The organism is Amycolatopsis rubida, from assembly GCF_900115345.1.
Classification (GTDB): Bacteria; Actinomycetota; Actinomycetes; order Mycobacteriales; family Pseudonocardiaceae; genus Amycolatopsis; species Amycolatopsis rubida.
Genome location: NZ_FOWC01000007.1, coordinates 1 through 56597, shown reverse-complemented (window position 1 = coordinate 56597; position 56597 = coordinate 1). Strand labels below are relative to the sequence as shown.

Annotated in this window: 54 protein-coding genes and 3 pseudogenes; 38 read left to right on the top strand and 19 right to left on the bottom strand. The window is 69.9% G+C overall.

Translation table 11 applies throughout. From position 1 onward, the window contains the following. Positions 1-156: 156 nt before the first annotated feature. Genes BM362_RS25495 through BM362_RS25485 form a run of 3 tightly spaced genes read right to left on the bottom strand, consistent with a single transcriptional unit; the run spans position 157 to position 3763 of the window. Positions 157-1317 (bottom strand): acyl-CoA dehydrogenase family protein, encoded by a 1161-nt coding sequence (locus tag BM362_RS25495; protein WP_093574835.1) that lies wholly within the window; start codon positions 1315-1317, stop codon positions 157-159. After that, a complete protein-coding gene (locus BM362_RS25490) occupies positions 1314-3263 on the bottom strand; it encodes an AMP-binding protein (protein WP_093574834.1) in 1950 nt (649 codons plus the stop codon). The genes BM362_RS25495 and BM362_RS25490 overlap by 4 nt, the downstream gene beginning before the upstream one ends. A gap of 26 nt (positions 3264-3289) precedes the next feature. Further along, entirely contained in the window at positions 3290-3763 is a 474-nt protein-coding gene (locus tag BM362_RS25485) for a MaoC family dehydratase (RefSeq protein ID WP_093574833.1), read from the bottom strand. Positions 3764-3965: 202 nt separating this feature from the next. Between BM362_RS25485 and BM362_RS25480 the strand changes: the two genes are divergently transcribed. After that, the gene (locus BM362_RS25480) at positions 3966-4952 is read left to right on the top strand and encodes an AraC family transcriptional regulator (RefSeq protein WP_093574832.1); all 987 of its coding nucleotides are present in this window, start codon (positions 3966-3968) and stop codon (positions 4950-4952) included. A gap of 19 nt (positions 4953-4971) precedes the next feature. On the opposite strand, the gene BM362_RS25475 is transcribed toward BM362_RS25480, so the two are convergent. Continuing rightward, complete coding sequence (locus tag BM362_RS25475) at positions 4972-6132, bottom strand: CaiB/BaiF CoA transferase family protein (RefSeq protein WP_093574831.1); 1161 nt, start codon at positions 6130-6132, stop codon at positions 4972-4974. Positions 6133-6419: 287 nt separating this feature from the next. On the opposite strand from BM362_RS25475, the gene BM362_RS25470 reads away from it, so the two are divergent. Both BM362_RS25470 and BM362_RS25465 read left to right on the top strand, forming a co-directional pair. Then, positions 6420-7250: an acyl-CoA thioesterase domain-containing protein gene (locus tag BM362_RS25470; RefSeq protein WP_244287301.1), complete on the top strand. Its 831-nt coding sequence runs from the start codon at positions 6420-6422 to the stop codon at positions 7248-7250. Positions 7251-7329: 79 nt separating this feature from the next. Then, positions 7330-8025 carry a GntR family transcriptional regulator gene (locus tag BM362_RS25465; RefSeq protein WP_208865337.1) on the top strand — a complete coding sequence of 232 codons (696 nt, stop codon included), beginning with the start codon at positions 7330-7332 and terminating at the stop codon, positions 8023-8025. 217 nt (positions 8026-8242) lie between these two features. On the opposite strand, the gene BM362_RS25460 is transcribed toward BM362_RS25465, so the two are convergent. After that, positions 8243-9136, bottom strand: a complete 894-nt coding sequence (locus BM362_RS25460) for an HpcH/HpaI aldolase/citrate lyase family protein (protein ID WP_093574829.1) — start codon at positions 9134-9136, stop codon at positions 8243-8245. A 20-nt stretch (positions 9137-9156) separates the two neighbouring features. Then, on the bottom strand, positions 9157-10326 hold the full coding sequence (locus BM362_RS25455; RefSeq protein ID WP_093574828.1) for a CaiB/BaiF CoA transferase family protein: 1170 nt from the start codon (positions 10324-10326) through the stop codon (positions 9157-9159). Between the two features lie 156 nt (positions 10327-10482). On the opposite strand from BM362_RS25455, the gene BM362_RS25450 reads away from it, so the two are divergent. From BM362_RS25450 to BM362_RS25415, 9 genes are all read left to right on the top strand, one after another. After that, positions 10483-11946, top strand: coding sequence for an aldehyde dehydrogenase (locus tag BM362_RS25450; protein WP_093574827.1), 1464 nt, complete (start codon positions 10483-10485; stop codon positions 11944-11946). A 17-nt stretch (positions 11947-11963) separates the two neighbouring features. Next, positions 11964-13358, top strand: a complete 1395-nt coding sequence (locus tag BM362_RS25445; RefSeq protein WP_093574826.1) for an MmgE/PrpD family protein — start codon at positions 11964-11966, stop codon at positions 13356-13358. Between the two features lie 205 nt (positions 13359-13563). Next, positions 13564-14238, top strand: coding sequence for a nitroreductase (locus BM362_RS25440; RefSeq protein ID WP_093574825.1), 675 nt, complete (start codon positions 13564-13566; stop codon positions 14236-14238). A 55-nt stretch (positions 14239-14293) separates the two neighbouring features. After that, positions 14294-15031 carry an IclR family transcriptional regulator gene (locus tag BM362_RS25435; protein WP_208865336.1) on the top strand — a complete coding sequence of 246 codons (738 nt, stop codon included), beginning with the start codon at positions 14294-14296 and terminating at the stop codon, positions 15029-15031. Next, complete coding sequence (locus tag BM362_RS25430) at positions 14995-15837, top strand: SDR family oxidoreductase (protein ID WP_167545428.1); 843 nt, start codon at positions 14995-14997, stop codon at positions 15835-15837. The genes BM362_RS25435 and BM362_RS25430 overlap by 37 nt, the downstream gene beginning before the upstream one ends. Before the next feature lie 150 nt (positions 15838-15987). Next, positions 15988-17220, top strand: coding sequence for an MmgE/PrpD family protein (locus BM362_RS25425; RefSeq protein WP_208865335.1), 1233 nt, complete (start codon positions 15988-15990; stop codon positions 17218-17220). A 107-nt stretch (positions 17221-17327) separates the two neighbouring features. After that, a complete protein-coding gene (locus tag BM362_RS50015) occupies positions 17328-17582 on the top strand; it encodes an SDR family NAD(P)-dependent oxidoreductase (RefSeq protein WP_107309561.1) in 255 nt (84 codons plus the stop codon). Further along, on the top strand, positions 17579-17947 hold the full coding sequence (locus BM362_RS50010; protein ID WP_107309560.1) for an SDR family oxidoreductase: 369 nt from the start codon (positions 17579-17581) through the stop codon (positions 17945-17947). The genes BM362_RS50015 and BM362_RS50010 overlap by 4 nt, the downstream gene beginning before the upstream one ends. Before the next feature lie 129 nt (positions 17948-18076). Further along, positions 18077-19027 carry an alpha/beta hydrolase gene (locus BM362_RS25415; RefSeq protein WP_093574823.1) on the top strand — a complete coding sequence of 317 codons (951 nt, stop codon included), beginning with the start codon at positions 18077-18079 and terminating at the stop codon, positions 19025-19027. 6 nt (positions 19028-19033) lie between these two features. On the opposite strand, the gene BM362_RS46940 is transcribed toward BM362_RS25415, so the two are convergent. Next, the gene (locus BM362_RS46940) at positions 19034-19627 is read right to left on the bottom strand and encodes a TetR/AcrR family transcriptional regulator (RefSeq protein ID WP_093575085.1); all 594 of its coding nucleotides are present in this window, start codon (positions 19625-19627) and stop codon (positions 19034-19036) included. 79 nt (positions 19628-19706) lie between these two features. Here BM362_RS46940 and BM362_RS25405 point away from each other — a divergent pair, with 79 nt between their 5' ends. The 6 genes and pseudogenes from BM362_RS25405 to BM362_RS46400 form a co-directional block, all read left to right on the top strand. Continuing rightward, a complete protein-coding gene (locus BM362_RS25405; protein ID WP_167545427.1) occupies positions 19707-21158 on the top strand; it encodes an aldehyde dehydrogenase family protein in 1452 nt (483 codons plus the stop codon). Further along, positions 21155-22321 (top strand): CaiB/BaiF CoA transferase family protein, encoded by a 1167-nt coding sequence (locus BM362_RS25400; protein ID WP_093574821.1) that lies wholly within the window; start codon positions 21155-21157, stop codon positions 22319-22321. The genes BM362_RS25405 and BM362_RS25400 overlap by 4 nt, the downstream gene beginning before the upstream one ends. Before the next feature lie 29 nt (positions 22322-22350). Then, positions 22351-23913, top strand: a complete 1563-nt coding sequence (locus BM362_RS25395) for a class I adenylate-forming enzyme family protein (RefSeq protein WP_093574820.1) — start codon at positions 22351-22353, stop codon at positions 23911-23913. After that, complete coding sequence (locus BM362_RS25390; protein WP_167545426.1) at positions 23906-25000, top strand: Zn-dependent alcohol dehydrogenase; 1095 nt, start codon at positions 23906-23908, stop codon at positions 24998-25000. The genes BM362_RS25395 and BM362_RS25390 overlap by 8 nt, the downstream gene beginning before the upstream one ends. 20 nt (positions 25001-25020) lie before the next feature. Then, positions 25021-25812, top strand: a complete 792-nt coding sequence (locus BM362_RS25385) for an N-acyl homoserine lactonase family protein (RefSeq protein ID WP_093574818.1) — start codon at positions 25021-25023, stop codon at positions 25810-25812. Between the two features lie 415 nt (positions 25813-26227). Continuing rightward, a pseudogene (locus BM362_RS46400) lies at positions 26228-26375 on the top strand (lysine 2,3-aminomutase); the annotation flags it as partial. 181 nt (positions 26376-26556) lie between these two features. On the opposite strand, the pseudogene BM362_RS50685 reads toward BM362_RS46400, so the two are convergent. Next, positions 26557-26930, bottom strand: a pseudogene (locus tag BM362_RS50685) (hypothetical protein); the annotation flags it as partial. 269 nt (positions 26931-27199) lie between these two features. Between BM362_RS50685 and BM362_RS25380 the strand changes: the two are divergent. Further along, a complete protein-coding gene (locus BM362_RS25380; protein WP_093574817.1) occupies positions 27200-27496 on the top strand; it encodes a DUF1905 domain-containing protein in 297 nt (98 codons plus the stop codon). A gap of 197 nt (positions 27497-27693) precedes the next feature. Here the strand turns inward: BM362_RS25380 and BM362_RS25375 are convergent, their stop codons facing one another. The 5 genes from BM362_RS25375 to BM362_RS25355 all read right to left on the bottom strand — a co-directional run bounded on the left by BM362_RS25375 (position 27694) and on the right by BM362_RS25355 (position 32560). Further along, complete coding sequence (locus BM362_RS25375; protein ID WP_067585277.1) at positions 27694-28470, bottom strand: hypothetical protein; 777 nt, start codon at positions 28468-28470, stop codon at positions 27694-27696. Between the two features lie 7 nt (positions 28471-28477). Next, positions 28478-28750: an acyl carrier protein gene (locus tag BM362_RS25370; RefSeq protein WP_093574816.1), complete on the bottom strand. Its 273-nt coding sequence runs from the start codon at positions 28748-28750 to the stop codon at positions 28478-28480. A 31-nt stretch (positions 28751-28781) separates the two neighbouring features. Continuing rightward, a complete protein-coding gene (locus BM362_RS25365) occupies positions 28782-30500 on the bottom strand; it encodes a fatty acyl-AMP ligase (RefSeq protein ID WP_093574815.1) in 1719 nt (572 codons plus the stop codon). A gap of 71 nt (positions 30501-30571) precedes the next feature. Then, a complete protein-coding gene (locus BM362_RS25360) occupies positions 30572-31366 on the bottom strand; it encodes a hypothetical protein (protein ID WP_067585287.1) in 795 nt (264 codons plus the stop codon). 474 nt (positions 31367-31840) lie between these two features. Beyond that, positions 31841-32560, bottom strand: coding sequence for a hypothetical protein (locus BM362_RS25355; protein ID WP_093574814.1), 720 nt, complete (start codon positions 32558-32560; stop codon positions 31841-31843). Positions 32561-32718: 158 nt separating this feature from the next. Here BM362_RS25355 and BM362_RS25350 point away from each other — a divergent pair, with 158 nt between their 5' ends. The 3 genes from BM362_RS25350 to BM362_RS25340 all read left to right on the top strand — a co-directional run bounded on the left by BM362_RS25350 (position 32719) and on the right by BM362_RS25340 (position 37944). Then, positions 32719-33543, top strand: coding sequence for a DUF4097 family beta strand repeat-containing protein (locus BM362_RS25350; RefSeq protein ID WP_067585293.1), 825 nt, complete (start codon positions 32719-32721; stop codon positions 33541-33543). Between the two features lie 29 nt (positions 33544-33572). Continuing rightward, the gene (locus BM362_RS25345) at positions 33573-36647 is read left to right on the top strand and encodes an AfsR/SARP family transcriptional regulator (protein ID WP_093574813.1); all 3075 of its coding nucleotides are present in this window, start codon (positions 33573-33575) and stop codon (positions 36645-36647) included. Between the two features lie 82 nt (positions 36648-36729). Continuing rightward, positions 36730-37944 carry a cytochrome P450 gene (locus BM362_RS25340; RefSeq protein WP_067585297.1) on the top strand — a complete coding sequence of 405 codons (1215 nt, stop codon included), beginning with the start codon at positions 36730-36732 and terminating at the stop codon, positions 37942-37944. A 189-nt stretch (positions 37945-38133) separates the two neighbouring features. Here the strand turns inward: BM362_RS25340 and BM362_RS46935 are convergent, their stop codons facing one another. Further along, the gene (locus BM362_RS46935) at positions 38134-38523 is read right to left on the bottom strand and encodes a hypothetical protein (protein ID WP_143132485.1); all 390 of its coding nucleotides are present in this window, start codon (positions 38521-38523) and stop codon (positions 38134-38136) included. Positions 38524-38725: 202 nt separating this feature from the next. Between BM362_RS46935 and BM362_RS25335 the strand changes: the two genes are divergently transcribed. Next, the gene (locus tag BM362_RS25335; RefSeq protein ID WP_093574812.1) at positions 38726-38908 is read left to right on the top strand and encodes a hypothetical protein; all 183 of its coding nucleotides are present in this window, start codon (positions 38726-38728) and stop codon (positions 38906-38908) included. Then, entirely contained in the window at positions 38905-39573 is a 669-nt protein-coding gene (locus BM362_RS25330) for a hypothetical protein (protein ID WP_067585305.1), read from the top strand. The genes BM362_RS25335 and BM362_RS25330 overlap by 4 nt, the downstream gene beginning before the upstream one ends. 95 nt (positions 39574-39668) lie before the next feature. Here BM362_RS25330 and BM362_RS25325 read toward each other — a convergent pair whose 3' ends face one another. Together BM362_RS25325 and BM362_RS25320 are read right to left on the bottom strand one after the other, a co-directional pair. After that, positions 39669-41120, bottom strand: a complete 1452-nt coding sequence (locus BM362_RS25325; RefSeq protein ID WP_067585309.1) for an amidase — start codon at positions 41118-41120, stop codon at positions 39669-39671. A gap of 133 nt (positions 41121-41253) precedes the next feature. Further along, the gene (locus BM362_RS25320; protein ID WP_244287279.1) at positions 41254-41937 is read right to left on the bottom strand and encodes a GntR family transcriptional regulator; all 684 of its coding nucleotides are present in this window, start codon (positions 41935-41937) and stop codon (positions 41254-41256) included. Positions 41938-42159: 222 nt separating this feature from the next. On the opposite strand from BM362_RS25320, the gene BM362_RS25315 reads away from it, so the two are divergent. From BM362_RS25315 to BM362_RS25245, 14 genes are all read left to right on the top strand, one after another. Then, positions 42160-43329 carry an acyl-CoA dehydrogenase family protein gene (locus BM362_RS25315; protein WP_093574811.1) on the top strand — a complete coding sequence of 390 codons (1170 nt, stop codon included), beginning with the start codon at positions 42160-42162 and terminating at the stop codon, positions 43327-43329. Then, on the top strand, positions 43326-44153 hold the full coding sequence (locus BM362_RS25310) for an HpcH/HpaI aldolase/citrate lyase family protein (RefSeq protein ID WP_093574810.1): 828 nt from the start codon (positions 43326-43328) through the stop codon (positions 44151-44153). Before BM362_RS25315 ends, BM362_RS25310 begins: the two co-directional genes overlap by 4 nt. Next, positions 44150-45298, top strand: a complete 1149-nt coding sequence (locus tag BM362_RS25305; protein WP_067585321.1) for an acyl-CoA dehydrogenase family protein — start codon at positions 44150-44152, stop codon at positions 45296-45298. Before BM362_RS25310 ends, BM362_RS25305 begins: the two co-directional genes overlap by 4 nt. 9 nt (positions 45299-45307) lie before the next feature. Beyond that, positions 45308-46042 (top strand): 3-oxoacyl-ACP reductase FabG, encoded by a 735-nt coding sequence (fabG, locus tag BM362_RS25300; RefSeq protein ID WP_067585324.1) that lies wholly within the window; start codon positions 45308-45310, stop codon positions 46040-46042. Then, positions 46039-46905: an HTD2 family dehydratase gene (locus BM362_RS25295; RefSeq protein WP_067585328.1), complete on the top strand. Its 867-nt coding sequence runs from the start codon at positions 46039-46041 to the stop codon at positions 46903-46905. The genes fabG and BM362_RS25295 overlap by 4 nt, the downstream gene beginning before the upstream one ends. Further along, the gene (locus BM362_RS25290) at positions 46898-48112 is read left to right on the top strand and encodes an acetyl-CoA C-acetyltransferase (protein WP_067585331.1); all 1215 of its coding nucleotides are present in this window, start codon (positions 46898-46900) and stop codon (positions 48110-48112) included. The genes BM362_RS25295 and BM362_RS25290 overlap by 8 nt, the downstream gene beginning before the upstream one ends. Next, positions 48109-48561 (top strand): MaoC family dehydratase, encoded by a 453-nt coding sequence (locus BM362_RS25285; RefSeq protein WP_067585334.1) that lies wholly within the window; start codon positions 48109-48111, stop codon positions 48559-48561. The genes BM362_RS25290 and BM362_RS25285 overlap by 4 nt, the downstream gene beginning before the upstream one ends. Then, on the top strand, positions 48561-50249 hold the full coding sequence (locus BM362_RS25280; RefSeq protein ID WP_093574809.1) for a CoA-transferase: 1689 nt from the start codon (positions 48561-48563) through the stop codon (positions 50247-50249). The genes BM362_RS25285 and BM362_RS25280 overlap by 1 nt, the downstream gene beginning before the upstream one ends. Further along, positions 50246-51058 carry an enoyl-CoA hydratase/isomerase family protein gene (locus BM362_RS25275; protein ID WP_067585339.1) on the top strand — a complete coding sequence of 271 codons (813 nt, stop codon included), beginning with the start codon at positions 50246-50248 and terminating at the stop codon, positions 51056-51058. Before BM362_RS25280 ends, BM362_RS25275 begins: the two co-directional genes overlap by 4 nt. Further along, positions 51055-52206: a CoA transferase gene (locus tag BM362_RS25270; protein ID WP_093574808.1), complete on the top strand. Its 1152-nt coding sequence runs from the start codon at positions 51055-51057 to the stop codon at positions 52204-52206. The genes BM362_RS25275 and BM362_RS25270 overlap by 4 nt, the downstream gene beginning before the upstream one ends. Before the next feature lie 1078 nt (positions 52207-53284). Continuing rightward, positions 53285-53506: a hypothetical protein gene (locus BM362_RS25260; protein WP_093574806.1), complete on the top strand. Its 222-nt coding sequence runs from the start codon at positions 53285-53287 to the stop codon at positions 53504-53506. 26 nt (positions 53507-53532) lie between these two features. After that, positions 53533-53754, top strand: a complete 222-nt coding sequence (locus BM362_RS25255) for a DUF6480 family protein (protein WP_067585347.1) — start codon at positions 53533-53535, stop codon at positions 53752-53754. A 145-nt stretch (positions 53755-53899) separates the two neighbouring features. Further along, positions 53900-55108 carry an AI-2E family transporter gene (locus BM362_RS25250; protein ID WP_093574805.1) on the top strand — a complete coding sequence of 403 codons (1209 nt, stop codon included), beginning with the start codon at positions 53900-53902 and terminating at the stop codon, positions 55106-55108. Beyond that, positions 55089-55472 carry a hypothetical protein gene (locus BM362_RS25245; protein WP_067585350.1) on the top strand — a complete coding sequence of 128 codons (384 nt, stop codon included), beginning with the start codon at positions 55089-55091 and terminating at the stop codon, positions 55470-55472. Before BM362_RS25250 ends, BM362_RS25245 begins: the two co-directional genes overlap by 20 nt. Here the strand turns inward: BM362_RS25245 and BM362_RS49275 are convergent. The 3 genes and pseudogenes from BM362_RS49275 to BM362_RS25235 all read right to left on the bottom strand — a co-directional run. Then, positions 55469-55678 (bottom strand): IclR family transcriptional regulator C-terminal domain-containing protein, encoded by a 210-nt coding sequence (locus BM362_RS49275; RefSeq protein ID WP_244287278.1) that lies wholly within the window; start codon positions 55676-55678, stop codon positions 55469-55471. The genes BM362_RS25245 and BM362_RS49275 overlap by 4 nt on opposite strands. 122 nt (positions 55679-55800) lie before the next feature. After that, positions 55801-55908: pseudogene (locus tag BM362_RS50680) on the bottom strand (IclR family transcriptional regulator); the annotation flags it as partial. Continuing rightward, positions 55905-56597, bottom strand: a 693-nt coding sequence (locus tag BM362_RS25235; RefSeq protein WP_143132484.1) for an IS701 family transposase, incomplete at its 5' end; no start/stop codon positions are given. The pseudogene BM362_RS50680 and the gene BM362_RS25235, both read right to left, overlap by 4 nt.

The following is a 56597-nucleotide window of genomic DNA, read 5'->3' as shown; positions in this document are numbered from 1 at the left end:
CGCGATCTGCCCGGCGTCGAACGGCTCCCGGGAAGCCCTCTCCGGTCCGGACGTTCCGCCGCCTTCCTGGCGGCCCGGCGCAGAGCGCAGTGCGAAACGGCGGAGCCCTCAGCTGAGAGCCCCGCCGTTCCCTGCGGCATAGCGAGCCCGCCTGCCTCAGTACGAGCGCGGCAGCCCGAGCACCTGCTGCGAGATGTAATTCCGCACCATCTCCTGTGAGAACGGCGCGTTGCGCAGCAAGCGGACCTCGCGCCACAGCCGCTCGACGTGGTACTCCTTCGCATACGCGTAGCCGCCCAGCGTCGAGAACGCGCGGTCGCACGCCTCGAAACCGCCCTCGGCGCCCAGATACTTCGCCGCCGCCGCTTCCGGGCCGCACGGCTTGCCCTCGTCGAACAGCCGCGCCGCGCGCATGACCATGCCCTCGGCCGCTTCCAGCCGGATCCACGAATCCGCCAGCGGGTGGGCGACCGCCTGGTTCTGCCCGATCGGACGGTCGAACACCACCCGGTTCTTGGCGTACTCCGAGGCGATGTCCAGCGCCGCCCGGCCGAGGCCGACCCCTTCCATGCCGACCACGATGCGTTCCGGGTTCAGCCCGTCCAGCAGGTAGTAGAAGCCCTTGTCCACCTCGCCGACCAGCCGGTCCTCGGGCACGAACAGGTCGTCGATGAACAGTTCGTTCGTGTCGATCGCCGCGCGGCCCAGCTTCTCGATCTCCCGCACCGTGATCGCGTCGCGGTCCAGGTCCGCCAAGAACAGCGACATGCCGTAGAGCGGCTTGTCCTCCCGCCGCGGCGAGGTGCGGGCCAGCAGCAGGATCTTCTGCGCGTTCTGCGCGTTGGTGATGAAGACCTTCTTGCCGTTGACCTTCCAGCCGCCCTCGGCCTTGGTCGCCTTGGTCTTGATCCGCGACGTGTCCACCCCGGCGTCCGGCTCGGTCACGCCGAACGCCATCAGCAACTCGCCCGCCGCCAGCTTCGGCAGGTACTCCCGCTTCATCTCCTCGGAACCGTACTTCACGACCGGGGCGGGCGGGAACACGTAGAAGTGGATCGCCGAACCGCCGGCCATCCCGGCGCCGGACGCCGAGATCTCCCCCATCATCACCGCGGCCTCTTCCAGGCCGAGGCCGATGCCGCCGTATTCCTCGGGGATCATCGCGCCCAGCCAGCCGCCCGCGGCGAACGCCTTCACGAACTCCCACGGGTACTGGTGGTCGCGGTCCTTGTCCAGCCAGTAGTCGTGGTCGAACTTGCGGGCCAGCTCCCGCGTCGCCTTCCGGACGATCTCGACATTGCTTTCCGGGTCGGTCATTGCGCGTTCTCCTCCGCGAGTACCGGGATGTCTTCCAGCGGCGTGGCCGGGTCCAGCGACGACAGGTCGCCGACCGGCGTCCCGACGAACCGCGCCCGGATGGCGCGCCGCATGATCTTGCCGTTCTTGGTCTTGGGCAGCGTCGGCACGACGTACACCTCCGGGGCGAACGATTTCCCGGCGTTTTCGAGCGCGGCAGCTGCCAGCTCGGCGCGGTCGGCGCCCGGCTCGCGCAGCACCGCGAACGCCACCGCCCGCTGGCCCCGCAGTTCGTCCGGGGCGCCGATCACGGCTACCTCGGCGATTCGCTCGTCGCGCAGCAGTGCCGCCTCGATCTCGGCCGGACCGACGCGCCGCCCGGCCAGCTTGAGCGTGTCGTCGGAGCGGCCGTGGATCCGCCATTGGCCGTGCTCGTCCACACTGGACAAATCGCCGTGCACCCAGATTCCCGCGAACCGCGCCCAATAGGTCTCAAGATAGCGCTCGCGATCGTGCCAGAACGCGTGCGTCATGCCGGGGAAAGTGTTGCGCACGGCCAGTTCGCCGATCGCGCCGGCGACCGGCTGCCCGGCGTCGTCGAGCACCGCCGCGTCCACTCCCGGCAGCGGACCGGTGAACGCCGCCGCTTCGCCCGGCAGGAACGGATAGCCGACGATCAGCCCGCCACCGACCTCGGTGCCGCCGCTGTAGTTGACGATCGGCACCCGGCGCTTGCCGACCTGGTCGAACAGCCACCACCAGGTCGGCTCGTCCCACGCCTCGCCGGTGGAGACGAACGACCGCAGCGTGGCCAGCGCGTGCTCCGGCTTCTCCCGCGCCGCGCGCAACGCACGGGCCGCGGTCGGCGCGATCCCCTGCACCGTAACGCCGTTGCGCTCGACGACGTCCCACATCCGGTCGGGAGTGGGATGCGTCGGCAGGCCTTCGATCATCACGATGGTCGCGCCGAGCTGCAGCGGGCCGGTCATCAGCATCGGACCGACGAGCCAGCCCAGATCGGTGATCCAGCAGACGACGTCGTCGGCGTGCACGTCGAAGCCGTAGGCGAAATCGACGGCGGTCTTCACCGCGAACCCGCCGTGGGAGTGCACGATCCCCTTCGGGCGGCCGGTCGTGCCCGAGGTGTAGACGACGGTGAGCGGGTCGTTCGCCTCGGTCGACGCGGTTTCCACCGGAGCGGGCGACGGATCCAGCTCGTCGTAATAAACGTCGCGGCCGGACAGCATCGCCACGTCGGTCCCGAGGTGGCGGACAACGACGACGGTGCGCACGGACGGCGCGTCCGCCAGCGCCGTGTCGGCGACCGGTTTCAGCGGGACTTCCTTGCCCCGCCGGGTGGTCCCGTCCGCGGTGATCAGCGCGACCGCTTCCGAATCCCGCAACCGGGTGGCGAGCGCGTCGGCCGCGTAGCCGCTGAACGTCGGCACCGCGATCGCGCCGAGCATCGCGATCGCGAGGAACGCCACGACGGCCTCGGGCACGACCGGCATGAACAACACGACCCGGTCGCCCCGCGCGACGCCCGCGGCGGCCAGGTTCGCGGCGAACCGGCGCACCCGCTCGTCCAGTTCGCCGAAGCTCAGCGTGCGCCGCTGCCCGGAATCGCCCTCGTAGACCACCGCGGTCTTGCCGGCGAGTTCGCCGCGGGCGTGGCGGTGCGCGCACAGTTCGGCGACGTTGATCCGGCCGCCGGGGAACCAGCGCGGGAACGGCTTGCCCTCGGATTCGTCCAGCACCCGGGCGAACGGTTCGGCGAAGGCGACGTCGAGGTCCTCGACGACGGCACGCCAGAACCACTCCGGGTCGGCGATCGCCCGCCGGTTCGCCTCGGCGACGCCCGCCGCGTCGGCGGACACTCCCCACTTCCGCAGGGCGGCGAGGTACCGGCTTCGGTCCCGCACTTCCCGCGGCGGCGCCCAGGCAGGGCCCGTTACGTCCTCGGCCATGGCCACTTCCTTTCCCGGACCGCTGCTCAGGCCTGTGCGGCTGCCTGGTCGGCGGACCGCTTGAGCATCAGGCCGGCGCGCAGGGCGTCGCACACGATCTCGTCGCGCTGGTTGATTCCGAGGTGCCGGAACATGACGATGCCGGAATCGCCGCGGCTCTTGGACTCGCGCTTGCTGACGATCTCGGTGCGCACGTGGATGGTGTCGCCGTGGAACACCGGCTTGGGGAAGGTGATCTTCTCGAAACCGAGGTTGCCCAGCGTGGTGCCCTGCGTCGTCTCCGGCACGGTCACCCCGGACACGAGGCCGAGAATGAACAGGCTGTTCACCAGGCGCTGGCCGTAGATGCTGTTCTTGCTGTACTCGGCGTCGAGGTGCAGCGGAGCCAGGTTCAGCGTCATGACGCTGAACAGCGTGTTGTCGGCCTCGGTGACCGTGCGGCGGGTCGGGTGGTCGATGACCATCCCCGGCTCGAACTCCTCGAAGTACAGGCCTGCCATCCGGTGTCCTCTCCCCGCCGCGCTGGTCGCGGCCGCTGTCGTCACGGTTGATGCGTCTCCGGGTCCCGGCCCGGCTCCCCGGCCGCGCCCGCCCTCGCTAAATATAAAATATATACTCGTTCACGACGACTCGTCCAGCCGCGAGTTGAATATCATATATTCTTAGTGCTCCCCTGGTGGCACGGGAGACGAGGAGGCACCGATGCCCGAGGACCAGCAGCTCGCCGGGCGACCCGGCCCGGTCACCTTCCGCACCGCCGACCTCGACGCCGCCCGCGAGCAGGTGTCCCGGACCTTCGCGAGCCACGAGGTGCACGTGGCCGACCGCGCGGGAATGCGGTTCCGGCTCGATCTCGCGCCGTCCCCGCACCTCACGATCGGGCGGATGGCCTACGGGGCGGACACGACGATCGTCGGCCCGCCGATGCGGTTGTGCTACCACGTGAACCTGCCCGCCACCGGCACCAGCACGGTGGAGCAGCACGGTGTCCGCCGCTCCTTCGCCGCCGGCGAGGCAGGCGTCGCTTTCGTGCCGCAGTCCCCGGTCCTGGTGCAGTGGAGCGCGGATTCCTGGCAGTACCACGTCAAACTGCCCAAGGATCTGCTCGAAGCGCACGCGGCGAAGCTGATCGGGCAGCCGATCCGCGAAGAGATCGACTTCGACCTGACCTTTTCGCTCCGTTCGCCCGCCGCGCAGGCGTTTCTCGCGACCGTGAGCTTCCTGTACGCCGAACTCAACCGGGACGGGGGCCTGGCGACGGTTCCGGCCGCGTGCCACGAGTTCGAGTCGGCGCTGATGACCCAGCTGCTGCTGACCCTGCCCAGCCGGCTCAGCGCACGGCTGCACAGCCGCCCCGCGCACACCCGGGGTTCCCGCATCCGCGAAATCGTCGACTACCTCGACCGGCACCCCGAAGAGACGATCACGACCGCCGGCCTGGCCGCCATGGCCTCGATCAGCCCGCGAGCACTGCAAGCCGGTTTTCGCGAGGAGGTCGGAAAATCGCCGATGGCCTACCTGCGCGCCGTCCGGCTCGACCGGGTGCACCGGGAACTGCTGTCCGGCGGAGCGGACTCGGTCACCGACGTCGCGGCCCGCTGGGGCTTCTTCCATCCCGGACGATTCGCGCACCAGTACCGCGAACGGTTCGGGGTGCTGCCGTCGGCGACCGCCCGCCGGTGCGGCTGACGGACGGCTCTTCCGGGGCTCAGGCCGGCTGTTCGCGAGGCTCGGCGGACGAGGACCACGCCGTCAGCAGCCGGTCCAGATCCAGCACACCGGCACCGGGTGCGGACGGTTCGCGCGCCGGAGTACGGCTGAAGCGCGGGGCGGGCCGCGGATGGAGCACACCGTCGACCCGGTCGAAGACGTGCCGTTCGGCGTTGTGCGGATGCTCGGCCGCTTCGTCGAAGGTGAGCACCGGCGTGACGCAAGCATCGGTGCCCGCGTAGATCCGGGCCCATTCGTCACGGTCCTTCCCGGCGAACGCCGCCGCGATGAGCGTGCGCAGCCGGGGCCATCCCGCGCGGTCGTCCTGGTCCGGCCAGCCGCTCAGATCGACGCCGAGCCGGGAGACGAACTCGCGGTAGAAATCAGGCTCCAGCGCACCGACCGCGACGTACCGGCCGTCCGCACAGCGGTAGGTGTCGTAGAACGGAGCGCCCGAGTCGAGGTAGTTCGTGCCGGGCTCGTCGGAGTACCGACCGGCGGCTCGCAAACCTTGGAGCTTGGCGGTCAGCAACGCCACGCCGTCGATCATCGCCGCGTCGAGCACCTGGCCCCGGCCCGACGTGCGGGTTTCCAGCAGCGCGCTCACGATGCCGCAGGCCGCGACCAGTGCCCCGCCCGCGTAATCGCCGAGCAGGTTGATCGGCGGCCGCGGCGCCTCGCCCGCCCGTGCCATCGCGTGCAGCGCACCGGTTTGCGCGACGTAGTTGATGTCGTGGCCGGCCTGGTGCGCGAGCGGGCCGGACTGGCCGTATCCGGTCAGCCGGGCGTAGACGAGCGCGGGGTTGCCGGCCAGCAGGACCTCCGGACCGAGGCCGAGCCGCTCGGCGACGCCCGGCCGGTATCCCTCGATGAACACGTCGGCGGCTCCGGCGAGGTGCCGCACCGCGCGCACGCCGTCCGGGGACTTGAGGTCGGCCTGGACGGTCCCGACACCCCGGTTCGCAAGGTCGTGTCCGGCGGCCATCCCCTCGGTCTGGCCGAGCGCGCGGCCCCGCCTGCTCGCCGGGCGCGTCACGCGCACGACCTCCGCCCCGAGGTCGGCCAGCAGCATGCTCGCGAACGGAGTCGGCCCCATCCCGGCGAGCGCCACTGCCCGGACTCCGGCCAGCGGCCCGGACCGGGTCGTCTCTGTCGTCATCGGCTCTCCTCGGCGGTTACCACGGGCATCAATTACATATTATGTATTATCTGCCGACCGAGGCAAGGGCGACGCCCGGAACCCTCGCGGGTCAAGCGAGCCAGTTCGCCGGGCTCCGCGCCGACGGGTGCAATGCGACACCGCGGATCCGGACCCGGTCGACTGCGACACCGTCGTCCAGCGGCTTGTGTCATGATCACCGGCATGGACCGCGCGTCGCCATCCGGCGCCGGTCTCCGCCCCTCTCCCTCAGATCACATATAAAATGTTATATTTGTCAGGTGACGATGGCGTTCTTCACCGCGGAACCCGGACCGGACGGCGAACTCCTGCACCCCTTGCCGGAAGCGCGCGCGAGCTGGGGCGGCGGCGCTCAGCTGCGCGGCATGGCGACGAGCGGGGCGCTGGCCCGCGCCGCGGAACGGGCCGCCGGGCCGGGGCTGTTCCGGCCGGCCCGCTGGACTGTCGACCTGCTGCGCCCGGCGCGCTACGCACCCGCTGCCACGCGAACGGAGATCGTTCGCCGCGGACGTCGCCTCTGCCTCGTCGAAGCGACCCTCTGGCAGGGAGAAACCCTCGTCGGCAAAGGCTCCGGGCTGTTCCTCGCCGCGGGCTCCCCCTCCGCCGGCCGCGTCTGGGCCCCGGACGGATTCCCCGCTCCTCCGCCGTTCGACGTGTTCCCCGAGACCGAAGAGCCGCGCGTCTTCCACAGCGAGGGCGTCGGCTGGACCGGATCGCCCGAACCGCACCAGAACGCCTCGCGCAAGACGATCTGGGTGTTCCCGCAGGACATCGTGCGCGGCGAGCGGCCCACGCCGTTCCAGCACGCCGCCACTGCCGCGGACCTGGTCAACCTCGTGACCAACTGGGGCGAGGCCGGCCTGGAGTTCATCAACGCCGACCTCACGCTCACCCTCGGCCGCGTCCCCGCGAGCGACCTGGAGCTGGGCCTCGCCGCCGACCACCGCGTCGAGCACGACGGCATCGCGGTCACGACCGCGACCGTGTTCGACCGCGCGGGGCCGCTCGGCACGGTCAGCGGCACCGCGCTGCTCGCCGCCGCGCCGGTCGATCCCCGGCGGGTCGGCGCGCCCGAGAGCGTGCCGACCGTGCCATAATCTGTCGCCGTCCATATATCATGTTCTTTGCTGAACATCAGATCCTCGAAACCGCTTCGAGGCGTTGGGGAGGTGGCCCGTGGCCGACGAACTGGCCCGGCTGCGCAGCGGCGACCGCCGTCAGCAGCTGCCCGAGGAAGTCGCGACCTACGTCCGCGAGCTGATCATGTCGGGCGATGTCAAGCCAGGCGAATTCCTGCGCACCGAACCCATCGCCGAGGCGGTCGGAGTGAGCAACACGCCTGTGCGCGAAGGACTGCTCTCGTTGCGCAGCGAGGGTTTCGTGGAACTCGTGCCGCGCCGCGGGTTCGTCGTGGCCCCGGTGTCGCGCCAGGACGTGCGGGACCTGTTCTGGGCACAAGCCCAGTTCTCCGCCGAACTCGCCGCGCGCGCGGCCAAGAAGATCACTCCGGAACAGCTGGACCGGCTCGAAGCGGTCAACGAGGACTTCGCCAAGGCCGCCGACGCCGCGGACCAGGAGGCCATCACCCGGCTCGGCCACGAATTCCACCGCCAGCTCAACCTGGCCGCCGACTCCCACCGGCTGACCCTGCTGCTCAGCTCCGTGGTCAAGCACCTGCCGAACCGCTTCTACGCCTCGATCGAAGGCCACGTCGACCACACCCTCTCCGACCACGCCGAACTGTTGCAGGCCCTGCGCGGCAGGCACGTGCGCAAGGCGCGCACGATCGCCGAACGGCACATCCTCGACGGCGCGGACAACGTCATCCGGATGCTTGAGGAACGCGGTCTCTGGTCGGACGAGACGGAATAGTCCACACCGGACCGCGGCTGAGCGGCCCGGGCAGGACGAGACCGGCTGGGCCGCTCTGCTCAAGGTGACCCAGCCGGGAATTCGTTCGGCGTCCACGGCACTCCGCACAACGATTCTCAGGCATTCTCCGCCCGTGCGACGCCCGGCTCCGCTGATTTCGCGCGACAATCCTCGAAACGGCCGAGGCGGACCGCCCCCAGGAACGACCGGGAAAAGATCAAGCGTTCGCCGCGATCGCCTCCGCCTGCGCGACGATCCCCTCCGCCGTCTTCACGTGCGCGATGTCGACGTGCTGGCCCTCGAAGTCCACCGCCGCGCTGCCCGCCGCCTCCGCCGCGTGGAACGCCTCGATCAGCCGCCGGGAATGGTCGACCGCCTCCGGTGCCGGCGTGAACACCTCGTTGGCGATCGCCACGTGCGACGGGTGGATGCACACCATGCCGCGGTAGCCCAGCTGCTTGTTGTCCGCGCAGAACTGGCGCGCACCGTCGAGATCGCGAATGTCCTGCCACACCCCGGCCACCGGGTGGTGCAGTCCGGCCGCACGGGCGGCGAGCACGAGCCTGCTGCGCAGGTACAGCGTCTCCAGCCCGGCCGGAGTGAACTCGAAACCCAGCTCGCGGCCCACGTCGGCGCTCGGGCCGGTCGCGCCGAGCAGGCTGGAAACCCGTGGCGTCGCGGCGGCGATCTCCTCGCAGTGCGCCATCGAAACGGCGGTCTCGAAGCTCACGATCAGCCCGACGCTGCCCGCTTCGAGTCCCTCGCGCGCCTCGATGTGCGACACGACCGCGTCGATGCGGATCAGTTCCTCGGCGTCGAACACCTTCGGCAGGAACAGGCCGGCCAGCCCGGGCCGGATGACCGCTTCGAGGTCCGCGCCCTGGATGCCGCTGACCGACGCGTTGGGCCGCACCCACACGTCGGGACGCACGCCCTGCGCGTGCAGCCGGTCGACCGTCTCCGCGACGACCGGGCGCACGCTCTCCTTTTCCGCGACCGGAACGGAATCCTCCAGGTCGAGGATCAGCGCGTCGGCGCCGGACGCGAGACCCTTGCCGGCCCAGGAAGCCTTGTGGCCGGGGACGAAGAGCATGGAACGGTACGGCTTCATCGAGGTTCTCCAGTAGTCGTTCAGGATTCGTACAGGACGCCGGTCGCGAACAGCTTTTCGACGTCTTCGGCCGCGAGCACCTCGCTCGCGACCGCACGGGAGTCGGCGCCTACCGTTGCCGCGACCGAGGAGCGGTCCGGCCGCACGCCGTCGAACGTCCACGGCGGACGGAGCAGCGCGAGCCCGTCCGGCTGATGGTCGGCGATGTCCAGGTGCCGCACCTGCGGGTGTTCGAGGTAGCCGGCCATGGACAGCACCGGCGCGAACGGCACATCGTGTTCGGTGAGCACGCGTTCCCAATGCTCCTTGGGCTTGCGCGCGAACTCCGCCTCGACGATCGGCACCAGCTCGAAGTAGTTTGCCTCTCGCGGGCGATACTCGGCGAAGCGCGGGTCCTCGATCAGGTCGGTGCGTTCCAGCGCGCGGCACAGCGCCTGCCAGAACTTCTGCGACGACGACAGGTGCACCGCGAGGTACTTGCCCGAGGAGGTCGGCACGCAGAAGTTCTGCGCCTGCGGATGCCTGCTCGTACGGCTGGGATCGTGGCCGAGTTCGAAGGCCTGGGTGATGCCGTCGGCGGTGAGCACGCTGACCGCCTCCATGATCGAGGTCTCCATCCGCTGGGGCTGCCCGGTCTTCAGCTTGCCGACCAGCGCGGCGAGAACGCCGGCCGCGGTCGTCAGCCCGGTCACCAGGTCCGCGCTCAGCCCGCCGGCGAGCTGCGGCCGCCCGTCGTCGCTGAAGAGCGAGTACAGCCCGCCGAACGCTTGCCCGATCGTGTCGTAGGCGGGCCGGTCGGCCAGCGGGCCGGTGGAGCCGAACCCGGTGACCGAACCGTAGACGAGGTCCGGGCGCAGCGCCCGGCACTCGTCGGGACCGAGGCCCATGGCGGCGAGCTTGCCCGGGCGGAGGTTCTCCAGCACCACGTCGAAACGCGGCACCAGCGCCTTGATCAGTTCGATCCCCTCGGCGGTCTTGAGATCGACCGAAAGGCTGCGCTTGCCGGCGTTGTACTGGCGGAAGTACGGGCTCTCGTTGTTCATCCGGCGCCGGAAGTCCTCGCCGACGACCGGCTTCTCCACCTTCACCACCTCGGCGCCGAGACCGCACAGCATCGAGGTCCCGAACGGGAGCGAGATGTAGCCCCCGATCTCCAGGATCCGGATGCCGTCGAGTGGCTTGTGCCGCATGTCGCCCGCCTTCACTGAGGGTGCACTGCGATAATATTTTATATTATCTGACCGGTGCCGAGTCAAGGTGCCCCCGCTGTCCCCCGGTCCTGGTCGAGATATTTTATATTCTGTATGCTGACTCAGGTCCCTCGGACGATCAAGGAGCGTGCCCCGATGCCCGCACAGCCCCAGCTGTGGCAAGGCCACTACGACAAGCTTTTCCTCGGCGGGCGATGGGCGGCCCCGGCCTCCGGCCGGCACTTCGAGGTGGTTTCCCCTTCCACGGAGGAAGTCCTCGCCCGGGTGGCCGAGGGCGTCGAATCGGATGTGGACGCGGCAGTCACCGCGGCACGCCACGCGTTCGACCACGGCCGGTGGCCCCGCCTGCCGCTCGAAGAGCGGATCGCCGTGCTGCGCAAGCTCAGCGCTGCTTTGGCCGAGCACGAAACCGACATCGCACAGCTGGTCAGCGCCGAGATGGGGTGCCCGATCACGCTGTCGACGAAAATGCAGGCGATCGGCCCGCGGCTGCTGCTCGACGCGTTCCTCGATCTCGCGCCGGACTACCCGTGGCAGGACACCCGCCGGTCCGCGACCGGGAACGCGCTCGTCACGCGGGAGCCGGCCGGCGTGGTCGCCGCGATCGTGCCGTGGAACGCGCCGTTGCTCATCACCATGATCAAGCTGGCGCCCGCGCTGCTCGCGGGCTGCACCATGGTGCTCAAGCCCTCGCCGGAAACCCCGCTCGACGCGTACTTGCTCGGCCATCTGCTGAGCGAGATCGGGCTGCCTGACGGGGTCGTCAACATCGTTCCGGCGGAGCGGGAAGTCAGCGAATACCTGGTCCGGCATCGCGGCGTGGACAAGGTGTCGTTCACCGGTTCCACCGCGGCCGGGCGGCGGATCGGCGCGCTGTGCGGGCAGGACCTGCGCCGGTGCACGCTCGAACTCGGCGGGAAGTCCGCGGCGGTGCTGCTCGACGACGCCGACCTCGACGCGGCGATCGCCGCCGTCCGCGCCGTGTCGCTGCGCAACACCGGCCAGGTCTGCAGCAACAAGACCCGCGTCGTGGTCGCCCGCTCGCGCCGGGACGAACTCCACGACCGGCTGGTGGAGCTGATCGGGTCGATGCCGGTCGGCGATCCGTTCGACCCCGCGACCGAGGTCGGCCCGCTCGCCAGCGCGGCGCAGCGCACCCGGGTCGAGGGCTATCTCGCCGACGGCAAGGCATCCGGCGCGTCGCTGCTGATCGGCGGCGGGCGGCCGGACGGGCTGGAGCGCGGCTGGTACGTCTCCCCCACCGTGTTCGCCGACGTCGATCCGGGCGCGAAGATCGCCCAGGAGGAGATCTTCGGCCCGGTCCTGACCGTGCACACCTTCGACACCGAGGACGAGGCGGTCGCCATCGCCAACAACTCGGACTACGGCCTCAACGGTTCGGTGTTCTCCGCCGACCCGGAGCACGCGCTGGCGGTCGCCCGGCAGATCCGCACCGGCACCGTCGAGGTCAACGGCAACCCGGTCGGCTTCACCGCGCCGATCGGCGGATTCAAGAACAGCGGCATCGGCCGCGAAGCCGGCCCCGAGGGCTTCGACGCCTACGTCGAACTCAAGTCCTACGGCCTCCCCCGCTCCTGATCGGAAAGGCAACCACTGTGGGTACCTTCTCCCCCGTCGAAGAAGCCGCGGCGCGGCTCGTCACCGACCTGACCTTCGAGGAGATCCCGGCCGAAGCCGTCGCCGGGACCCGTCGGCTGCTGCAGGACCAGCTCGCCCTCCAGGTGGGCAGCGCGGCGCTGCCGTGGAGCCAAGCCGTGCTCGAAGTGACCAGGGCGGCACACGTCCCCGGAATTGCGCATGTCGTCGCGAGCGGCGACGCGATGAGCGCGGCCGACGCCGCGTTTCTCAACGCCACCTTCGGCCACGGCTTCGAGTACGACGACGCGCACCGGTCCAGTTCCGCGCATCCGGGCAGCTGCGTGATCTCGGCGGCGCTGGCTGTCGGCGAAGAACTCGGCTCCGACCTGCGCGACGTGCTCACCGCCATCGTCGCGGGCTACGAGGTCTACACCCGGATCGGCAAGCTGGCGAACCCCGATCTCCTCGTGCGCGGTTTCCACCCGCACGGTCTGCTGTCGACCTTCGGCGCCGCCGCGGTGGTCGCCAAACTGCGCGGATTCGACCTGGAGACCACCGGACACGCGCTCTCGATCGCGCTCAGCCACGCCTCCGGCACCACCGAGTACACCTCCGGCGGCGGTTCCATCAAACGCGTGCATTCGGGCATCGGGACCCGCGGCGGCATCCGCGCGGCCGAACTAGCCGGAGCCGGGATCACCGGCCCGGCCACCTTCCTGACCGGCTCGAAGGGCTTCTTCCGCACCTTCGCCGGGCTGGAGGTCGGCGACGAGGCCGCGGCCGCCTTCGGGCTCGGCCAGACCTTCGAGATCTCCCGCATCTGGCTCAAGCCCTACTGCTGCTGCGGGATCAACCACGCCTACATCGACGGCGCTCGCAAGCTGACCGGAGCCGCGGACCGGATCGACTCGGTGCTGCTGGGCATCCAGACCGGCGGGGACGTGGTGATCGGCAACCAGAACCGCAACGCGTACGCGCCGAAGATCATCGAGCACCTCCAGTACAGCCTGCCGTTCCAGTTCGCGCTGTCGACGCTGGGGCGCGGCAACGGGTTCTCGACGCATCAGGCGTACCTGGCCGGGAAGCTCGACCTCGGCGAAGACAGCGACGTCGCCGCGCTGGCCCGGAAGGTGAAAATCGAGGTGCGGCCGGACCTGGACGAGCAGTACCCCGGGCGCTGGGTCGCGGAGCTGACGGTGACCTACCAGGACGGCACGAGCGAGCAGGTGTTCGTGGACAACCCCGCCGGGACGGCGGAAAACCCGATGTCGCAAGCGGATCTGGACGCGAAGTTCCACGACGTGCTGTCCTCGGCGCTGAGCGAGGACCAGCGCGCCGCACTGCTGCACGCGATCAAGGACGGCGATCTCGACCAGCCGGCCGCCGAGTTCGCCAAGCTGCTGCGGGTCTGAACCGGCGAAAAGGCGGCGGGTCTCGGCCCCGCCGCCTTTTCCCTTGTCTGCCGCGGAAATCGGTGACTTGCCTCGCCACCGGTCTGCCGGGCGACGCGAACCGCTCGATCGCCCGGAAACTTCCGCTCTCCGATCGAGCCCGGCACCTCGTCGCCGCCCCAGCCAGACTAGAAATATTTTTTATATTTTTGCTAGACTGGCGAGCATGACCCCTGCCGAGGCACTCGAGAATCTGCTGGTCACGAGGTGGAGCTGTCGCGCCTACCAGGACCGGCAGGTGCCCCGGCCGGTCGTCGAGCGGCTGCTGGCGCTCGCGCAGCGGACGGCGTCGTGGTGCAACACCCAGCCCTGGCAGGTGATCGTCACCAGCGGCGCGGCGACCGAACGGTTCCGGAAAGCGATGACCGAGTGGGCCCGGGAGAACCCGCCGAAGTTCGACTTCGCCCCGCCCGCCGAATACCGCGGCGTGTACCGCGACCGACGCCGCGCCAGCGGCTGGCAACTGTACGAAGCCGTCGGCATCGAACGCGGCGACCGGGAAGCATCCGCCCGGGAAGCGTTCGAGAACTTCCGCTTCTTCGGCGCCCCGCACGTCGCCGTCGTCACCACCGACGTCGTGCACGACCTCTACGGCGCCGTCGACAGCGGGCTGTACGTCGGTACCTTCCTGCTGGCGGCGCAAAGCCTCGGGCTGGGCGCGATCCCGCAGGCCGCCCTCGCCGGGCACGCCACGCTGATCCGGCAGCACTTCGACATCCCGGACGACCGGAAGATCCTGCTCGGCATCTCGTTCGGCTACCCCGACGAGGACCATCCGACCAACAGCTACCGCACCGCCCGTGCGCCGCTGGAGGAAGTGGTGACCTGGGCCGGCGAATGACCACCGGCCGCGGTGGTGCTGCTGCCCGCTGCGGTCTCGCCCGCGCGGCGAGTCGATGATCGAACGGGTCGTGCGCGTGCTCGATGCCGTCAACGACACGGGCAGCGCGCGCACTGCGTCCGAGATCGCCCGGTGCACCGGGATTCCGGTGCCTTCCGCGCACCGCATCGTGGCGGAACTGACCCGGCTGGGGATCCTCGACCGCGATGCCGGCCGGCGGATCCGGATCGGAGTGCGGCTCTGGGAGATCGCGGCCCGGTCGGCCGGGCCGCCGACCCTGCGCGAGAGCGCTCTCCCCTACCTGGAGGACCTGCGCGCCGTCGTCCAGGCGCCGACGCTGCTTTCGGTCCTGGAACGTGCTCAACGTCGACACCCTGTCCGCACGCCAGGCCGGTGCCACCAACGTCACCCAACCCGGGGTCCGGCTGCGCGCGCTGTCCTCGTCGCGTGCGCCCCGCCGGGCGTGCGCGACGAGATCCTCTCCTCCGCCAAGCTCGTCCGCTTCACCGAGCACAGCGTCCTCGACCGCGCCGAGGTGGCCCGGATCGTGCACGAGGCCCCCCGGGCCGGGCACGTCGTCGCGCGCCGCTGGATCTCCCTCGACTCGACCGGCGTCGCCGTCCCGATCCTCGCTGGCGACCGCACCGCGCTGGCCGCGTTGTCCGTCACCGTACCGTTCGCCGCATACGCGCCCGCCGAACTGCTGCCCGCGCTGCACACCACTGCCCGCGGCATCTCCCGCGCCTACCGGCACCAGTGGCGGCAGCTCCAGCGAGCCGTCGAACTCGGCTGAGACCCATCGCGCCGGTTGTTTCTCGGCAGCCGAGAAACGCCCTTCCCGCGCGGGCCGAACCGGACGAATCTCAGGGCCGGACAACGGAGACGAGAACGGAGCTGGGCGGATGCCAGGAAACCGCGCGGGAGGGCGCGGACGTCATCGCGGCCCCGGTGGAGACCAACGTCGCGCCGCCCGCGGACCTCGAAGAAATCGCGAGCGTGGTGAAAGGTCTGGGACGCTCGGTAGTCACCGCGCAGGTCGACGTGCGCCACAACGCCGCGCTTGACGACGGGGTGCGGCAGCTCGGACGGCTCGACGTGGTAGTCGCGAACGCCGGGATCTGGTCGTACGGGCTGAGCGAAGAGGTCCCCGACCTCGAATGGCAGACCACTCAGGACGTGGTGCTCAAAGGCGTGTGGCACACCGCGAAAGCGGCGATCCCGATGATCTTCACCAGTTCGACGATGGCGATCAAGGGGATGCGGAACTTTTCGCCGTATGTCGCGGCCAAGCACGGCGTCGTCGGCTTCATGAAGACGCGAGCGCTGGAGCTGGCCCCGTTCGGAATCCGGGTCAACTGCGTGGCGCCGACGTCGGTCAACACGAAGCTGATCCACAACGACGAAACGTACGCGCTGTTCGCACCGGACCTCCCGGAGGCGGACCGGGTCAAGGACCCGTCCGCGACCATCCCGGTGATGGACGTGCCGTGGGTCGAGCCCGAGGACATCGCCAACGCGGTGGCGTTCCGCGCGTCCGGCGAGGGGCGCTACGTGACCGGGCTCGGGCTGAAGATCGACGCGGGGCAGACGCTGAAATGACCGAGGACCCGATGCGCGCGCTGTGCCGGTTCGCAGCGCGGACGACCTACGCCACCCTTCCCGAAGACGTTGTCCGGCATGCGAAGCACACTCTGCTCGACTGCATGGCGGTCCTGATCGGCGGGTCCGGAATGGACGGCATCCCGGCCATTGTGGACCTGGTGCAGGAAAAAGGGCGGCACACCGGAAACGCCCTTGCCGTTCTACGGCGGACGCGTGCCCGCCGCCGAAGCCGCGCTGGCCATCGGCCCGATGCCGAGGGCGATGGACTGCGGCGATCTGCACGAGGAAGCCGGGCACGTCAGCGAGTACGTCGTCGCGAGCCTGCTCGCCGCCACCGGGCTGCGCCCGGACGTCACCGGCGCGGAGTTCCTGACCGCGCTGGTGATCGGCCAGGAGACGTTGATCCGCATCGGATCGGCGTACCGGATGATCAGCAAAGCGGTGAAGGACAACGACTGCGGCGGGCACTACATTTTCGGAGCCGTCGCCGCGGTCGGCAGTCTGCTCGGATTCTCCCAGGAGGAACTGGAGAACGCCCAGGGCATCGCCCGCACGATGACGCAACCGCACACCATGGGCATTTACGCACCGGCCACGTTGATGGTGCGCGTGCACCACGGGCTCGTGTGCCAATCCGCGATCACGGCCTGCCTGCTCGCCCGCCGCGGCATCACCGGGCCGCGGCGGGAAGTGCTGACCGGACCCCATGGTTTCCTGCGCACAGCACGCTGGGAAACCAACCCGGACGCGATCACACGCGGCCTCGGAAGGAACTGGACGGCAACCCAGATCACCAGCAAAGATTACAGCGCCTGCTACTTCTCGCACTCTTGGATCGACGGCATCGTCGAACAGATGCGCACGCACGAGTTCGCCGCCGCGGCCATCGCGAGTGTCCACCTCGCAGTCTCGACCTCGGGCTGGCGGGCAGTGTGCGAGCCGACCGACAAGAAGTGGGATCCGCGGACCGTCCCGGAATGCCAGTTCAGCCTCCCCTACGCCGTGGCCACTGCCGCTTTCGATCGACGGGTGTTCGTACAGTCCTATTCGGACGAAGCACGGCGGCGTCCGGAGGTGCGGGAGCTGATGACCCGGATCTCCGCCGTCGAGGATCCGTCCGTTTCCGACTGGGGCGCCCGGCTGACCACGAGCCTGCGCGACGGGCGGGTGATCGCCACCGAACACGTCTACGTGAAGGGCCATCCGAAGAACCCCTTCAGCGAACAGGATTTCGTGGACAAGTTCCGGATGTGCTTGCCGTTCTCGGTGCTGCCGCTCAAGGGTTCGACAGCAGACCGGATGATCCAGGACGTTCTGGCGCTGGAGAAGGTCGACGACGTGCTGGCGGCCTTGCTGCTGCCCCTGACACCGGAAGACTGACGGACTCATGACAGAAGAAATCGCGGGCGAAGTCGCCGTGATCACCGGAGCGGGCCGGGGCATGGGCGCGGAAAGCTCGGCCCGGCTCGCCCCGCGCGGGAGCATCCGTGTTCGCGGTCGACCTCGAACCGGATTCGGAATCCGCACCGGGGATCGTTCCGGTCCAGTGCGACGTCTCCGACCCTCGCGCCGCGGCTGCCTCCGTCCTCGCGGACGCCGGGCAGATCGACGTGCTCGTCAACGGCGCGGGACTGGTGAGCGTCACCCGGCCGGTCGAGTCCATCGCCGACGGCTGGGCACGGCTGACGGGGGTGAACCTCAGCGGCGCGTTCCCTGGACGCACGAGGCACTGCCCGGAATGAAGCCACGGCGATCGGGCACGATCGTCACCATCTCCTCCCGAGTCGGCCGGATCCTCGCCACCTTCGCCGACGCGCACTATTCCGCGTCCAAAGCCGCGTTGCTCGGCCTCACCCGCCAGGTCGCGCTGGAAGCGGCTCCGGACAATGTGCACCTCAACGCGATCGCGCCCGGGCTGGTGGAAACCCCGACGCTGAGCGGTTCCGTCGGCGAGCGGAAACGGGAAGCAGCCCGCGCGGCCACTCCGCTGCGGTGCATCGGCACGACCTCCGCCATCGCCGAACTGGTGCTGTTCCTGCTTTCCCCGAAGTCGGACTACATCGCCGGGGCTACGGTGGACATCAACGGCGGCGAGCTGATCCGGTAGCTCCCGATCCGGCTCAAGCACTCTCTCAGGCAGGGGTCGCCAGTACCCCCTGACAGGAGCATCTGTCTCAGCGTGGCGAGAGCGGGCAGGCTCGAACTCAAGGAAGCCACCCCCGAGGAGAAGAGACTGATGAGCGAGATCGAGACCCGTCGAGTCACCGTCAAAGCCCCGTACTGGGACATCGCGGCGAACCTGGTGCTGCCGCCGGACTTCGACGAGAACAAGACCTACCCTGCCGTGATCAGCGCCCACCCGATCGGCAGTTGCAAGGAACAGACCGCCGGGAATGTCTACGGCCCGGCGCTGGCGCGGGAAGGCTTCGTCGTCATCGCCTTCGACGCGAGCTTCCAAGGCGAGAGCGGCGGCGAGCCGCGCTGGACCGAAGACCCGACCCAGCGCGTGGCCGACTTCTCCCACGTCGTCGACCACCTCGTGACGCTGGACTACGTCGACGCGGACCGGATCGGCGTCCTCGGCATCTGCGGTGGTGGCGGGTACGCCACGAACGCGACCATGCTCGAACGCCGGATCAAGGCGCTCGGCGCGGTCGTGCCGGTGAACTACGGCCGTCTCATGCAGGAGGGCTTCAGCGAGTTCGACCCGGTGAAGCTGCTCGAACAGGTCAGCGACCAGCGCACCAAGGAAGCCCGCGGCGGCGACGTGCAGGTCAATGAACTGCTGCCGCCCTCCCCCGACGCGGCACGCGAAGCCGGTGCCGCGGACCGGGACATCGTCGAAGCCGTGGACTACTACAAGACCGGACGGGGCGAGAAGCCCAACGGCGCGGCCCGGATGAACTTGGGCTCGCTGAACCAGGCACTGAACTGGGATGCGTTCCTTCGCGCCGAGACGTTGCTGACGCAGCCGGCTCTGATCGTCGTCGGAGACCAGCCGGGCGCGTTCGGTTCCTACCGCGACGGGACCGAGCTGTACGGGCGCATCGCGGCATCGCGGGACCGCCAGCTCGTGGTGGCCGAGGGCTACTCGCACTACGACCTCTACGACCGGCCCGAGCCGGTCAAGATCGCACTCGACGCGCTGATCCCGTTCTACCGGAAGCACTTGGGGCAGGGTGGCTGACGCGGCTCACCCGCGGTCCCCGAACAGCCCGACGAGGGTGCGGGACACCGACTCGGCGAACTCGTCCACGCCGAGCCGGTCCGCCGGGTCGAACCATTCGCCGATGAGCGCCAGCCCTCCCAGCGCCAGATTCAAGGTCAGGTGCCTCTCCCCGGCCAGCTCGTCCGCCACGGCCCGGAAGATCATGGTCTGCTCGCGCCGGAGTTCGTCGCGACGGGACTCCAGCGCCGCGACCGGAACCCGCACTTTGAGGAACAGCGGGATGAACTCGGGATACTCGCGCAGCGTGATCACGGCTTCCTCCCGGAACATCAGCCTCAGCCTCTCCCGTGGCGGGTGTCCCGACTCCGCGATCGCGACGAGCCGGGGGAACACCTCCGCGGCCGCGTGCTCCATGCACCTGAGGAACAGCTCTTCCTTCGACGGGAAGTAGTGATAGAGGCTGGGTCCGCGCAGGTCCAAGGCAGCGCCGATGTCCTCGAAATTCGTCGCCTCGTAGCCGCGCTCGGCGAAAAGCCGGGCGGCGGTGTGCTCGATGAGCCGGATCCGCTCGGCGCGCTTGCGCGTCGCGCGCGTCCCGGTGCCGCTCGCGTCCTCCATCCGGCCTCCTCGCTTGCCCACCGTGAACACACAATATATTATCTATTCGTCTGTAGGGAATCTAGCAGTCGGGAGAATCGTGGAAGCGGCAGGCGTACGGGTACCTCACACCGACGACGTCTTCATCGGCGGCGAATGGAGAACGGCGACGGGAGACGAGCACACCGTCGTGTCTCCTTCGGACGCGAAGCCGGTCGGCACGGCACGGCAGGCTTCCGCGGAGGACGCGGCCGCGGCGGTCGACGCCGCGTTCTCCGCCCGTGGCGCGTGGGCCGCCACTCCCCTGGCCGACCGGGTCGCGGCGTGCGCCCGCTGGCTGGACAACGTCGATCGGCGGGCGGCCGATCTGGACGTGGCATGGGCCGTCGAGGCGGGAATGCCGGTGCGGCACGGCAGGGCGCTGCACCGGTTCGGCACTCTCGCCTCGTGGCGATCGGCGCTCGACGGCGCCGAGGAGATGCTGCGGGAACGACGCCGGTCCTCGGAACTCGGCGACGTCCTCCTGCGCCGGGAGCCGGCCGGTGTCGTGGCGGCGATGCTGCCCTACAACGGTCCGGTGGTGACGGTGGCGTCCAAGGTCGTTCCAGCGTTGCTCGCCGGGTGCCCGGTGATCGTCAAGGCGGCGCCGGAATCCCTGGTGACGATGGCTTTGGTGGCGGAATGCGCCCGGCAGGCCGGTTTTCCCGCCGGAGCGGTGAACTTCGTGTCGGGACCGGTCTCCGTCGGGCAGGCGCTGACCCGGGACTCCCGGGTGGAGCTGGTTTCGCTGACCGGCGGGCACACGGCGGCGCAAGACGTCCTCGCGGTCACGCGCGGCCGGTACGCGCGCACTCAACTGGAGCTGGGCGGAAAGTCACCGGCGGTGATCCTGGACGACGCGCCCCTGGACAAGGTGCTGCGCGCGCTCGTGCCCGGCGCCACCAACGGGGCGGGCCAGGTGTGCGCGCTGCTGTCCCGGATCCTGGTTTCCGAACGTCGGCACGACGAGGTCGTCGAGCGGCTGAAGTCCGCTTGGGAACGCCTCGTCGTCGGTGATCCGCTCAATCGGGCGACGCACGTCGGCCCGCTGATCAACGAGGCGGCGCTGCGCCGCACCGAAGATTTCGTCGCCCGGGCGCGTCGTGACGGCGCCCGGCTCGTCACCGGCGGCGGACGGCCCGCCGGGCTGGAGACCGGATGGTTCCACCGGCCCACGATCTTCACCGAGGTCGCCGAGAACGCCGAACTGGTGCGGCGCGAGGTGTTCGGGCCGGTGACCGCGGTGCAGGTGTACCGCGACATCGACGACGCCGTCCGGCTGGCCAACGCCACCGATTTCGGGCTGTCAGGTGCGGTGTACACCGCCGATGTCGAGGCAGGGATCGAGATCGCGGGCCGGATTCGCGCCGGGGCGGTGGCGGTCAACTCCTTCGGTCCGGCGATGAGCGCTCCCTTCGGCGGAGTCGGGGCCTCGGGCTGGGGTCGCGAGTCCGGGCCCGAAGGGATTCTCGGGTTCACCGAGCTCAAGCAGATCCTCGTCGGTGCCGCATGAGGGCGGGGCCGTTGGCGGGGCTGAAGGTCGTCGAACTCGCCGGGATCGGGCCGGGGCCGTGGTGCGGCATGCTGCTCAGCGATCTCGGCGCCGAAGTGCTGCGGGTGGACCGGCCGGCCGCCGTCGGCACGATGCGCACCGATCTCGGCGCCGCCAACGGACGGCAACCGGCCTTCGTCAACGACCGGGGGCGGCGCTCGATCGCGGTCGACCTCAAGCACCCCGAAGGCGTAGATGTGGTGCTGCGACTGGTCGAACAGGCCGACGTCCTCATCGAGGGCAATCGTCCGGGAGTCGCCGAACGGCTCGGGGTAGGCCCGCAGGACTGCTTCGCACGCAACCCCAGCCTGGTCTACGGGCGGGCCACCGGCTGGGGCCAGGACGGTCCCCTGAGCCAGACCGCCGGACACGACCTCAACTACCTCGCGACGTCCGGTCTGCTCGCGACGATGGGACCCGCGGGCGGACCGCCGGCGATCCCGCTCAACCTGCTCGGCGACTACGCCGGTGGCGGGCTGATGCTCGCCATGGGCCTGGTGGCCGCCCTGTGGGAAGCCCGCGACGGCGGCCCCGGCCAGGTCGTGGACGCGTCGATGCTGGACGGAATCGCCCTGCTCGGCGGCGTCTTCTACGGACAGCGCCAAGCCGGGATGCTCACGCCCGAGCGAGGCAGCAACACCCTCGACGGCGGGGCGCCGTTCTACACCGTCTACGAGACCTCCGACCACGGCTGGATGGCTGTCGCCGCGATCGAGGCCAAGTTCTTCGCGGAACTGCTCGCGGTGCTCGAACTGGCGCCGGAACTCACCGCGCGGCAATGGAACCGCGCCGAGTGGCCGTCGCTGCACGCGACGATCGCCGCGGTCTTCCGCAGTCGTTCGCGGACCGACTGGGAAGCCCGGTTCGACGGCCGGGAAGCGTGCACGACACCGGTCCTCGACCTCGACGAGGCACTGCGTCACGAACACGCGGCGGCCAGGAAGAGCTTCGTTCCGGTCGACGGCGTGCTGCAGCCCGCCCCTGCGCCACGGTTCAGCCGAACCCCGGGCGCCGTCCAAGGCCCGGCGGTGCCCGCCGGAGCCGACACCGGCACCGCATTGCGCGACTGGGGCCTCACCGCGGAAGAGGTGGCCGCTTTGCGCGCCTCCGGAGCGATCGTTTAGCCGTCCGACGCGAGACACGGGAGTCATCGATGGGGATGAGCCTCAACTACGTCACCGATTCGATCGCCGGCCAGCTGCCGCCGATCGACCCCGGCCGCCCGGCTGTCGTCCTGGGCGGCGAGCCCGCGGTGTCCTGGACGGAACTCCGGGCGAGGGAACTGCGCTACGCCCGTGCCTTGCAACGAGCGGGGGTGCGGAAAGGCGACCGGATCGGGCTCCTGCTGCGCAACTGCGTCGACTACATCGCGCTGTACCTCGCGATCGGGCGCGTAGGCGGCATCGCCGTTCGCCTCAACTGGCGGCTGACCGGCCCCGAACTCGAGTTCGCTTTGAGCGATTCGAGCGCGAGCCTGCTGTTGTTCGACGCCGAGTTCGCGCCGGTCATCGAGAGCATCCGCGACGGCATCGCGGTCACCGTCTATGTTTCGCGCCCCTCGACCGGCGCTGGCCCGGATTGGGCCACTCCCCTGCCGGTGTTCGCCGCCCAGGAGTCCGACGCCTCCGGTTTCCCCGAACTGAACGTCGACGACCCCGTATCGCTGATGTACTCGTCCGGTACGACGGGACGGCCGAAAGGCGTGCTGTTCTCCCACGGCAACGCGTTGTGGATCGGGTCCGTCCAGGCGCAACGGTGGCGCATCGACGAGCGCACCGTCGCCCAGACCAGCGGACCGCTCTTCCACGCGGGCGGCTTCGAAGTGCTGCTGCTGCCCGCGCTGCTCGCACACGGCACGGCAGTCACCTTCCCCTCCGGCAACTTCACCTGCGAACGGTTCCTCGAAGTCGCCCGCCACAACGGCACGACGTCCATGCTCCTCTACCCGTTCATGCTCGCCGACCTGCTGCACATGGACGCGGTCGAAACTCTCGTCCCCGCCGCACTGCGCCGGATCGTCACCGGCGGCGACGTCGTCATGCCGTGGATCTACGACGAGATGGAACGACGGCTCCCCGGTGTCGAACTGGTGCAGTCCTACAGCCTCACCGAAGGCGGCGCGGTGAGCACCAGCCTGGAATTCGCGATGGCGCGCGGCCGCGAAAGCAGCATCGGCCGCCCGCAGGCAATGACCGAGGTGAAGGTGATCAGGCCGGACGGAACACCCACCGGCAGCGGGGAAGTCGGCGAGATCTGCGTCCGCAGCGGCGGGGTGAGCATCGGGTACTGGAATCTTCCGGATGCCACCGAGGCGACCTTCGTCGACGGGTGGTGTCACACCGGCGATCTGGGCAGCGTCGACGAAGACGGCTTCCTGACGATCGCCGGGCGGGCCAAGGACATGTACCGCAGCGGCGGCGAGAATGTCTATCCGGCCGAAGTCGAGATGGTCCTGACCGGCCACCGCGATGTCGCCGACGCCGCGGTGATCGGCGTCCCCGACCCCCGGTACGTCGAGACCGGCGCGGCGATCGTCGTACCCGCCGAAGGCCGCCCGGCCGACGCCGAGCAACTACGCCGGTGGCTGGCGGAACGACTGGCCAAATACAAGGTTCCCCAGCACTTCCACTTCGTGGGCGACCTGCCGCGCAACGCCAGCGGAAAGGTGCTCAAGAGCGTTCTCCGCACAACCTATGGAGGCAAGCGAAATGACTGAAGCCGCGCTGCTCGAGAAGGCGGGCTCTGCCCTTCGGATCACCGAGATCACGCTGGCCGACCCCGGCCCGGGAGAGGTCGTCGTCGAAGTACGCGCCACCGGCGTGTGCCAATCCGACGTCGGCGTCTTCACCGGAAAGCTCCCCGCGCCGGTACCGCTGGTCCTCGGCCACGAAGGCGCGGGCGTGGTCGTCGAGGTCGGCGCCGGCGTCGAGGACCTGAAGACCGGTGATCACGTAGTGCTGTCCTGGCTGGCCAGCTGCGGCAGCTGTTTCTATTGCCAGCGAGCCGAACAGCACCTGTGCGGCCGTCCCCGGACCATGCTCGGCGCGCACACCATGGTCGACGGAAGCACCCGGATGAGCCTGAACGGCGCCCCCGTCCGCCAGTTCTGCGGGTTGGGCAGCTTCTCGCAACGGACCGTCGTGCCCGCCGGAGCCGCGATCAAGATTCCCGACGACATCCCGATCGCCTCCGCTGCCCTGCTCGGCTGCGGGGTCCTCACCGGATTCGGCGCCGCTGTCCACACCGGCGACGTACGCGTGGGCGACACCGTCGCGGTCATCGGCTGTGGCGGTGTCGGACTCAATGCCGTGCAAGGAGCCCGAATCGCCGGAGCCACCACCATCATCGCGGTCGACGTGCACGCTGACCGCCTGGCACTGGCCTCCGAACTCGGCGCCACCCACACCCTGACCGCGGGCCCCGACGTCGTCAAGCAGGTGCAAGCACGCACCGGACGTCGCGGCGCGGACGTCGTGATCGAGGTGGCCGGACGACACGAAACCGTGCAGCAGGCGATCGCCATGGCACGCCGCGGCGGCACGACGGTCCTGGTCGGCGCCGGACCAGGCGTCGGCATCGACGAGGTCTTCGGCAACGTCGTCATGGCGGGCAAGACGGTGAAGGGCTGTCTGTACGGATCAGCGCACGTCAAACGCGACATCCCGCGTCTGGTCGAGCTGTACCGGAGCGGTGCCCTGCACCTCGACCAGCTGGTCACCGAAACCTTCGCCTTCACCGACATCGCCAAAGCCGTCGACTACTGCGCCGCGGAACAAGGCGCCCGCGCCGTCGTCGTCGCCTGAACAGCCCGAAGGAGACCTCCGTGTCCGGCACCGTCAAGCACCTCTGGGCACTCGACGCCCCCACCATCGCCACCGACTGCGGCCTGTTCCAGCTCGGCACCGGCGGCACCCAGCTCGCGGTACCGATCCCGGCGTTCCTGATCGAGCACGACCTGGGCCTGCTCATGTTCGACTCCGGACTCGACAGCACCGCCGCCGGTGACCCCGCCCGCGCTTACGGCCCCCTCGCCGAAGCCTTCGACATCCGATTCCCCGAGGACCATCGGCTGGACACCCAACTGGAGTCGATCGGCTTCACCGCCAAGGACGTCCGGCAGATCGTCATCTCGCACTTGCACTTCGACCACACCGGCGGCCTCGACCTGTTCCCCGGCGCGCAAGGCTTCGTCGGAGCCGACGAACTGCGCTACGCCCGCACGCCGCGCGCACTCGACGCCGCCATGTTCCGAGAGCACGACCTCGACGCGGCGAGCCGGATCGACTGGCTCGAACTCCCCCGCGGCTACGACCACGACGTCTTCGGCGACGGCAGCGTGACGATCCTGTCCCTGCCCGGCCACACCCCCGGCACGCTCGGACTGCAAGTGCGGTTGCCCGACGGCAAGCAGCTGGTCCTGAGCAGCGACGCCGCCCATCTGCGCAGCAACATCGACCAGATCACCGGCATGCCGCTGGACGTCTCCAACCTCGACAAGGAAAATGGCCTGCGCAAGCTGAAACTGCTCGCCAGCAGGCCGGACACGACGGTCTGGGTCAACCACGACCCCGACGACTGGACCCGCAACCGGCCCCACGGACGCCAGGTCGCCTGACCAGCCCCACCGGCCGGATCCGCCACCCAATACGGCGGCCCAGCAACGGTTTCGTCATTCGCTTGCCTGGCCCGCGGCAATTCCACCAGCCCATCCGTCACCGCGGCTGGCGACGCACGTCCCAAGCGGCGCACGCGAGGTGAGGGCCACCCTGCGAGTCCGAACTCCTGCGCGGTTCTCTCTGCTTCCCAGGACAGCACGAGCCAATGGCGGAACCTGAGATTTGATCGAATACCAGCCAGGGAGCCGGGCGTGGGCCGAGGATGACCTCGTTACTGTTCCGCACCCGTCCCAGCAGTCCGTTATGGACGTCACCACAGGGAAACGCGGCTGCTCAGCGGCGTTGTCGCAGTCTGATTTCAGCCCGATCAGACACCAAATGCGGAGCATCGGTGGGTTTCCGTGCACGAAGCTGGGGTATGCGACGCTGCGGATTGTGTGCCGCGTTCCGTACGCCGGGGAAGCGGTGAGTGCACCGGCTCGCCGAGTACGACCGGGACCGGGGGATCTCGTACTGGACGAAGAACTACCGGACCGGGATCGAGCGCGAGGGTCCAGACGCTGCCTGAGGCCGGGCAGAAGTGGCGGGCCGGCCAGAAGGAGCGCTGGCTCTGATCCGGCTGCGACGAATGCGCTCAGTGCGCGGGGTTTCTCAGTAGCGAGGGCTGCGTCGGTGGGCGAACGGGGCCCGCTCGCTGTCCGTGAGGAGAACTCTGAGAGGGCGTTGGGGAAGTGGGGTTTTCGGTTTGCGGTGCGGGTGAGTCGTCGGGGCATGGTCATGATCATGGCGATGTGGATCATGTTGTCGTGGTGTTGGGGAAGGGGTTTCGTAGTCGCGGGCGCAGCGGCGGTGTTTGCCGATCCAGCCGAGTGTTCGTTCGACGGCCCGTCTGCGGGGCAGGAGGACGAATCCGGTGGTCGTGTCGGTGGCGATGTGCCGTTTGCGTCCTCTGGTTTTCTTGCCCGCGTCGCAGCCCGCGCTGGCGGCGGTCCGGTCGCGCAGGGCGTCGTGGATTCCGCGCCAGGCGCCGGCGCGGACCCAGCGGCGGAACACGCCGTCCAGCACGACCCGGCGCGGGAGGCAACGGTGCCAGCAGTGCCCATTGCGCATCGGTCATCGACGAGGACGGGTACCCGGGACACGGCGGCGCGGCACGACGAGCAGGAACAGGCAGGCGACAATCACACACGAGCTTCTGGCAGGCGGACTGGCGTAGACAACCACCGGGCAACACGCCCGCGACGACCCCGCATCCGTGACCAGCCGACACCGTGTCAAAACGCCCTCTGAGAGAGTCAGAATTCTCCTCACGGACGTTCGCAGCACCTGCCAGGGCCGCCTGCTCGACAGCGCGGAACTGTCGGTGCCGCGTGCGAAGCTGGTGACATGGAAGTGCACTTCGACGCCGAACTGTGGATCTGGGACGCGCGGCGGACCGAGACCTGGACTTTCGTCAGCCTGCCCGGCGACATCTCGGACGAAATCCGCGAACTGGGCGGGCCGCGCCGGGGGTTCGGATCTTTGCGCGTGCAGGTCCGGGTCGGTGCCACGATCTGGCGGACGTCGATCTTCCCGGACAGCACACGCGGCTACGTGCTGCCGGTCAAACGCGCGGTACGGAAAGCCGAGAACCTCGATCCCGGCGACATCGCCCGGGTGACCGTGACGGTTCTCGATCTCTGATCTCCCCGAAGCCGGTTTGACCGCGTTCGCACCGCGGTGCGGAAAGCCGCCCATTGCACAGGTTCCTCCGGCGGACCGCGTCTCTCGGCACACGCGCTCGTTACCGGGTAAACCGCAGCGCAGCGGCTGCGCGACGGCCTCGGTTCGCGCCCTTGCCTGACGAACACGGACCTGCCCCTGAACGACGATGCGCCGGCTCAGTTGCCCCACGCGGGGCTGTCGTTAGGCGGATAGGGAGAACTCGAGGCACCCTTCACCCAGTCGTCCACGTCCTGTCTGTCCCAGGCGAGCAGGATCTCGGCGTTGCGGACGCAGAGGCCGTAGTCGAGAGTGCCGAAAAGGCGGCTGACCGTCAGGTGCTGGTTGAGCTGCTGGTATCCCTTGCCTGTCCGGTACTCCATCTGGACCGTGGTCTGGAGCCGCCCGAGGCGCAGGTCTCCGTTCACCACGGTCAGGACTCCCTGGTGCACGTTGCTGTTCTTCTCCCGCAGCCCCCTGTTCTCGACCGCCAGCTGGCCGATCTTCTTGATGGAGTTGACGATGCCGGTGAGCGTGTCCGGGGTGACCAGTCCTCCGACCAGCTCGGTCACTGCCGAAATGGCCGGCGACAAGGAAAGCGACGAGATGGACACGCTGCGGCTGTCTCCGGTGATGCCGGTGAGGAACGGCATGGTGGTGAACTGGTTTCCGAAGACGATCCACCGCACGAGATCGAATACCGTGGACGACTCGTCGAAGCGAGCGGAGTCCGCGGTCTTGCGCATGATGGTGGCAGCGACCGACTGCCACGAGCCGAAGGGAGCCAGCGGTCCCAGGTCCGGCAGACCGCTGTTGTCCCCGCCGCAGGCGTTGCCGATCCCTGCCTCCTCGTCGGGGTCGCTGCTGCCGGAGCCCAGCACGTCCGGCCCGCCCTCCGCCCACATGGCGATCTCGAACGCTTCCCGCCGCGACTGCTCCTCACTCGGAGTGCACACAGCCGGCTCACGACGCCCGCGCGGCGTACCGCTCGCGCGAATCGCAGATCAACTGCTCGATGTCGTGCACTGTCCGCACCTGAGGGATCGCCTCGAAGCCCAGGTTGACCCGGAAGCCCAGCTCGACGGCGCCCACCAGGCTGAGAAGCTTCACGGAGTCGACCCCGGGCAGCTCTCCCACCATCGTGGTGTCGTCGAGCTCCGCACCGCCGGGTTCCAGCTTCTCGCGGATCAGGGAGTACAGCTGCTCTCGCTCTCGGGGGGTCAGCCGGGTGTCCATGGTTGCTCCTCTCAAGGGGTGTGGACTGTGTTCAGCTCGTCGGGGAAGGCGCTCCGCGGTGGAGAACTCCCCGGAGATAGTGCTGCCGCGTCTTGCTCCGCCGGACCTTGCCGCTGGACGTCTTGGGCAGTTCCCCTGGCGCCACGAGAAGGACCTCGGCCACGGGCAGGGACAGCTTCGTCTGAATGCGACTGCGGACCCGCCTCGCCACCGCGGCGGCGTCGCCGCTGCGGAGTTCGGCGACGATCACGACCTCCTCGGTCGCCCGGCCGGGCCGGGTGAAGGCCACGACGTTGCCCTTGCGCAAGCCGGGCACCTCGGCCGCGGTCCACTCCACCGTCTGGGGATCGTGATTGCGCCCGTTGACGATGAGCAGGTCCTTCTTCCGGCCCGTCACGTAGAGGACGCCGTCCGCCAGGTAGCCGCAATCCCCCGTGCGCAGGCCGCGAGGCGTGAAGCTCCGCCGGGTCGCCTCGGCGTCGCCGTGATACCCCGCCGCCACGCTCGGCCCCTGGAAGACCACCTCGCCGATGTGCCGCTCCGGGAGCGGATTCCCGTCGTCGTCCACGACGAGGACGCGGTGGCCCGCGACGGGACGCCCGCAGGGCACGAACGCCACCTGCTCCTCGGCGGCTGCCGAGGCGGGCCGCGCGAGGCCGCGCGTGTGGTAGGGCTCCTTCTGGATGACGTCCGGTTCCAGCGGAACTCCGATCTCGCCGAACGAGATCGCGAGCGTCGCCTCCGCCATGCCGTAACACGGCACCACCGTCCCCGGTCGCAGTCCTGCCGCCGCGAAGTGCGTCGCGAAGGACCGCAGCGTCTCGGGATGGTTGGGTTCGGCGCCGCAGCCCACCACTCTCAGGCAGGACAGATCCAGCCGCCGCACCTCGTCGGCCGGAGTGTGCTTGACCGCCAGCGCCAGGCCGAAGTTGGGCGCGAAGGTCACGGTCGCGCGGTGGCGGCTCACCGTTTCCAGCCAGAGCCTCGGCGAGAGCGCGAAGCGCAGCGTCGGCAGGAAGGTCACCGGGCAGCGTGCCAGCAGCGGTGCCAGCACGAAACCGACCAGCCCCATGTCGTGGTACATCGGCAACCAGCTCACGCCCCGGTCTCGTCCGCGTTCGAGGCGAAGGGCGCCGATGATGGCCGCGCAGTTGGCGAGCACGCTGGCGTGCGTGACGCGTACTCCTTTGGGCGCCGCCGTGCTGCCCGAGGTGAACTGCAAGAACATCACGTCCTCGGGGAGGATCTCCTCGGGCTGGGGCGCATTGCCCGGCAAGGGTTCGGCGAAGAACTCCTCTGGATCGAGGACCTGCATCCCGTCCACAGCGTGCCGGAGCGGGTTCAGCAGACCCGCCAGGTTCCGGGGCATCAGGAGTGCGCGTGCTCCCGCCGCGCGGAGGATGTGCACGGCGTCCTCGCAGTACGCCTCGAACTTGCCGAGGCCCATCGGCGGGCTCATCGGGACCGGGACGACACCGGCCGAGACCGCGCCCAGGAAGGCGAGGACGAACTCCTGCTGCCCGGGGACGACGAGCGCGACCCGGTCTCCCTTGCGCAGGCCGCTCCGGAGCAGCTGCCGCCCCCGGCGCAGAGCCTCCCGCGACAGCTCGGACCAGCTCACGAAATGCTCGTGCCCGTCCTCTTGGACGAAGGTGCAACCTCCGTCCGGATGGCCGAGGTTCTCGGCGAGGATCTCGGCGAAGGTCGAGGCCGTCGCTCGCTCGCGAGGCGGCGATTGCGGAAAGACCATGGGACCTGCCTGGGGTCAAGGGCTCCCGGGGCAGCGGCCCCGGGAGCCCGCGGAACACGGGAAGAACCGGCTCAGTGCTTCCAGGCGGGGCTCTCGTTGGGCGGCTTCGGGGCGCTGGCCGTGTCTTTCTCCCAGTCGTCCACGTCCTGGCCGTCCCACTTGAGCAGCGTGTCGGCGTGGCGCTTGCACTTCTCGAAGTCGAGCACGCCATAGCCGCGGTAGACGTAAATAGACTGATTCAGCTGCTCGTACCCCTTGCCTGATTTGTACTCCATCTCCACCGCGGTCCGGACCGCTCCGAGGTAAAGCGAGCTTTGATGCCGCGACAGGACCCCGACCTGCTGGTTGGAGTTCTTCTGTTTTCTCCCCTCGTTCTCGAGCGCGAGCTGGCCGATCTTCTGGATGGTGGTCACGATGCCTTGGAAGTTCTCCGGCGTCATGATGTTCTCGACCAGGTCCGACACCGCGTCGACCGCCTTTTTCAACGAGGTCTTGCTGATGGACGCGTCGCGGTTGTCGAAGGTGTAGGTCAGGAAGAACGGAATCGTGGAGAATTTCTGCAGGAAAATATTCCAGGCGACCGGGTCGAATGCCTCGCTCCCCGGGTTGAAGCCGCTGAGGGTCACCGCCCGGTGCACGATGGTGCTGCCGACCGACTCCCACGAACCGAACGTCGACAGCGGCCCCAGGCCGGGCAGCAAACTGTTGTCCCCCGCCGCCTTGTTGCCCACCCCCTGGGCGTTGCTGTCCGGGTCGAAGTCCTCAAGCGCGGACCTCGCCGCGGCCTCCAGTTCGGGGAACGACGTCTGCCACAGCGCGATCTCCAGGGACTCCCGGCTCAGATGGGACTGGCTGATCTCGGTCATGACTGCTCCTTGTCCACGGGTGAAAAGGGTTCGACTGCTCGCGGCGCGAAATCGCGGAAAACTCAGAGGAGAATATTCCACCAGGCGGCGTGCGCGGGTCGGCGAACGGGCGAGAATCCAGCGCAATAAACGTGATGCCAACAACCGAATCCGCGCGACCCGCGGCCGCAAACGCAGGCGCAGTGGCCTATTCCATGACAACACCTCTCAGCGATTTTCGATCCGCCCACGCCTCAGCGCCGCGATTGAACATGCTCCTCTCCCGAGAGAGGACAGGGAAAGACCATTGCCACGAATGCCATTAAGTGCATCCGTCCGAGTGCCCGCCGACTACCGGGCATCGCGTCGCCCGGCTTCCCCCGCGCCGGCCGGGATTCACCGGATCGAGCCCTTCGCGGGCCGCTCCCCGGCGACATCGCTCAGCGAAGAACTCCTCGACCGCGCGCGATGGGGACCCGGACGCACCCGGGTAATTCACTCGGGTGCGAAATGCATATTCCGGCAGGCTCCCCGAATTGGAGCAGAGCCTGCTCCAACCGAGTGGCGCGCCGCGGGCTCTCGCGAAGGGATATCCGCGCCGAACCCCGTCGCGCGGTTACCGGAAACTCGGCGGCACCGGCCGCGGACATTGTTCTGTCCCGGCCCGGCGGCGGCTCTCCGCCAGGTGCGCCCGCCGAGCTGAATCCGCTCGACCCGCTTCTCGTCGTCCAGAACCCGGAAAGTAGCCCGCTGCTTCCCGCTCAGCTGTTTGCCGTTCAGGTCGCCGGCTTCCCCGGCCTTCTTCGGATGCCGCTTATTATGGTGGATGAAGTTCTGGAAATCGCCGGACTTCTTCTGCCCGGCCGCGGTCCGGGGCTGGTTTCCGAACCGCATGTCCTGTTTGCCGAACGTCCCCTTGCCGTCGTTGAGCCCGACCGGGTCGGCGCTGAGGTAGCGGTGGTAGTTGCAGTGCAGGCCGGGGAACCGCGGCGGGGTGACGTCGTTGTCGCGGCCGGCTTCCGCGCCCCGGACGGTGCGCGGCCCGCCGCGGGCGACAGAGCCGTCCAGGCTCGCGTGTAACGGCGGCCCACCACCCGCTGCGAGGTGCTCGCGTCTCTTCCGCCAGCCGTGACCCGTCCCAGGTGAAGCCGGCCTGTTCGAGGACCTCGCTGCGGCCAACGGATTGCGCATGATCCCGGCGAACTCCACCGGCATCCGGCAACCGTCCGCCCGGACACCGCGCCGCCCCGGTTCGCGCTGACATCGGGCCTGCCACGACCGTCTCCCCTGCGTCTGCGCCGTGACAGCTGCGTGTCCGCCGGGCAGTCGAATGTGGTCGCAACGAACCGCCAAGCCAGCCAGGGAGACCGGAAATGTCCACGTTCACCACCCCCCACCCCATCACCGCCGCGCTGACCACCGCGGGCGCCCGCGTCCGGATCGCCGCGGGCGAGCGTGCCGAGACCGTCGTGCGGGTGCAGCCGGTCGACGCGGCGAACTCGACCGACGTGAAGGTCGCGGAGAAGACGAGGGTCGAGTTCGCTGACGGCGTGCTGTCGGTCAAGACCACCAAGTCCGGCCGCCAGGCCGGCTCGGTCGACATCGCGATCGAACTGCCCGCCGGGTCGAAGCTGCTCCTGAACACGGCCTGGACCGAGGTGCGGGCGGACGGCGCCCTCGGCGACTGCGAGGTCAACATCGGCTCCGGCCGGGTCCAGCTCGACCGGGTCGACGCACTGCGCGGCAACCTCGGCGCGGGCGGGCTCGCGGTCGGGCACGTCGCCGGCGGCGCGGTCATCGAGGGCAGCGCGGCGGTCCTGCGGATCGGCGAGGTCGACGGCCAGATCCGCTGCCAGGGCACGAGCGGCAAGGTCTGGATCGGCCGCGCCCGGTCCGACGTCGACCTCGGCGGGTCGAACGGCAGCTTCGACATCGGCACCGCGGACGGGAGCGTCGTCGCCAGGGCGGCCGACTGCCCGATCCGGATCGGGCGGGTCACGCGCGGCCTGGTGGAGCTGTCGAACGCGGCCGGCGGGATCGAGGTCGGCGTCAGCGCGGGCACCACCGCCGACGTGGACGCGAAGAGCGCGAAGGGCGCCGTGCGCAACACCCTCGGCACGCCGGACAGCCCTCGTGACACGGTCAAGGTCCACGCCCGTGCGCGGCTCGGCGACATCGTCGTCCATTCCGCGGCCTGACCACCCGGTCGGATGGCAGGATCGGACGGGTGCAGATCAAGATCCTGGGTCCGTTCGAGGTCCACGACGGCGATGGAGCAGAGGCGGCCGAGGTTCCGGGCGCTCGGTTGCGCGGACTGCTCGTCGCCCTCGCGCTCCGGCCGGGCCAGGTCGTCCCGAAGGCGTCGCTGATCGACTGGATCTGGGGCGAGCACCCGCCCGCCGACGCCGCGAACGCCTTGCAACGCCTGGTTTCCCGGCTGCGCAAGGCGCTCCCGGGAGCCGTGGTCGAAGGGCTGACCGACGGCTACCGGCTGGCCATCGACGCCGACGCGGTCGACGCGGTGCGCTTCGAGCGGTTACTCGCGCAGGCCCGGGACCAGGGGCCGGCGCGGCTGCGCGAGGCGCTGGAGTTGTGGCGCGGCCCGGCGATGCAGGACGTCGGCTTGCCCGACAGCGGCGCATTCGACGCGGCGGCCACGCGGTTGGAAGCCCTGCGGCTGGCGGCCATGGAGGACCGGTTCGAAGCCGAGCTCGATCTCGGCCGCGGCGCGGATCTCGTCGCGGAGCTGACCGACCTGGTGGCCGCGCACCCGGTGCGGGAGAGGCTCGTCGCCGCGCTGATGCGCGCGCTCGCCGCCGCGGGCCGCAACACCGAGGCGTTGCAAGCGTTCCAGCGCATCAGGGAAACGCTGGCCGACGAACTGGGCGCCGACCCGTCGCCCGAACTGTCCGCGTTGCACGTCGCGTTGCTGCGCGGCGAGGTCGGACGGCGCGAGGAAAGCCGCAAGAGCAACCTGCGCGCCGAGTTCACCAGCTACGTCGGGAAAGAGGCTGATGTCGCCGCGGTCCGCGACCTGGTGTCGCGGCATCGGCTCACCACCTTGACCGGCCCCGGCGGTTCGGGAAAGACCCGGCTGGCAACGGAAACCGCCCGCACGTTGGTCGCCGGCCTGCACCACGGCGCCTGGCTGGTCGAACTGGCCGCCGCCGGGAGCGGGGACGACCTCGCGCAGGCCACGCTGTCCGGGCTCGGCCTCCGCGACGCGCTGCTCGGCGAAGCGTCCTCCGCGGATCCGGCGGACCGGCTGGTCTCCGCGATCCGCGACCGCGAAACGTTGCTGGTCCTGGACAACTGCGAACACGTCATCGAGTCCGCGGCCGCCCTCGCGCACCGGCTGCTCGGCGAATGCCGCGGATTGCGGATCCTCGCGACGAGCCGGGAACCGCTGGGGATCACCGGCGAGGCGTTGTGGCCGGTCGAACCGCTCCCGCGCGCCGAGGCCGTCCAGCTGCTGCGCGACCGGGCGACGACGCGGAACCAGCACCTCGCCGACGACCGGACGCTGGCCCGCATCTGCACCGCGCTGGACGGGATGCCGCTCGCGATCGAACTGGCCGCGGTCCGGCTCCGCACGATGTCGCCCGAGCTGCTCGCGGACCGTCTCGACGACCGGTTCCGGCTGCTCACCGGAGGCAGCCGCACCGCGCTCCCCCGGCACCGGACGCTGCGCGCGATGGTCGACTGGAGCTGGGAGCTGCTCAGCGACGGCGAACGGCTCGTGCTGAGCAGGCTGTCGGTGTTCGCCGGCGGCGCGAGCCTGGAGGCGGCGGAACGGGTCTGCGCGGGAGAACTGGTCGACGAGTACGAGGTGCTGGACCTGCTCTCCGCGCTCAGCGACAAGTCCCTGCTCGTCGCGTTCGGCGAAGGCGCGCCGCGGTACCGGATGCTCGGCACGATCAGGGAGTACAGCACCGCACGCCTCGCCGAAGCCGGGGAGGCCGAGCTGGCCCGGCAAGCGCATCTCGCGTACTTCACCGAGCTGGCCGAAACCGCGGAACCCCGCCTGCGCCGCGGCGAGCAAGTGGAGTGGCTCACCGTGCTCAGGGCAGAGCACGACAATCTCGTCTCGGCCATGCGCGGCGCGCTCGCCGCCGGTGACGCGCACGCCGCGATGCGGCTCGCCGCCGCCTGCGGCTGGTACTGGTGGCTCGTGGGCCGCAAGGCCGAGGGCATGGAGCTGATCACCGCCGCGATCGCGGTTCCCGGCGAGGTCCCCGACGAGACCAAAGCCATCGTGTACGCCCTGACCTCGATGTTCGCCACGTCCGGACCCGGCGACATGCCGGAAGCCGCGCGGTGGGTCCACCAGGCGTACGAGTTCGGCAAGCACGGGCGGCACTGCCACGCGGCACTGCGGCTGGTGGTGCCGCTGGAAATGATGCTGCGCGACACGGACGCGCTCCTGCCCGCCTGGGAGTCGCTGCTGGACGACGAGGATCCGTGGGTTAGAGCGTTGTCCCGGCTGCACATCGGCAAGCTCCGGATGGTGCTCGGCCGGGACGGCGAATCCTGGTTCGACGAATCGCTGGTCGAGTTCCGGGTGCTGGGCGAACGGTTCGGCATCTCGTTCGCCCAGACGGAACTGGCCGGCTGCTTGGCCATGCGCGGCGAATTCCCCGAGGCCAGCGAGCATTTCGACCAGGCGATCGCCGTCGTCGCCGAACTCGGCGCCCTCGACGACGTCGTCCAGCTGCGCATGCGGCAGGCACGGCTGCGCTGGCTCGCGGGCGACAAGGACGCCTGCGCCGCCGCGGTCGCCGAAGCGGAAAGCCTCGCGGAAGGCGTCACCTGGCCCGGGACGCTGGCCTCGCTCGCCCTCGTCCGGGCGGAACTGGCCCGATGGAACGGCAACGCGCAGGACGCCTTCGACCACTTCGGCCACGCCATGGCCCTGCTGGGCGACGAAGCCCAGCAACCACATCTGCGAGCCGCCGCCCACGAACTGCGCGCCTGGTTCGCCGCCGACCTCGACGAAGCGCGCGAACACCGCGCCGCGGCCTGCGACGCGGCGGCGGAAACCGGACGCGCGCCAGAGATCGCCAAGGCGATCGTCGGGGTCGCTGACCTGGCACTGCGGCGCGCACAGTACGACCAGGCCGCACGACTGCTGGCCGCGAGCGCGCGGGTGCTCGGCCGGAAAGACCTGGCGAACCCGGATGTGACGCGAATCGAGCAGGAAGCGCGCAACCGCCTCGGCGACGCCGCGTTCGACCAGGCCGCGCAGGAAGGCGCGGCGGATTCCTGGACCGACCTGGTGGCGGTGCCGCTGACGCGGGCCTGATCCCGTGTCAGCGCCGTGACGGCCGGGTGTCTGGCCTCTCGGAGATCGTGGCGACATCAAGCCGCCACGAGAGGATTTCCCGATGAGCCAGCAGCTTTCCCCGGTCGACGGCCTGCCGATGGACCGCGACGCCGGCCCGTTCGACCCGCCCGCCGCGATCACCGCGCTGCGCGAGACCCGCCCGGTCAGCCCGATGCTCTTCCCGGACGGCCACGAGGGGTGGCTGGTCACCGGGTACGACGCGGTCCGCCAGGTCATGTCCGACGCCCGGTTCAGCAGCCGCCTCGACATCGGCGTGGTCCACGTGCCGTACGAGACGCCGGGAATGCCGGTCGCCACCGAGCCCTCGCCGCAGATCCCCGGCCTGTTCATCAGCATGGACGCCCCCGGCCACACCCGGCTGCGGCGCAAGCTCACCGGCGCGTTCACCGTCAAGCGGATGAAGCAGCTCGAAGACGGCATCATCGCGATCACCGAACAGCAACTCGACGCGGTCGCGCGGCTCGCGCCGCCGATCGACCTCGTTCGGGAGTTCGCTCTTCCCGTGCCGTCGCTGGTGATCTGCGAACTGCTCGGCGTTCCCTGCGCCGACCGCGAAACCTTCCAGGCGAACTCGTCGAAGTTCATGGAGCGGGACGTCAACCTCGAAGACAAGATGGCCGCGTTCGGCGCGATGATGGGCTACCTCGGCCAGCTGTGCACGGACAAGCGCGCCGAACCCGGCGAGGACATCCTCTCCGACCTCGCCCGCGACGAGGACCTCAGCGTCGAGGAGCTGACCGGCATGGCGTTCCTGCTGTTGCTGGCCGGACACGAGACCACCGCGAACATGCTGTCCCTGGGCGCCTTCGCGCTGCTCGAACACCCGGCGCAGCTCGCGGAACTGCGCACCGACCCGACGCTGTTCGCCAATGCGGTGGAAGAGCTGATGCGCTACCTGTCGGTGGCCGACATCTTCTACCGCTACGCGACGGAGGACGTCGAACTCGGCGGCGAGACGATCCCGGCCGGCTCGACTGTGGTCGTCTCGCTGCTCGCCGCCAACCGCGACCCGGATCATTTCGAGAATCCCGACACGATCGACCCGCACCGCAAGGTCCGCGGGCAGGTCGCGTTCGGCCACGGCATCCACCAGTGCCTGGGACAGCAGCTGGCTCGCATCGAGATGCGCGTCGGATTCGAGGGGCTGCTGCGCCGCTTCCCGGACCTGCGGCTCGCGGTTCCGGCCGGGGAGGTGCCGTTGCGGACCACTATGAACATTTACGGGGTGCACGAGCTTCCGGTCACCTGGTCCTGAGCGGCCGCCTGGTCCGGTGGCGGCTTCCTTTTCCCGGCCTCCGGACCACGCCGATCGTCCGGGCGAAGCGACTGGTCCGCAGGAGGACAGGACCCGGCACGCTCCGCCTTGAGTGATCGAGGCCATGCAATCGCCGGGGAGGGCGGAGAGAACGGACGCCATCGCGAGCCTGGCCGCTGCCGCGGGGACTTATGCGGCCGAATACCTGGCTGAGGGCGCGAAACAGCTCGGCGAGAAGGCCCGCGGCTGCGAGGCACAGCCGCGCTCGATGGGCTGGCGCAGCAGCGCGAGTCCCCGACCGCGCGGCTCGGGGACGGAGTGCGCGGAGCGACCGCCGACGGCGCGCAGGTGGTCGTCATCCAGGACGGCAACAGCCGGTTCAGGGCCCGCGACGTCGCGGGCGGCGACATCGACAACTCCAAACGCACGATCCGGCTCGGAACCGGCGGCATCGTCATGGGCGTCGTCGCTCTCGTCGGCACCACATCCGTCATCAGCTACAACGAAGGCGCGGCCGTCGCTGCTGCATTTCGAGTCGTGGCTGTTCCCCGAAGACCACGGCAAGTCCAGCGCGGACATCGCCGCACAAGGCGGCCGCAGTCATCACCGCGATCGGATCCTCAGCACCGAACCCCCACGAAGCCGTGCGGAGGGTCTACAGCAACATCGCTCACCACGGCTCAGTCGAAGCAGCGCCAGCACGCACAGACCGCGTTCGCCGCCGACACAGGTTTCCCGCTGCCGCACCGCGGCGGAAACCCTCGCTGGCAGAATCACCGCAGTGAACGACTACGCCGAATCGCTGCCCAGCTTCGTGGCCGGCGAAAACCCGGGCAACACCGTCGTCATCGACTCCCGCGCCCATCGCGTCGTCGGCGGCCCCGCGCTCGGCACGTCAGTCGAGAACAGCCAGTGGCTCATCGTCGGCCACAATCCCGGGCCGGCGACCTGCCCCGGTTCGTGAACCCGGACCGGCGAGCGCCTCGGTTCCCGGACAGCCCGTCTGCGGCAACGCGCGGGCTGGCCGGACACAAGAACGATCGGTCGCCGATCGACGACCGATATCGCCTCGATCCGGACCGGGCGTGGCTGGCCACTCCGGCCGGGGTCGTCCTCGACGGCGGTGCCCTCACCTTCGTGCGCGGCTCGGCGCGAGTCATGACCGCCGGGCAAGCGCTCGCCGACCCGGTGCTGAGCACGGCAGGTTCTTCGACGGGCCGCAATGGGTTCGTGTCGCCGAGACAGGCGAGTGGACCGTCGCGGTGGAATACGTTCAGCAGAAATCCCACATCGACGGCATCGCCAGCCATCTGGCCAGGGACACCGAGGTCGTCTTCGTCGCCGCGAACGAAGACGATCCGGCAGTGGTCAGCTGGCCGCCTCGTCTTCACTTTCACGTGCGGAGGCGGGTACGACTCCCGCGGCGGGACGCATCCGCACCTGTTCGACGACGAGATGTCCGGCTCCGGCCTCATCGACTTCGCCTCCGCCGCGACCATCGCCGACAGTTCGGTCGCGATGATGGCGATCCTGGGTCGGCACCTCGGATTCGGCGTCGCCCCGGAAACGCTCACCGGGCCGCTCCCGACCGCTTATCGCATGCACCGCCACCTGCCCCCGCCTTCCTGATCGCCGGAGCAGGGAACCGGAACGGGACGGGGTCCGCTCCGAACTGGCCGGGCATCCTGCCGCGAGGCGAAGCGAGTCCGGAGCGAACACGATCTCTACTTCGGCGCCGGGAAGCCGCCGATCCGTCCCTCCAGCAGCTCCGCCAGCCGCAGCGGGGTCCGGTCCTCGAACATCGGGCCGATGACCTGCACCCCCACCGGCAGCCCCTCCGGCGAGAAGCCCGCTGGCATCGCCGTGGCGGGCAAGCCGGGCATGGTGGCGACACCGGCCCAGACCAGCTGGTCGAAGAACGGGTACTCGACGCCGTCGATGTCGATCCGGCAGGCCAGCAGATCGGGGTTGTGGTCGTGCGGGAACGCGGGCGTCGGCGTCACCGGGCACACCACGGCGTCGAACTCGGCGAAAAACTGTCGCCAGCCGTGGCGGTGCAGTTCGCGGCGGTGGTGCACCCCGAGCCAGTCGCGGTGGGTGAGCACCATTCCGCGCAGCCGCGCCGCGTCCAGGCTTTCGTCGTCCGCGCTCAGTTCGGCGGCACGGGTCTGCAGCTGCTCGTAGGCGTCGACCGGGAAGCGCGCGACGGAGCCGGAGAACAGCAGCTGGGTGTAGAGGGTCGCGGCTTCGGTCAGGTCGGGCAGCAGCGGGCTGTGCCGTTCGACCCGGGCACCGGCGTCCGCGAGCGCGTCGGCTACTCGGTGCACTCCGGCCCGTACCGCGGCTCCGGTCGGGATGAAGGGATGGTCGTCCAGGATCAGGACTCGGAACTCGCTCAGCTGCTCGTGGCGTGCGGGCGGCAGGGCCAAGTCGTGCGCCACGCCGGAGGTCAGCGGGTCGGGTCCGGCCATGACGTCGAGCAACAGTGCCAGGTCGCGGGCGGTGCGCGCCATCGGGCCGACGACGGCGAGGTCCAGTTCGTGCGGCAAGGGCAGTTCGTTCGGCGGGACCATGCCGCGGTTCGCCACCAGGCCGAGGGACGGCTTGTGCCCGTAGACACCGCAGAAATGCGCGGGGGTGCGCAGCGAGCCGCCGATGTCGGAGCCGATGGACAGGGCGCCGAAGCCCGCCGCCAGCGCCGCTGACGATCCGCCGGAGGAACCGCCTGGGGTGCGGTCGTGGTCCCACGGGTTGTTGGTGGTGCCGTAGACCGGGTTGGAGCTCTGCAAGCCCTGAAGTCCCAGTGGCACATTGGTTTTGCCGAGGATGACCGCGCCGGCGGACTTGAGCCGCGACACCTGGACCGCGTCTTCGGCGGGGATGAAGTCCCGGTGCTGCGGCATACCCCAGGTCGTGGGCAGACCGGCGAGGTTGTAGCACTCCTTGACCGTCACCGGAATTCCGAGCAGCGGCCGGTCTTCGCCGCGGGCGCGCGCCCGGTCGGCCTCCTGCGCGGCGGTGCGGGCACGATCGAAGTCCGGTACGCAGATCGCGTTGAGTGCCTTGTCTTCCCGCTCGATGCGGGCGATCGCCTCGTCGGTCAGCTCCGCCGAGGTCGCTTCGCCTGCCCGCAGGGCGGCCGTGAGTTCTTCGGCCGAGTGAAAGTTCCGCTCCATGAATGCGACCGTAACGGGCACCCGGCGGAGCCATAAAATGTCAATTTCCACAACGGCGGCCCGTGGTCGACGGGCGCGGTCTGGCCGGTGCCGCGCATCTACGGGACAGCGGCCGCGACTTCGGCGAACCCGGTCAGCGGTCCCAGAATCCTTGTTTCTCCAGCAAAGCCACCGCGCGCTCGCCCGCGTCGGCGAGGTGTTTCTCCACCAGCGTGCGCGCCCGGGCCGCCGAGCGGGCGGACAGTGCGTCCAGGATCAGCCGGTGGTCGTCCCGCGCCTTGACCGGCCAGTCCTCGTGTGCCTCGTAAAACCCGTGCGACACGGTTTTGGCCAGGATGCCGAGAAGCGACAGGAGACGACGCGAGCCGGCGGCGTAATTGATTCTCCGGTGGAACTCGTAGTTCAGCCGTTCCTGTTCGGCAGGGTCCGCCGCGGACTCCATCCGGTCCGCGAGATCGTGCAGCGCTTGGAGGCTTTCCGGGGAGAGGTTCTTCGCCGCGCGCTCCGCGGCCAACCCGGACACGACGCCGAACACGCGGTAGTGGTCCCGGATGTCGTCGCGCGTCATCCGGGCGACGAACGCGCCGCGGCGGGCGATGTGCTCCACCACGCCCTCGTGGTCGAGTGTGATCAACGCTTCGCGGACCGGCAGTTTGCTGATGCCGAGTTCGTCGGCCAGCGCCTCCTGGTCGATCTTCGCCCCGGCGCGCAACTGGCCGGAGAAGACGCGGCGCCGGATTTCCTGGGCGGCCATCGCCTTGAGGTTCGCCGGGCCCGTGCGGCGCCGTCCGGCACTCGTGGTTTCGGGCGTCGCCACTACCGTCTCCCTCCTGCGTGCGCGGCTGTATCGGATGAAGTATTACACGCCCGGGGCACGCTCAGGCGGCCGAGTCGCTCCGTGCCGGGTGCGGCCTCCGCTCCAATAACTCAACCTGACCTGCGGAAACATCTTCGCCGACAGCCGCCCGAGAGTGTGAGCCATTCGATGATTTCTGATAAAGTATTTTCTAGCTGGACGGTCTGGGTCATAGTGGGAGGCATGGCAGCAGCGGTTACCCCCGAGGACTTCCGGCCGATCCTGGAGCTGGTGCGCGACTTCGTCCGGGCGAAGGTCGTTCCGCGCGAACAGGAGATCATGGACGGCAACGCCATCCCCGGCGACCTGCGCACGCAGGCCGCGGAGATGGGGCTGTTCGGCTACGCGATCCCCCAGGAATGGGGCGGGCTCGGGCTCGACCTGACCCAGGACGTCGAGCTGGCGATGGAGTTCGGCTACACGTCGCTGGCGCTGCGGTCGATGTTCGGCACCAACAACGGCATCGCCGGACAGGTGCTGGTCGGCTTCGGCACCGGCGAGCAGAAGAGCCAGTGGCTGGAGCGCATCGCCTCGGGCGAGGTCGTCGCGTCGTTCGCGCTGACCGAGCCCGGTGCCGGGTCCAATCCCGCCGGGCTGCGCACCAAGGCGGTGCGCGACGGGGACGACTGGGTGCTCGACGGGCAGAAGCGGTTCATCACCAACGCGCCGATCGCGGATCTGTTCGTCGTGTTCGCCCGCACCCGTCCCGCGGACGACTCCGGGCCGGGCATCGCGGTGTTCCTCGTGCCCGCGGACACGCCGGGGCTGGAGGTAGGGCCCAAGGACAAGAAGATGGGCCAGGAGGGCGCCTGGACCGCGGACGTCACCTTCACCGACGTCCGGGTGCCCGCCTCCGCGCTCGTCGGCGGCAACGAGGACGACGGGTACCGCGCCGCGATGACCTCCCTCGCGCGGGGTCGCGTGCATATCGCCGCACTCGCCGTCGGCTCCGCGCAGCGTGCGCTGGACGAGTCCGTCGCGTACGCCGCTTCGGCGACACAGGGCGGCCAGCCGATCGGCGATTTCCAGCTGGTGCAAGCAATGCTGGCGGATCAGCAGACCGGCGTGATGGCGGGGCGCGCGCTCGTGCGCGAGGCTGCGGCGCGCTACGTGTCCGGTGAGGATCGCCGGATCGGTCCCTCGGCGGCGAAGCTGTACTGCACGGAGATGGCGGGCAAGGTCGCCGATCTCGCGGTCCAGCTCCACGGCGGCACCGGCTACATGCGCGACGTACCGGTCGAGCGGATCTACCGCGACATCCGGCTGCTGCGGCTTTACGAAGGCACCAGCGAAATCCAGCGCCTCATCATCGGCGGCGGGCTGGTCCGGCAGGCGAAGAAGGCACAGAAATGACCAGCCGCGCGGCTACCCGGGCACGGGAAGCGACGACTCTCCTGTTCGTCCCGGGTGACCGGCCGGAGCGTTTCGGCAAGGCCGTGGCTTCGGGGGCGAGCCTGGTCGTGCTCGACCTGGAGGACGCCGTCGCGCCCGAGCGCAAGGAGTACGCGCGGGAACAAGTCGTCGCGTGGCTTGAGGAGAACCCCGAGTGCGCGGTGCGGATAAACGCCGCTGGCACCGCCTGGCACGACGAAGACCTCGCCGTGCTCAGGCGGCGCCGGTGCACCGTGATGCTGCCGAAGGCCGAACCGGCGACGACGCGTGCCGCGGCCGAGCAGCTCGGCGTCCTGCCCGTGGTGATCGCGCTGGTCGAGACCGCGCGCGGGGTGCTGGACGCGCGGGAAACCGCCACCGTGCCGAACGTGCAGCGCCTCGCGTTCGGCAGCTTCGACCTGGCCGCGGAGCTGGGTGCCGACCCGGCGGACCGGGACGCGTTCGTCGCCGCGCGGGGCGCGCTCGTGCTCGCCTCCGCCGCAGCGGGACTGCCCGGACCGATCGACGGCGTCACCGCGGATCTGGACAACGAGCTGCACCTCACCGACGAGGTCTGCTACGCACGGCGGCTCGGCTTCGCCGGAAAGCTGTGCGTGCACCCGAAGCAGGTACCCGTCGCCGCCGCGGCGCTGCGGCCGACACGCGAGGAAGTCCGCTGGGCACAGTCGATCCTCGACGCCGGCGCGGATGGCGCCGTCGCAGTGAACGGACAGATGGTCGACAAGCCGGTGCTGGAGCGCGCCCAGCGCGTCCTCCGGCAGGCACGAGAAGGGAACGGGCGATGACGCTCACCGACGACGAACAGCAGATGGTCGCCCTGGTCGCGGAGTTCGTGGACGAACGGGTCCGGCCCCGGGTCCGCGAGTTCGAAGCCGACGACATCTACCCCGCCGAGTTCATCGACGAGATGAAGGAACTCGGCTTCTTCGGGCTGCTCGTCCCGGCCGAGCACGGCGGCGTCGACGTCAGCACCGCCTGCTTCGCCCGCGTCACCGAAGAGCTCGCGCGCGGCTGGATGAGCCTGGCGGGCGCGATCGGCGGGCACTCCGTCATCACCTATCTCATCAAAACCTTCGGCACCCCGCAGCAGCGCGAGAAGTACCTGCCCGCCATGGCTGAAGGCCGGATCCGCGCGACGATGGCGCTGACCGAGCCCGGCGGCGGCAGCGACCTCCAGGCGATGCGCACCCAGGCCGTGCCGGGCGACGAGGGCTACACGATCACCGGCTCGAAGACCTGGATCTCCAACGCGGCGCACTCCGGCCTCATCGGCCTGCTGTGCATCACCGACCGCGACGCGAAACCCGCGCACCGCGGCATGAGCGTCCTGCTCGTCGAACCCGGCGACGGCCTCACCATCTCCAAGAAGCTGCCCAAGCTGGGCTACCGCGGCGTCGAAGCCTGCGAACTCGTCTTCGACGGCCAGCAAGTGCCCGCGGACGCCGTTCTCGGCGGCACGCCGGACCAGGGCTGGTCGCACATGATGCGCGGGCTGGAAGTCGGCCGGATCCAGGTCGCCTCGCGGGCGCTGGGCGTCGGCCAGGCCGCGTTGAACGACGCCGTCCGCTATGCCCAGGAACGCGAGTCCTTCGGCAAGCCGATCTGGAAACACCAGTCGGTCGGGAACCTTCTCGCCGACATGGCCACCAAGATGCGCGCCGCCCGGCTGCTCACTGTGGACGCCGCGGAGAAGCTCGACGCGGGCGAACGCGCGGACATGGAGGCCGGGATGGCCAAGCTGTTCGCGTCGGAAACCGCGATGCAGGTCGCGCTCGACGCCATCCGCGTCCACGGCGGCTACGGCTACTCCAGGGAATACGACGTCGAGCGCTACTTCCGCGACGCGCCGCTGATGATCGTCGGCGAGGGCACCAACGAAATCCAGCGCAACGTCATCGCCGCGCAGCTCGTCGCGCGCAACAAGATCTGAGGGAATCCCATGACTCTGCTCAACGGCCGGACCGCTGTCGTCACCGGCGGCGCGCAAGGCATCGGACTCGCCATCGCCCAGCTGTTCGTCGCCCAGGGCGCCCGGGTGGTGCTCGGCGACATCGACGGCGAGGCAGCCGCGAAAACCGCGGACAGCCTGGACGGGGAAGCCGTCGGCGTCGCCTGCGACGTCACCAAGTCCGCCGATGTCGACGCCCTGCTGGCGGCCGCGGCCGCGACGTTCTCGCCGGTCGACGTGTTCGTCAACAACGCGGGCATCACCCGCGACGCGACGATGCGGACCATGACCGAGGACGAGTTCGACCAGGTCATTTCCGTGCACCTCAAGGGAACCTGGAACGGCACCCGCAAGGCAGCCGCGATCATGCGCGAGCGCAAGAGCGGAGCGATCGTGAACCTGTCGTCGCTCTCGGGCAAGGTCGGCATGGTCGGGCAGACGAACTACTCCGCCGCCAAGGCCGGGATCGTCGGGCTGACCAAGGCCGCGGCCAAGGAGATGGCGCACCACGGCGTCCGGGTCAACGCGATCCAGCCCGGCCTGATCCGCACCGCGATGACCGAGGCCATGCCGCAGAAGGCGTGGGACCAGAAGATGGCCGAGATCCCGATGCGCCGCGCGGGCGAGGTCGGCGAAATCGCTTCGGTCGCGTTGTTCCTCGCGTCCGACCTGTCCTCCTACATGACCGGCACGGTGCTCGAGGTGACCGGCGGGCGGTTCATGTGACCGGCTGGGAACCCCACGCGGTCACGACCGCGGAGCTGGTCGACCCGGCCCCGGTCGCGGCGCTGGCCGCGCTCTTCGACAACGGGCTGCCCGCGCCGCGGCCGGGCGACGACCTGCCTCCGCTGTGGCATTGGGTCGCGCTCCCCCGCTGGCCGGTCTCCTCGGAACTCGGCCCCGACGGGCACCCGGCGCGTGGCTCGTTCCTGCCGCCAGTCGACCTGCCGCGGCGGATGTTCGCTGGTGGCGAGGTGACCGTGCACCGGGCCCCGAGAATCGGCGAGACGGTGACCCGGAGGTCCATTGTGGACTCGGTGACGGAGAAATCCGGCCGCTCCGGAAAGCTGGTGATCGTCGTGGTGCGGACCGCGCTGTCCGGTGTGGACGGTTCGCCGCTCGTCGCGGAACGGCAGGACCTCATCTACCGCGAAGCGGGCGCGACCACCTCCGGGGCAGCGCCAGTGGAACCCGCGGAGCTGGCGCGAACTCCGTTCCGCCGCACCGAAAACGGCTGGGACTTCGCCACCGACCCCACCTTGTTGATGCGCTTTTCCGCGGCCACCGCGAACCCGCACCGCATTCACTACGACTGGCCGTACGCGACCCGGGCCGAGGGCTATCCCGGCCTGGTCGTGCACGGGCCGCTGATGTCGCTGGCGCTGGCCGAGGTGCTGCGCCTGGACTCCCCCGGCGCGCGGGTGACCCGGCTGGCGCACCGCAACCTGGCCCCGCTGTTCTGCGGCCAGCCCGCGCGCCTGCGCACCGAACCCCGTCCTGGCGGCGCGGCCCTGACCCTCGTCGGGGACGCCGGGCCGCGCACCAGCCTCGAAGCCGACTATCACGAGGAAGGCACTCTCCATGCGTGACGCCGTCATCTGCGAACCTGTCCGCACCCCGATCGGCCGCTTCGGCGGTTCGCTCAAGAGCGTGCCCGCCGCCGACCTCGGCACGATCGCGGTGAAAGGCCTGCTGGAGCGCACCGGTCTGCCCGCCGACGCGATCGACGACGTCATCCTCGGCCACTGCTACCCCAGCGCCGAAGCCCCCGCGATCGGCCGCGTCGTCGCGCTCGACGCCGGGCTGCCGGTGACTGTGCCGGGCATGCAGGTCGACCGTCGCTGCGGATCCGGACTGCAATCGGTGCTGCTCGCCGCGTTGCAGGTACAGGCGGGCGCGAGCGAGCTGATCGTCGCGGGCGGCGCGGAAAGCATGTCCACCACCGTCTTCTACGCCAACGACCTGCGCTGGGGCGCGGGCGGCGCGGGCGTCCACCTGCACGATTCGCTCACCCGCGGCCGCCAGACTCCGGGCGGCAAGCACTACCCGGTGCCCGGCGGGATGCTGGAGACCGCGGAGAACCTGCGGCGGCAGTACGGCATCAGCCGGGAAGAGCAGGACCGGCTCGCCGCTCGGTCGCATCAGCGGGCCGTCGCCGCGCAGCAGTCCGGGGTGTTCGCCGAGGAGATCATCCCGGTGCCGGTCGAGACGCGGAAAGGCACCGTCGTCGTCGACACCGACGAGCACCCCCGGCCGGACACCACCGTCGAAACCCTTGCCAAGCTGCGGCCGGTGCTGGGCAAGCAGGACCCGGAGGCGACGGTCACCGCGGGCAATGCCAGCGGCCAGAACGACGCCGCCGCGGTGTGCATCGTGACCACCCGCGAACGCGCCGCCGAACTGGGCCTGCGCCCGCTCGTGCGGCTGGTCTCGCACGGCGTGGCCGGGGTCGAGCCCAAGGTGATGGGCATCGGGCCAGTGCCTGCCTCGGCACTCGCGTTGGAACGGGCCGGGTTGAAGATCTCCGACATCGACCTGATCGAACTCAACGAGGCGTTCGCCGCGCAGGCGCTGGCGTGCACCCGCGAATGGGGCTTCGGCGAGTCCGATTTCGACCGGCTCAACGTGCACGGCTCCGGGATCTCGCTGGGTCACCCGGTCGGCGCGACCGGCACTCGGATCCTCGCCACGATGGCACGGGAAATGCGGCGCCGCGAGGCCCGCTACGGGCTGGAGACGATGTGCATCGGCGGCGGACAGGGCCTGGCCGCGGTGTTCGAGCGGGTGTCGGCGTGACCCGGGCTTTCGGCTCGGCGGACGAGGTACGGGCCGCGCTGGGCGAGGAGATCGGGCCGACCGGGTGGTTCGCCCTCGACCAGGCGCGGATCGACGCGTTCGCCGAGGCCACCGGCGACCGCCAGTGGATCCACACCGATCCGGAGCGGGCCGCGGACGGGCCGTTCGGGTCGACGATCGCGCACGGCTTCCTCACGCTTTCGCTGATCCCGTACTTCAGCGCGCAGCTGGTCCGGCTTGATTTCGGGGCCGCGCGGATCAACTACGGGTTGGGCAAGGTCCGGTTCCCGGCACCGGTTCCGGCCGGCTCGCGGCTGCGCGCCAGCGCGTCGTTCGCCGAGGTGAAAGACGGTCCCGCCGGGGTCACCGTGACCACGCGGTACACGGTGGAGCTGGAAGACTCGGCGAAACCGGCGTGTGTCGCCGAAACCCTGGTGGTCGTGGCCTGATGACCGACTTCTGCCCACTGGACGAAGCCGTCGCACGCCATGTCCGCGAGGGCGACGCGCTGCATGTCATCCTCGGGCACAGCCGGTGGAGCGCGCTTGTCCGCGAGATCGCGCGACAGCACTGGCACCGGCCGTCGCGGTTCACACTGATCATGGCGAGCCTGTCGTCGCTCGGCGCGGTGCTGTTCCGCTCCGGCTGCCTGGAGAAGGTCGTGACTGTCTACTCGGGAGACTCGTTTCCCGTGTTCACGCCGAACCCGGTGTTCCAGCAGGCGTACGCGGACGGCACGGTCGAGGTCGAAAACTGGTCGTTCCTGAGCTACATCCAGGGGTTGCGCGCCGCCGCGACCGGCGTGCCCGCGGTGGTCACCGGCTCGGTGCGCGATTCGTCGATGACCGGGAACCCCGGTTACGCGGAGGTCGACACGCCGTTCGGCCGCGTCGGCCTGGTCGCGCCGCTCACCCCGGATGTCGCGATCGTGCACGCCGCGGTCGCCGACCGGCAGGGCAATCTGGCTATCGCGCCGCCGATGTTCGAGGGCTCGATCGGTGCGTTCGCCGCCCGGCGCGGAGTGCTCGCGACGGTGGAAAAGGTCGTCGACGACCTGCGGCCGTGGGCCCCGTTCGTCCGCGTTCCGGCACACCGCGTGCTGGCCGTGGTCGAGGCTCCGTTCGGCGCCCATCCCGGCGGGGTCTTCCCCGGCACCGAGGGCGCGCGGCTGCCCGTGGACGGCTACGCCGAGGACGTCGAGTTCTGGATCGCGGCGCGGGAAGCCAGCCGTTCGGCGGATTTCGACGACTGGATCCGCGAATGGATCCTCGTCGACCACGACGCATATCTCGCCAAACTCGGTTCAGGGCGGCTTGATGCACTGACCCGCACACTCGGCCAGCCCACCCCGCCCACCGGCCGCGGGCAACACACCGGGCCAGCGACCCGGCCGGAACGCGCCGCGACCTGGCTCGCCGCACTCGTCCGGTCACGAATCGCCGAAACCCGGATCGACGGCGTGCTGGCCGGAGCCGGTCTCGCGAACCTCGCCGCCTGGGTGGCCGTCGAACAGGCGAAGGCGGACGGGCACGAGGTCGCGCTGGCGGCCGAGCTCGGACTCTGGGACTATTCCCCGACACCCGGCGACCCGTTCATCTTCAGCTTCGCCAACTTCCCGTCGTCCTCGATGCTGCTCGACACCGAACAGGCGCTCGGGAACCTCGTGAACGGCCCGGCCACGCGGTCGATCGCCTGCGTCGGAGCGGCGGAAATCGACCGCCGCGGCAACATCAACACCACCCGCGTCGACGGCGGTCCGTACCTTGTCGGTTCGGGCGGCGGGAACGACGTCGTGACCGGTGCGGACGAGACGTACGTGGTCGGGACGATGAGCCCGCGGCGGTTCATCGAAAACTGCGGCTACGTCACCAGCCCCGGCGCGCGGGTCCGGGCGGTGGTCACCGACCTCGGCATCCTGTCCCGGCGCGACGGCGAACTGGTGCTCACCGCGATCGCGCCCGGGCCGGAGCCGCTGGCCGACCGCGTCGAACACGTCCGGTCGCGCTGCGGCTGGGACCTCGCAGTGGCGGAGGACCTGAGCGAACTGCCCGAGGTGAGCGCGGACGACGTCGAGCAACTCCGGAAATACGACCGCGAGGGCTTGTTCCTCGGCGACGGCAGGAAAGGAGCGGCATGAGTCGCTACGCACAGTTCGAGAACCTGCGGGTCGACGGCCCGGACGAGGACGGCGTCGTCGAACTCGTCCTCGACGCCCCGCACCTCAACGCGGTCAGCGAAGCCGCGCACGCCGATCTCGCCGACATCTGGCGCGAGTTCGACCGCGACCCGGCGGTGAAAGCCGTCCTGCTGCGCGGCGAAGGCAACGGCTTCTCCGCCGGCGGGTCCTTCGACCTGGTCGAAAAGCTCGCCACCGACTTCGAAGCCCGCTCCCGCACCATGCGCGAGGCCCGCGACCTGGTCTACAACGTGATCGACTGCTCGAAACCGATCGTCTCCGCGATCCACGGCCCTGCCGTCGGCGCCGGACTCGTCGCCGGAGTCCTCGCGGACGTCTCCGTGGTCACCGCGAACGCGAAGATCATCGACGGCCACACCCGCCTCGGTGTCGCCGCGGGCGACCACGCGGCCGTGTGCTGGCCGCTGCTGTGCGGGATGGCGAAAGCCAAGTACTACCTGATGACCTGCCGCCCGCTGAACGGCGCCGAAGCCGAACGGATCGGCCTGGTGTCGCTGTGTGTGGACGAGGAAGCCGACCTGCTGCCCACCGCCCGCGAGATCGCGCACGAGCTGGCTTGCGGCGCCCCCACCGCGATCCGGTGGACCAAGCAGAGCCTCAACCTCTGGTACCGGCAGCTCGCCGGCGCGATCTTCGACTCTTCGCTGGCACTGGAGTTCTACGGTTTCGGCGGTCCTGAAGTGCACGAGGGTCTCGCCTCGCACCGCGAACGCCGCAAGCCCGACTTCTCCCGGGTGCACGACGCATGAACCCCGCACTGCTGGCCGGGTTGCGGGTGGTCGAGCTGTCCGCGTACGTCGCGACACCGCTGTGCGGGCTCACCCTCGCCCAACTCGGCGCGGACGTCGTGCGGGTGGAACCGCTGGGCGGAGCCCCCGACCGCACGCGCTGGCCGTTGTCCGACACCGGAACGAGCCTGTACTGGTCCGGGCTGAACAAGGGAAAGCGGGCCGTCGCCGTCGACCTGGAGTCCGAAGTGGACCGTCGCCGGGTCGCCGAGCTGATCGTCGAGGGCGGTCCGTGCGTGGTCGTGACCAACACTTCGCGGCACGCGGACCTCGGATACGAGGCCCTGAGCGCGCGACGGCCGGACCTCATCCACGTGCTGCTCGACGGCCGAGCCGACGGCGGCGCCGCGGTCGACTACACCGTTCAAGCGGCGACCGGCTTCCCGCTGCTCACCGGCACGGGTACGGCGCCGGTCAACCACGTGGTGCCCGCCTGGGACGTCTGCGCCGGGCTGTACCTGGCGATCGGGCTGCTGGCCGCCGAACGGCACCGGCAGGTCACCGGCCGCGGCCGGTCGATCCGGGTCGCGCTGGAGGACGTCGCCCTCGCCACCGCCGGGAACCTCGGCTACCTCGCCGAAGCGCAGCTGACCGACCACTCGCGGACCAAATCCGGCAACGAAATCTACGGCACCTACGGCGACGATTTCGAAACTGCCGACGGTGTCCGGGTGATGATCGTGCTGCTCACCGAACGGCACTGGCACAAGATGCTCGCCGCGACCGGACTGTCCGCCGCCTTCGCCGGGCTGAGCGAGACGCTGGGGATCTCCTTCGCCACCGAGTCCGACCGATACCGGCATCGGGACGTGATCACGCCACTGCTGGCGCGGTGGTTCGGCCGGACGCCGTACGCGGAGGTGGCCGAAGTGCTTACCCGGCACCGGATTTTGTGGGAGCGGTACCGCTGCTTCGCCGAACTCGGCCGGGACGGTGGTGCGGCGCTGCGGGAGCTGGCGTTGTTCGAGTCGGTGGATCAGCCCGGGGCGGGGGCGCATTGGGCGCCGAAGTCGCCGATCCAGGTGGACGGGGATCGGCTTGCTCCGCGGCCTGCGCCGGGGGTTGGGCAGCATAACGACGAGGTGCTGGGCGCGTCTGCGGACCGCTGAGCGGACGCTCCTGGAGAGTGCTTCCCCGGGCGAAAGCGCCGGGGAAGCACTCTCTCGGCGGATCAGTCGTCGACCAGGTCTTCCGCGGGCCACCGGGTGAGGAAGGCACCGAGCGCGTTGCCGATGAGCTCGCCTTGCCCGGTCGGTTCCTGGCCAGCGCCCAGGTGTTCGGTGAACGCGTCGCCCAGCGCGTCGATGATCGCTTCTTACTGGTCAAGAGCGGGTTTCTCCTGCCCTTGAAAGGCAGGCGGCAGTTCAGGGTCTCGTTCGGACAGCAGACCGGCGACGACCGCCCGGTACTCCGGCGGAGTGTTGCCTCCAGCCTGCTCTGCCCCGCGCCGACGCCGTAGTGGTCTCTCCGTGCCGGTTCACGTCAACGACAGCGTCCTTGCCGGTGTAGCGATGCGAGTTGTCCGGCCGAATTCGGGTATTTCAACTGGATTGTCCGCGGCACCGTGCATGGCGGCGTCGTTCGCGCCATGGCCGTCTCGTTCGGCGATTTCCTTCGGCGGCCGAGCTAATGACCCCGAGGCCGGCTGCTGCGGTGGCGACCTCGCCCGGGTGGTTGAGCATGGCGTTGCCGGAGGACGCCAGCCCATGGACCAGGTGTCCCCCGGCGTCCGCGAGGAGATTGCCCGCGTCGTCAAGCCAGTTCGATTGCTGTGGCGCGTCGGTGGTGACATTCCTGATGGCTGACGCGACAGTGTCCCGACGTCAGAGAGCTGCCCGCTCGCGCTGCCGCGCAGCGAGTGTGCTCCATAGTTTTGGACCGGCCGTTCGGTTCATGAGCGGCCACGGCCACACCCAAGGCCGGGCTGCTCTCGGCCGTCCTGGAGCGCGGGGCATACGAGTTCTTCCGGCACCTTCGCGAGTCGCAGGCGAATCCGCCCGAGTCCCTGCCGCCCGCCGAACTGCTCGGCTGGTTCCTGCAGCGCACCGGCGAGGTCTTCGCCGCGAAACCCGACTTCCTGATCCTGCTGATGAGCGCCTAAGCGGTCGACGACGTCGAGGTGAAGGAGATCATCGAACGCGTCCGCGCCAGCGGACGGCGGCGCATGCGCCGGATGATCTCCCAGTCGTGGGCCGCCTCGGCCCGGAGGCGGCGGACAAGGCGGACAAGGCGCTGGACTATTTCGGCATCGCCGGATTCGACGGCGCGTTCGTCGCCTGGCAGGCGGAACCGGAGCGGTCCATGGGCGCGTTGCCGACCGAGGCCATGGACGCGATCGCGGAGGGGATAACCGGCAGGGTGCCGGTCTCCACGTTTATCGCCGCCGGGTGCGGCAAACCAGCCCGGTGACCGCACCCTCGACGAGGAGACCGAACATGACCGCACCCGGGCCCGAACCCGACGACGTGCCGGGTCTCGAACCGGGCGGCTCCGTGCCGCCCGGCGACACCCCGCCGGACGCCGGGCAAACCTCAGGACTCTCGCATCCGCAGCCGATGCCCTCGCGCGCGCTGCCCGCCCGCTGGCTAGCCGCGGTGGCGATCCTCGTGCTGGTGGTGGCCGCGTTCTTCGTACTGCGCGCCCTCGACTGGTTCTAGCCCGTTTGCCACTGACCTCGGCCGGGAATTCGCGCCGCGAGGTGATCGACGTGAGGCGAAACGAGGTACGGGCGAGCACGGACCGGCGGTCGTGGCATCGCCTCGGATCGGTCGCCGAACCGCTGTCGGCGAACGCGGCCGCGGGATGACCGCTCGGATCGCGGGCGCGAACCGCCGTCGACGCCGGGACGCCGCCGACGCGGTGCCGTGGTCGCTGCGCGTCGCGGCGGCAGCGAGCTGGCGATTCCTGGTCGTCCTCGCGATGCTCGGGGTCATCGCGTGGACGCTCGGCTACCTCGCGCAGGTCACCGTCCCGATCGGGATCGCCCTGCTCCTGTCGGCGTTGTTCGCGCCGCTGGTGGAGCGGCTGGTGCGCTGGCACGTGCCGCGCGCGCTGGCCACGCTCGTCGCGATCGTCGTCGGGCTCGCCGTCCTCGGCGGGGTCCTCGCCCTGGTGATCACCACGGTCGCCGCGAGCCTTCCGCAGCTGGGCAGCCAGGTCGGAGCCAGTCTGGTGAGGATCAACAACTGGCTGCAGCACGGACCGCTGCACCTGCCGCAGGTGCAGCAACTCCTCGACAAGGCGGTCAACGCGATCCAGGGCAACACCGCCGAACTCGCCGGCCGGGTGCTCTCCACCGCGGCGACCGTCGGCGGCGTGCTGACCGAGATGCTGCTGACGCTGTTCGTGCTCGTTTTCTTCCTGTACAGCGGCAATCAGGTGTGGCGCTTCCTGCTGCGGATGGTGCCCGCCTCCGCCCGCGACGAGATCGACGTCGCCGGTCGCCGCGGGTTCGCCTCGCTGGTCAGCTACGTGCGTGCGACCGTCGCGGTGGCCTGCGTGGACGCGGTCTGCATCGGACTCGGCGTCTGGCTGGTCGGGGTCCCGCTCGCGGTGCCGCTGGCGGCGCTGATCTTCATCGGTGCGTTCGTGCCGATCGTCGGCGCGGTGGTGGCCGGCGCGGTCGCCGTGCTGATCGCCCTGGTCGCCAACGGATTCGTCGCGGCGGGCATCGTGCTCGCGATCGTCGTCGGGGTGCTGCAGCTGGAAAGCCATGTGCTGCAGCCGCTTCTGCTCGGTCGCGCGGTCCGGCTGCATCCGCTCGCCGTGGTGCTGGGCATCGCGCTCGGCCTGGAGATCGCCGGGATCGTCGGGGCGCTGCTCGCGGTGCCGATCCTCGCGGTCGCGAAAGCCGCGTTCGCGTCGCTGCTGCGCGACCCGCGGCTGGATCCGCTCGACATCGACCCGCTGCGGCCCGCCAACGCCCACGCCGCCGGACGATCAAGGGTTTCGGCCGTGCGCAGGCGGGTAATCGCACTTCGGAGGGACTCTGATGACAAGCTTGATCACTGACAACGCCGACGGCACAGCACCACGGCGAGCACCGCTCGAACGCGGGTTTCCGCTCCCCCGGTCCGCACCGCAGACGGTGTCCTCGACGCTGCACCGGCTTTCCTCGATGGCGTCCTTGCGCGCGTGGGAACAACGCTCGACCCCCGCGCTGATGCACCAGGCGATTCTGGACGGCGTGAACGCTCGCCGTGCCGCCGAAGCGGCTCACCTGAGCGTCGAGGAAGCACACGTACGGTGGGGCGATTGGGCGGCGAAACGGCTGGCCCCGCAGCGACCCGGGGTCGCGGCCGAGTTGCCGGTGCAGCAATTCCTCAACGTGCACGCGGCTTTCGCGGCGGCACTCGCGGGAGAAGACCCGCGTTAACCGCGCAGATCCGCCTCCAGCGCGGCCGCGGTCGCGCGCAGCGACGCCACCAGCGTCGGCAGCTGGTCTTTCCGGTATCGCACGCTCGGCATCGACGCCGACAACCCGGCGACGACCACCCCGTCCGCTCCGTGCACCGGCACGCCGGCGGCCACCACTCCCCGTTCCGACCGGCCCTGGTCGAGCGCGAAACCGCTGCGCCGCACCCGAGCCAGATCAGCCCGCAATTCGGCCGGCTCCGGCCGCTCCCTGGCTTGTCGACCGCGTACAGCTCCTCCACCTGTTCCGGTGGCAGCTCGGCGAGCAACAGCAGACCGGCCGTCGTCTGATGCACCGGGAAAACCATCCCTTCGCGTGAACCGACCCGCAACGCCTGCGAGCACTCGACGCTCGCGATGAACCGGGCGGTGTCCCCCGTCCGGACGGTCAGGTTCACCGACTCGTCCAGCAGGTCCACCAGCCGCCTCTCGGCAAGCGACGCCGGGCGCGGGCTGTAGCAGCGGTAGAACGCGGTCTCGCCGGTGCGCCGGTTGCGGCGCACCAGCATCCAGTGCTGCCCGGGCTTCCCGGCCTGGCGCAGCCGGATGCGAGCCCACAGGCAGTAACGCCGCCCTTTCGCGCCGGCCCCGGCCGAGAGCTTCTGCCAGGCCCGTTTCGGCCGGCCGTCTCGTCGGCGCGGGCGGGACCGCCGGTGCCGGCGATGCGGTGATCGCAGGCCACGGCCAGCACGTAGGCCTGCTCCCGGTCCCCGAGCGGGTCGCGCAGGCCGGCGGCGTCCTTGCCGTAGGCCTCGTCCCCGGTCACCCACCCGGCCGCGACTCCCGCCTCCAGCGCCCGGGTGATCATCGACAGGGCGAGGCGGGATTTGGTCGCGAACCCGACATCCGCGGGGACGCCGGCCCGTTCCCGCCGGGGCGTGTCCTGCGCCCACCCGGCCGGGAGGTAAAGCTCCCGATCGATGAAGGTATGCCCGGCGGAGGTCGAATACACCACGAACACCGACATCTGCGAATTCCCGATCCGCCCCGCGGTGCCGGTGTACTGCCGCTGCACCCCGACCGTGCTGCCGCCCTTCTCGAGGCCCCCAGTCTCGTCGATGACCATCGCGTCCTGCTCGCCCAGGTT

Coding starts and splice junctions, on each gene's coding strand:
- BM362_RS25495 (WP_093574835.1), bottom strand. CDS start 1,317: ATGACCGACCCGGAAAGCAATGTCGAGATCGTCCGGAAGGCGACGCGG.
- BM362_RS25490 (WP_093574834.1), bottom strand. CDS start 3,263: ATGGCCGAGGACGTAACGGGCCCTGCCTGGGCGCCGCCGCGGGAAGTG.
- BM362_RS25485 (WP_093574833.1), bottom strand. CDS start 3,763: ATGGCAGGCCTGTACTTCGAGGAGTTCGAGCCGGGGATGGTCATCGAC.
- BM362_RS25480 (WP_093574832.1), top strand. CDS start 3,966: ATGCCCGAGGACCAGCAGCTCGCCGGGCGACCCGGCCCGGTCACCTTC.
- BM362_RS25475 (WP_093574831.1), bottom strand. CDS start 6,132: ATGACGACAGAGACGACCCGGTCCGGGCCGCTGGCCGGAGTCCGGGCA.
- BM362_RS25470 (WP_244287301.1), top strand. CDS start 6,420: ATGGCGTTCTTCACCGCGGAACCCGGACCGGACGGCGAACTCCTGCAC.
- BM362_RS25460 (WP_093574829.1), bottom strand. CDS start 9,136: ATGAAGCCGTACCGTTCCATGCTCTTCGTCCCCGGCCACAAGGCTTCC.
- BM362_RS25455 (WP_093574828.1), bottom strand. CDS start 10,326: ATGCGGCACAAGCCACTCGACGGCATCCGGATCCTGGAGATCGGGGGC.
- BM362_RS25450 (WP_093574827.1), top strand. CDS start 10,483: ATGCCCGCACAGCCCCAGCTGTGGCAAGGCCACTACGACAAGCTTTTC.
- BM362_RS25440 (WP_093574825.1), top strand. CDS start 13,564: ATGACCCCTGCCGAGGCACTCGAGAATCTGCTGGTCACGAGGTGGAGC.
- BM362_RS25435 (WP_208865336.1), top strand. CDS start 14,294: ATGATCGAACGGGTCGTGCGCGTGCTCGATGCCGTCAACGACACGGGC.
- BM362_RS50010 (WP_107309560.1), top strand. CDS start 17,579: ATGAAGCCACGGCGATCGGGCACGATCGTCACCATCTCCTCCCGAGTC.
- BM362_RS25415 (WP_093574823.1), top strand. CDS start 18,077: ATGAGCGAGATCGAGACCCGTCGAGTCACCGTCAAAGCCCCGTACTGG.
- BM362_RS46940 (WP_093575085.1), bottom strand. CDS start 19,627: ATGGAGGACGCGAGCGGCACCGGGACGCGCGCGACGCGCAAGCGCGCC.
- BM362_RS25400 (WP_093574821.1), top strand. CDS start 21,155: ATGAGGGCGGGGCCGTTGGCGGGGCTGAAGGTCGTCGAACTCGCCGGG.
- BM362_RS25395 (WP_093574820.1), top strand. CDS start 22,351: ATGGGGATGAGCCTCAACTACGTCACCGATTCGATCGCCGGCCAGCTG.
- BM362_RS25390 (WP_167545426.1), top strand. CDS start 23,906: ATGACTGAAGCCGCGCTGCTCGAGAAGGCGGGCTCTGCCCTTCGGATC.
- BM362_RS25380 (WP_093574817.1), top strand. CDS start 27,200: ATGGAAGTGCACTTCGACGCCGAACTGTGGATCTGGGACGCGCGGCGG.
- BM362_RS25370 (WP_093574816.1), bottom strand. CDS start 28,750: ATGGACACCCGGCTGACCCCCCGAGAGCGAGAGCAGCTGTACTCCCTG.
- BM362_RS25365 (WP_093574815.1), bottom strand. CDS start 30,500: ATGGTCTTTCCGCAATCGCCGCCTCGCGAGCGAGCGACGGCCTCGACC.
- BM362_RS25360 (WP_067585287.1), bottom strand. CDS start 31,366: ATGACCGAGATCAGCCAGTCCCATCTGAGCCGGGAGTCCCTGGAGATC.
- BM362_RS25355 (WP_093574814.1), bottom strand. CDS start 32,560: ATGCCGGTGGAGTTCGCCGGGATCATGCGCAATCCGTTGGCCGCAGCG.
- BM362_RS25350 (WP_067585293.1), top strand. CDS start 32,719: ATGTCCACGTTCACCACCCCCCACCCCATCACCGCCGCGCTGACCACC.
- BM362_RS25340 (WP_067585297.1), top strand. CDS start 36,730: ATGAGCCAGCAGCTTTCCCCGGTCGACGGCCTGCCGATGGACCGCGAC.
- BM362_RS46935 (WP_143132485.1), bottom strand. CDS start 38,523: ATGTCCGCGCTGGACTTGCCGTGGTCTTCGGGGAACAGCCACGACTCG.
- BM362_RS25325 (WP_067585309.1), bottom strand. CDS start 41,120: ATGGAGCGGAACTTTCACTCGGCCGAAGAACTCACGGCCGCCCTGCGG.
- BM362_RS25315 (WP_093574811.1), top strand. CDS start 42,160: ATGGCAGCAGCGGTTACCCCCGAGGACTTCCGGCCGATCCTGGAGCTG.
- BM362_RS25310 (WP_093574810.1), top strand. CDS start 43,326: ATGACCAGCCGCGCGGCTACCCGGGCACGGGAAGCGACGACTCTCCTG.
- BM362_RS25305 (WP_067585321.1), top strand. CDS start 44,150: ATGACGCTCACCGACGACGAACAGCAGATGGTCGCCCTGGTCGCGGAG.
- fabG (WP_067585324.1), top strand. CDS start 45,308: ATGACTCTGCTCAACGGCCGGACCGCTGTCGTCACCGGCGGCGCGCAA.
- BM362_RS25290 (WP_067585331.1), top strand. CDS start 46,898: ATGCGTGACGCCGTCATCTGCGAACCTGTCCGCACCCCGATCGGCCGC.
- BM362_RS25280 (WP_093574809.1), top strand. CDS start 48,561: ATGACCGACTTCTGCCCACTGGACGAAGCCGTCGCACGCCATGTCCGC.
- BM362_RS25275 (WP_067585339.1), top strand. CDS start 50,246: ATGAGTCGCTACGCACAGTTCGAGAACCTGCGGGTCGACGGCCCGGAC.
- BM362_RS25270 (WP_093574808.1), top strand. CDS start 51,055: ATGAACCCCGCACTGCTGGCCGGGTTGCGGGTGGTCGAGCTGTCCGCG.
- BM362_RS25255 (WP_067585347.1), top strand. CDS start 53,533: ATGACCGCACCCGGGCCCGAACCCGACGACGTGCCGGGTCTCGAACCG.
- BM362_RS25250 (WP_093574805.1), top strand. CDS start 53,900: ATGACCGCTCGGATCGCGGGCGCGAACCGCCGTCGACGCCGGGACGCC.
- BM362_RS25245 (WP_067585350.1), top strand. CDS start 55,089: ATGACAAGCTTGATCACTGACAACGCCGACGGCACAGCACCACGGCGA.